The organism is Streptomyces pseudoechinosporeus (genome assembly GCF_054783935.1).
In genome coordinates this window covers 40,905-98,575 of sequence record NZ_BAAGPS010000024.1, presented here as the reverse complement: position 1 = coordinate 98,575, position 57,671 = coordinate 40,905, and the positions used below count along the sequence as shown (strand labels likewise).

At 70.3% G+C, this 57,671-nt stretch carries 45 protein-coding genes and 1 pseudogene (1 of these 46 only partly in view); 20 read left to right on the top strand and 26 right to left on the bottom strand.

Annotated elements, in window-relative coordinates; genetic code table 11:
• Positions 1–1,167 carry the 3' portion of an ABC transporter permease subunit gene (locus tag ACYVO6_RS25835; RefSeq protein WP_461065477.1) on the top strand. 666 nt of this gene lie to the left of the window's left edge, so 1,167 of the gene's 1,833 nt are visible here — the last part of the coding sequence; its start codon lies off the left edge, out of view; its stop codon occupies positions 1,165–1,167.
• Complete coding sequence (locus ACYVO6_RS25830; protein WP_461065046.1) at positions 1,164–2,453, top strand: MDR family MFS transporter; 1,290 nt, start codon at positions 1,164–1,166, stop codon at positions 2,451–2,453. Before ACYVO6_RS25835 ends, ACYVO6_RS25830 begins: the two co-directional genes overlap by 4 nt.
• Here ACYVO6_RS25830 and ACYVO6_RS25825 read toward each other — a convergent pair.
• Entirely contained in the window at positions 2,447–3,826 is a 1,380-nt protein-coding gene (locus ACYVO6_RS25825) for a glycoside hydrolase family 43 protein (protein WP_461065475.1), read from the bottom strand. The two genes, ACYVO6_RS25830 and ACYVO6_RS25825, sit on opposite strands and share 7 nt — an antisense overlap.
• A gap of 238 nt (positions 3,827–4,064) precedes the next feature.
• Here ACYVO6_RS25825 and ACYVO6_RS25820 point away from each other — a divergent pair, with 238 nt between their 5' ends.
• Both ACYVO6_RS25820 and ACYVO6_RS25815 read left to right on the top strand, forming a co-directional pair.
• Positions 4,065–4,433, top strand: coding sequence for an ArsR/SmtB family transcription factor (locus ACYVO6_RS25820; RefSeq protein WP_461065044.1), 369 nt, complete (start codon positions 4,065–4,067; stop codon positions 4,431–4,433).
• A 6-nt stretch (positions 4,434–4,439) separates the two neighbouring features.
• Positions 4,440–4,976: an SRPBCC family protein gene (locus ACYVO6_RS25815; RefSeq protein WP_461065042.1), complete on the top strand. Its 537-nt coding sequence runs from the start codon at positions 4,440–4,442 to the stop codon at positions 4,974–4,976.
• A 9-nt stretch (positions 4,977–4,985) separates the two neighbouring features.
• Here ACYVO6_RS25815 and ACYVO6_RS25810 read toward each other — a convergent pair whose 3' ends face one another.
• The 5 genes from ACYVO6_RS25810 to ACYVO6_RS25790 all read right to left on the bottom strand — a co-directional run bounded on the left by ACYVO6_RS25810 (position 4,986) and on the right by ACYVO6_RS25790 (position 12,105).
• Complete coding sequence (locus tag ACYVO6_RS25810) at positions 4,986–5,798, bottom strand: HAD-IIA family hydrolase (protein ID WP_461065040.1); 813 nt, start codon at positions 5,796–5,798, stop codon at positions 4,986–4,988.
• A 41-nt stretch (positions 5,799–5,839) separates the two neighbouring features.
• The gene (locus ACYVO6_RS25805; protein ID WP_461065038.1) at positions 5,840–8,680 is read right to left on the bottom strand and encodes an NHLP bacteriocin export ABC transporter permease/ATPase subunit; all 2,841 of its coding nucleotides are present in this window, start codon (positions 8,678–8,680) and stop codon (positions 5,840–5,842) included.
• Between the two features lies 1 nt (position 8,681).
• Positions 8,682–10,898 (bottom strand): NHLP family bacteriocin export ABC transporter peptidase/permease/ATPase subunit, encoded by a 2,217-nt coding sequence (locus tag ACYVO6_RS25800; protein WP_461065473.1) that lies wholly within the window; start codon positions 10,896–10,898, stop codon positions 8,682–8,684.
• A gap of 35 nt (positions 10,899–10,933) precedes the next feature.
• Complete coding sequence (locus tag ACYVO6_RS25795; RefSeq protein ID WP_461065036.1) at positions 10,934–11,740, bottom strand: HlyD family efflux transporter periplasmic adaptor subunit; 807 nt, start codon at positions 11,738–11,740, stop codon at positions 10,934–10,936.
• Positions 11,741–11,889: 149 nt separating this feature from the next.
• Positions 11,890–12,105: a type A2 lantipeptide gene (locus tag ACYVO6_RS25790; protein WP_461065034.1), complete on the bottom strand. Its 216-nt coding sequence runs from the start codon at positions 12,103–12,105 to the stop codon at positions 11,890–11,892.
• Positions 12,106–12,687: 582 nt separating this feature from the next.
• On the opposite strand from ACYVO6_RS25790, the gene ACYVO6_RS25785 reads away from it, so the two are divergent.
• On the top strand, positions 12,688–13,968 hold the full coding sequence (locus tag ACYVO6_RS25785) for a S1 family peptidase (protein ID WP_461065032.1): 1,281 nt from the start codon (positions 12,688–12,690) through the stop codon (positions 13,966–13,968).
• A gap of 199 nt (positions 13,969–14,167) precedes the next feature.
• Here ACYVO6_RS25785 and ACYVO6_RS25780 read toward each other — a convergent pair whose 3' ends face one another.
• On the bottom strand, positions 14,168–16,357 hold the full coding sequence (locus ACYVO6_RS25780; RefSeq protein ID WP_461065471.1) for a SpoIIE family protein phosphatase: 2,190 nt from the start codon (positions 16,355–16,357) through the stop codon (positions 14,168–14,170).
• Positions 16,358–16,547: 190 nt separating this feature from the next.
• On the opposite strand from ACYVO6_RS25780, the gene ACYVO6_RS25775 reads away from it, so the two are divergent.
• Both ACYVO6_RS25775 and ACYVO6_RS25770 read left to right on the top strand, forming a co-directional pair.
• Positions 16,548–18,998, top strand: coding sequence for a SpoIIE family protein phosphatase (locus ACYVO6_RS25775; RefSeq protein ID WP_461065030.1), 2,451 nt, complete (start codon positions 16,548–16,550; stop codon positions 18,996–18,998).
• A 35-nt stretch (positions 18,999–19,033) separates the two neighbouring features.
• The gene (locus tag ACYVO6_RS25770) at positions 19,034–19,582 is read left to right on the top strand and encodes a metallophosphoesterase family protein (RefSeq protein ID WP_461065028.1); all 549 of its coding nucleotides are present in this window, start codon (positions 19,034–19,036) and stop codon (positions 19,580–19,582) included.
• A gap of 10 nt (positions 19,583–19,592) precedes the next feature.
• Here ACYVO6_RS25770 and ACYVO6_RS25765 read toward each other — a convergent pair.
• Positions 19,593–19,928 (bottom strand): annotated as a pseudogene (locus tag ACYVO6_RS25765) (xanthine dehydrogenase family protein molybdopterin-binding subunit); the annotation flags it as partial.
• Between the two features lie 306 nt (positions 19,929–20,234).
• On the opposite strand from ACYVO6_RS25765, the gene ACYVO6_RS25760 reads away from it, so the two are divergent.
• Together ACYVO6_RS25760 and ACYVO6_RS25755 are read left to right on the top strand one after the other, a co-directional pair.
• Positions 20,235–22,217: a GTP-binding protein gene (locus ACYVO6_RS25760; protein ID WP_461065026.1), complete on the top strand. Its 1,983-nt coding sequence runs from the start codon at positions 20,235–20,237 to the stop codon at positions 22,215–22,217.
• 108 nt (positions 22,218–22,325) lie between these two features.
• Positions 22,326–24,203, top strand: a complete 1,878-nt coding sequence (locus ACYVO6_RS25755; protein ID WP_461065024.1) for an endoglycosylceramidase — start codon at positions 22,326–22,328, stop codon at positions 24,201–24,203.
• Positions 24,204–24,210: 7 nt separating this feature from the next.
• Here ACYVO6_RS25755 and ACYVO6_RS25750 read toward each other — a convergent pair whose 3' ends face one another.
• The gene (locus ACYVO6_RS25750; RefSeq protein WP_461065022.1) at positions 24,211–25,485 is read right to left on the bottom strand and encodes a YncE family protein; all 1,275 of its coding nucleotides are present in this window, start codon (positions 25,483–25,485) and stop codon (positions 24,211–24,213) included.
• Positions 25,486–25,655: 170 nt separating this feature from the next.
• On the opposite strand from ACYVO6_RS25750, the gene ACYVO6_RS25745 reads away from it, so the two are divergent.
• Complete coding sequence (locus ACYVO6_RS25745) at positions 25,656–26,318, top strand: TetR/AcrR family transcriptional regulator (RefSeq protein WP_461065020.1); 663 nt, start codon at positions 25,656–25,658, stop codon at positions 26,316–26,318.
• A 94-nt stretch (positions 26,319–26,412) separates the two neighbouring features.
• Here ACYVO6_RS25745 and ACYVO6_RS25740 read toward each other — a convergent pair whose 3' ends face one another.
• The gene (locus ACYVO6_RS25740; protein ID WP_461065018.1) at positions 26,413–26,784 is read right to left on the bottom strand and encodes a nuclear transport factor 2 family protein; all 372 of its coding nucleotides are present in this window, start codon (positions 26,782–26,784) and stop codon (positions 26,413–26,415) included.
• Between the two features lie 201 nt (positions 26,785–26,985).
• On the opposite strand from ACYVO6_RS25740, the gene ACYVO6_RS25735 reads away from it, so the two are divergent.
• From ACYVO6_RS25735 to ACYVO6_RS25725, 3 genes are all read left to right on the top strand, one after another.
• Positions 26,986–27,567, top strand: a complete 582-nt coding sequence (locus ACYVO6_RS25735; protein WP_461065016.1) for a DM13 domain-containing protein — start codon at positions 26,986–26,988, stop codon at positions 27,565–27,567.
• A 321-nt stretch (positions 27,568–27,888) separates the two neighbouring features.
• Positions 27,889–30,762, top strand: coding sequence for a SpoIIE family protein phosphatase (locus ACYVO6_RS25730; protein WP_461065014.1), 2,874 nt, complete (start codon positions 27,889–27,891; stop codon positions 30,760–30,762).
• A gap of 109 nt (positions 30,763–30,871) precedes the next feature.
• Positions 30,872–32,122 carry a serine hydrolase domain-containing protein gene (locus tag ACYVO6_RS25725; RefSeq protein WP_461065012.1) on the top strand — a complete coding sequence of 417 codons (1,251 nt, stop codon included), beginning with the start codon at positions 30,872–30,874 and terminating at the stop codon, positions 32,120–32,122.
• A gap of 6 nt (positions 32,123–32,128) precedes the next feature.
• On the opposite strand, the gene ACYVO6_RS25720 is transcribed toward ACYVO6_RS25725, so the two are convergent.
• The 5 genes from ACYVO6_RS25720 to ACYVO6_RS25700 form a co-directional block, all read right to left on the bottom strand.
• Positions 32,129–32,398, bottom strand: a complete 270-nt coding sequence (locus ACYVO6_RS25720; protein WP_461065469.1) for a DUF1876 domain-containing protein — start codon at positions 32,396–32,398, stop codon at positions 32,129–32,131.
• A gap of 77 nt (positions 32,399–32,475) precedes the next feature.
• Positions 32,476–33,012 carry an SLC13 family permease gene (locus ACYVO6_RS25715; RefSeq protein WP_461065010.1) on the bottom strand — a complete coding sequence of 179 codons (537 nt, stop codon included), beginning with the start codon at positions 33,010–33,012 and terminating at the stop codon, positions 32,476–32,478.
• Between the two features lie 36 nt (positions 33,013–33,048).
• A complete protein-coding gene (locus ACYVO6_RS25710) occupies positions 33,049–33,462 on the bottom strand; it encodes a hypothetical protein (protein ID WP_461065008.1) in 414 nt (137 codons plus the stop codon).
• 148 nt (positions 33,463–33,610) lie between these two features.
• Positions 33,611–34,333, bottom strand: coding sequence for a potassium channel family protein (locus ACYVO6_RS25705; RefSeq protein ID WP_461065006.1), 723 nt, complete (start codon positions 34,331–34,333; stop codon positions 33,611–33,613).
• Positions 34,326–35,705, bottom strand: coding sequence for a TrkH family potassium uptake protein (locus tag ACYVO6_RS25700; protein ID WP_461065004.1), 1,380 nt, complete (start codon positions 35,703–35,705; stop codon positions 34,326–34,328). Before ACYVO6_RS25700 ends, ACYVO6_RS25705 begins: the two co-directional genes overlap by 8 nt.
• A gap of 267 nt (positions 35,706–35,972) precedes the next feature.
• Here ACYVO6_RS25700 and ACYVO6_RS25695 point away from each other — a divergent pair, with 267 nt between their 5' ends.
• The 3 genes from ACYVO6_RS25695 (at position 35,973) to ACYVO6_RS25685 (ending at position 41,839) form a co-directional block, all read left to right on the top strand.
• A complete protein-coding gene (locus ACYVO6_RS25695) occupies positions 35,973–36,914 on the top strand; it encodes a pectate lyase family protein (protein ID WP_461065002.1) in 942 nt (313 codons plus the stop codon).
• A gap of 192 nt (positions 36,915–37,106) precedes the next feature.
• Complete coding sequence (locus ACYVO6_RS25690) at positions 37,107–40,754, top strand: substrate-binding domain-containing protein (RefSeq protein ID WP_461065000.1); 3,648 nt, start codon at positions 37,107–37,109, stop codon at positions 40,752–40,754.
• A 101-nt stretch (positions 40,755–40,855) separates the two neighbouring features.
• Positions 40,856–41,839, top strand: a complete 984-nt coding sequence (locus ACYVO6_RS25685) for an aldo/keto reductase (RefSeq protein ID WP_461064998.1) — start codon at positions 40,856–40,858, stop codon at positions 41,837–41,839.
• Positions 41,840–41,901: 62 nt separating this feature from the next.
• On the opposite strand, the gene ACYVO6_RS25680 is transcribed toward ACYVO6_RS25685, so the two are convergent.
• From ACYVO6_RS25680 to ACYVO6_RS25670, 3 genes are all read right to left on the bottom strand, one after another.
• Positions 41,902–42,711 carry an SAM-dependent methyltransferase gene (locus tag ACYVO6_RS25680; protein WP_461064996.1) on the bottom strand — a complete coding sequence of 270 codons (810 nt, stop codon included), beginning with the start codon at positions 42,709–42,711 and terminating at the stop codon, positions 41,902–41,904.
• A gap of 71 nt (positions 42,712–42,782) precedes the next feature.
• Positions 42,783–43,388 (bottom strand): response regulator transcription factor, encoded by a 606-nt coding sequence (locus ACYVO6_RS25675; protein WP_461064994.1) that lies wholly within the window; start codon positions 43,386–43,388, stop codon positions 42,783–42,785.
• Entirely contained in the window at positions 43,385–44,611 is a 1,227-nt protein-coding gene (locus ACYVO6_RS25670; RefSeq protein WP_461064992.1) for a sensor histidine kinase, read from the bottom strand. The genes ACYVO6_RS25675 and ACYVO6_RS25670 overlap by 4 nt, the downstream gene beginning before the upstream one ends.
• 192 nt (positions 44,612–44,803) lie before the next feature.
• Here ACYVO6_RS25670 and ACYVO6_RS25665 point away from each other — a divergent pair, with 192 nt between their 5' ends.
• Complete coding sequence (locus ACYVO6_RS25665; protein ID WP_461064990.1) at positions 44,804–45,394, top strand: hypothetical protein; 591 nt, start codon at positions 44,804–44,806, stop codon at positions 45,392–45,394.
• 13 nt (positions 45,395–45,407) lie between these two features.
• Here ACYVO6_RS25665 and ACYVO6_RS25660 read toward each other — a convergent pair whose 3' ends face one another.
• On the bottom strand, positions 45,408–46,325 hold the full coding sequence (locus ACYVO6_RS25660) for a cysteine peptidase family C39 domain-containing protein (protein WP_461064988.1): 918 nt from the start codon (positions 46,323–46,325) through the stop codon (positions 45,408–45,410).
• 256 nt (positions 46,326–46,581) lie between these two features.
• Positions 46,582–47,460 carry a helix-turn-helix domain-containing protein gene (locus ACYVO6_RS25655; RefSeq protein ID WP_461064986.1) on the bottom strand — a complete coding sequence of 293 codons (879 nt, stop codon included), beginning with the start codon at positions 47,458–47,460 and terminating at the stop codon, positions 46,582–46,584.
• Between the two features lie 179 nt (positions 47,461–47,639).
• Between ACYVO6_RS25655 and ACYVO6_RS25650 the strand changes: the two genes are divergently transcribed.
• Positions 47,640–49,571 (top strand): maleylacetate reductase and hydroxyquinol 1,2-dioxygenase domain-containing protein, encoded by a 1,932-nt coding sequence (locus ACYVO6_RS25650; protein WP_461064984.1) that lies wholly within the window; start codon positions 47,640–47,642, stop codon positions 49,569–49,571.
• Positions 49,572–49,607: 36 nt separating this feature from the next.
• On the top strand, positions 49,608–51,371 hold the full coding sequence (locus ACYVO6_RS25645; RefSeq protein ID WP_461064982.1) for an FAD-dependent oxidoreductase: 1,764 nt from the start codon (positions 49,608–49,610) through the stop codon (positions 51,369–51,371).
• A 232-nt stretch (positions 51,372–51,603) separates the two neighbouring features.
• Here ACYVO6_RS25645 and ACYVO6_RS25640 read toward each other — a convergent pair whose 3' ends face one another.
• From ACYVO6_RS25640 to ACYVO6_RS25615, 6 genes are all read right to left on the bottom strand, one after another.
• The gene (locus ACYVO6_RS25640) at positions 51,604–52,272 is read right to left on the bottom strand and encodes a response regulator (protein ID WP_461064980.1); all 669 of its coding nucleotides are present in this window, start codon (positions 52,270–52,272) and stop codon (positions 51,604–51,606) included.
• Positions 52,269–53,636, bottom strand: a complete 1,368-nt coding sequence (locus tag ACYVO6_RS25635) for a sensor histidine kinase (protein ID WP_461064978.1) — start codon at positions 53,634–53,636, stop codon at positions 52,269–52,271. Before ACYVO6_RS25635 ends, ACYVO6_RS25640 begins: the two co-directional genes overlap by 4 nt.
• A gap of 26 nt (positions 53,637–53,662) precedes the next feature.
• Complete coding sequence (locus ACYVO6_RS25630; protein WP_461064976.1) at positions 53,663–54,499, bottom strand: ABC transporter permease; 837 nt, start codon at positions 54,497–54,499, stop codon at positions 53,663–53,665.
• Complete coding sequence (locus tag ACYVO6_RS25625) at positions 54,499–55,428, bottom strand: ABC transporter ATP-binding protein (protein ID WP_461064974.1); 930 nt, start codon at positions 55,426–55,428, stop codon at positions 54,499–54,501. Before ACYVO6_RS25625 ends, ACYVO6_RS25630 begins: the two co-directional genes overlap by 1 nt.
• A gap of 259 nt (positions 55,429–55,687) precedes the next feature.
• A complete protein-coding gene (locus tag ACYVO6_RS25620; RefSeq protein WP_461064972.1) occupies positions 55,688–56,041 on the bottom strand; it encodes a VOC family protein in 354 nt (117 codons plus the stop codon).
• A gap of 126 nt (positions 56,042–56,167) precedes the next feature.
• Positions 56,168–56,704, bottom strand: a complete 537-nt coding sequence (locus tag ACYVO6_RS25615) for a DUF1062 domain-containing protein (protein WP_461065467.1) — start codon at positions 56,702–56,704, stop codon at positions 56,168–56,170.
• 148 nt (positions 56,705–56,852) lie between these two features.
• Between ACYVO6_RS25615 and ACYVO6_RS25610 the strand changes: the two genes are divergently transcribed.
• A complete protein-coding gene (locus ACYVO6_RS25610) occupies positions 56,853–57,230 on the top strand; it encodes an amidohydrolase family protein (protein WP_461064970.1) in 378 nt (125 codons plus the stop codon).
• The last annotated feature ends 441 nt before the right edge of the window (positions 57,231–57,671 follow it).

Here is a 57,671-nt window from a genome sequence, read left to right as displayed (position 1 = left end):
GTCGCCAGGCAGGCGCTGCGCCGCTGCGTGCCCGGACTGCTGCCGAACTTCGGGCTGTTCGTCGTCGGCCTGACCGGCGGCGCCGTCGCCGTGGAGCAGATCTTCGACATCCCCGGGCTCGGACGGCTGAGCCTGCAGGCCGCGGTGGCGCAGGACCTGCCCGTACTCCAGGCCGGAACGCTCGCCCTGGTCCTGCTCGCGGCGGCAGCCGGAGGCCTCGCCCGGATCGCGGCACGGCTGCTCGTCGGACCGGCCCTGCGCGACGGCGCGCTCTCCTCGCTGCACCGCCCTACGCCGTCCCGGCCCACGGCACTGCCCCTCCTCTACGGCGGGCTGCTGCTCGCCGTCATCGCGCTCGGACTGGCACGGGACCCGCTGGAGCTGGACACCACGGCACGGCTCCAATCGCCTTCCTGGACGCACCCGTTCGGCACGGACGCGCTCGGCCGCGATGTGCTGGCCCGAGTCGGGCACGGCGCGCTGGACACGCTGGCCCTGGCCGTCGCGGTGAGCGTGGCGGCGCTCGTGCTGGGTGTCGTACTGGGGCTGCTGCCGCGGCTGTCCGGACCGCTGCTCGACACGGTCAACGCCGTACCGCCGGTCCTCGCGGGCCTCCTGGTCGCCGGGGTCGCGGGGAGCGGTGCCTCGACCCCGGCCCTCGCCGTGGCCGCCGTCGCCTGGGCGCCGCTCGCGGCCCACACCTCGGCCCTGCTCCAACAGGAGCACGCCACCACCCACTTGACCGCAACTCGAGGCCTTGGGGCAGGACGGCTCTACCTCCTCCGCCACGAACTCCTCCCCGCCGTCCTGCCCCCGGTCACCCGCCACGCCCTCCTGCGCCTGCCGGGCGTGGCCCTCGCCCTCGCGGCCCTCGGCTTCCTCGGCCTGGGCGCCCAACCGCCGTCCCCCGAATGGGGATTGCTCCTCGCCGAGAACCAGCCGTACGCCGAACGCGCCCCGTGGGCCGTCCTGGCCCCGGCCGCCGTGCTTGCCCTGCTGGGGGCGGTGGCGGTGACGGCCGGGGGAGGGGTGCGGTGGCCCGGCCGGACGCGACGCCGACGCTCTGCGAAACCTGTCGTCGCGCAGCCGCCGACCAATCTCGCCGTTCCCCGATCCGTGCCCGCCGCACAACAGCCCGCCACGACCGCCTCGAAGGAGTCCACATGACCCGGCAGCCCACCGAGGAGACCAAGGCGGCGGATCGGCAGACCGGTGCCGCCGCCGGCACTTCGCGCCTGCGCGCCTGGAGCCGGCTGAACCCGTTGCTGCGCCTGCTGATCCTCACCCAACTCGCCTTCAACGTAGGCTTCTACGCGGTTCTGCCGTTCCTCGCCGAACACCTGGGCACCGCGATCGGCATGGCGGGCTGGATGGTCGGACTTGTCCTGGGCCTGAGAACCTTCAGCCAACAGGGCCTGTTCGTGGTGGGCGGCGCGCTGGCCGACCGCTACGGCGTACGGCCCGTGGTGCTCGCGGGCTGTGCCCTGCGCATCGCCGGGTTCGCCTGGCTCGGGTACGCGGACCAGACCTGGGCGGTCATCGGGGCCGTCCTGCTCATCGGTTTCGCCGCCGCGTTGTTCTCGCCGGCCGTCGAGTCGGAGGTCGCGCGTCAGGCCGTGGTGTGGGAGGAGGCCGGCGGTGGCCCCCGTACGGGCGTGCTCGCGCTGTTCACCGTGGCGGGGCAGGCCGGAGCGTTCGTCGGGCCGTTCCTCGGTGCGCTGCTGCTCGCGGTGGACTTCCGGGTGGTGTGCCTCGCGGGAGCGGGCGTCTTCGTCCTCGTCCTGGCCGGGCATCTCCGGCTGCTGCCACAGCACATCCCAGGGCGGCAGCGGGTCGCGGTCAAGGGCGGGGCCCGCGTGCTGGTGCGCAACCGCCGCTTCCTGGCGCTGTGTTGTGCGTACGGCGCCTACTTGCTGGCGTACAACCAGCTGTATCTGATCCTCCCCGACGAGGTGGAACGGGCGGCGGGCTCGCAGGCGCCGCTGGCATGGCTGTTCGCGCTGTCCTCGCTGCTCGTCGTGACCGCCCAACTGCCCCTCACACGATGGGCCGGGGACCGGCTCGACCTGCGCCGGTCCATGGCCGCGGGGCTGCTGCTGATCGCCGCCGGGTTCGCGGTGGTGGCCGCGGCACGGCCCGCCGGGTGGACGGGCAATGCCGGGCTGCTGCCCGCGGGGGGCTTCGTCGTGCTGCTCACGCTCGGCCAGATGCTCGTCGCGCCCGCCGCCCGCGCCTGGGTGCCGGATCTCGCCGAAGACGGCCGCCTCGGCCTCTACATGGGTGCCCTGTCCTCCGTCTCCGGCCTCATCGTCCTGATCGGCAGCGCGGGCACCGGCTCACTGCTCGATACGGGGCTGCCACCCGCCGTGCCCTGGCTGGTGCTCGCCGCGATCCCTGTCGCGTCCATCGCCCTGCTGCCTCGTCGCCCCAGGTCGGTGGGCAGGCGTCAGTAGCCGACCCGGAAGGTCGCGTCGGCCCGGTCGGTGGCGGTCGATATGGGATCGATGCGCAGGACGTAGCCGGAGTGCCTGATGTAGCGGGTGGGGTTGTTGTACGAGCGGAAGGACGCCCAGGAGGAGTCCGCGAGCCCGGCCGTCCGTACGAAGGTCGCGTCCGCGGCGAACGCCGACGTGCCGTCGTTCTCGTCCAGGCGCAGGTTGTAGCTGTAGTGGCGGAGGTAGCGGGCCGGGTAGTTGACCGACTGGAAGGAGACGGCGGAGGAGTCGGCCAGGCCCGGCACGAGCTTCCACTGGGAGTCGGGGTACGGGTCGAAGGGGTACTCGTCGATGCGGCCGGCGAAGCCGCTGTGCCTGACGTAACGGGCTGGGTAGTTGTAGGACTTGAGGCGGTTCCAGGTGGGAGCGCCCCACTTGGCGAGCAGGTTGTTGTACTCGGTCGAGGTGATCGGGTGAATGCCGCAGTGCTTGGAGTTGAGCGGCTGGGTGTAGAGCTTCTGGTCGAGTGCCGTCCAGGTGCCCGACGCGAGGTTGGTGGACTGCCAGACGTAGAAGACGCCGTTGGGTGTGTAGGTGTCACCCCACAGGTACCAGGTGTTGGACGTCAGGGACTTCACCACCGTCGGCGCCTCGGTGCCGCCGTGCGCGACCGCCGTGCTGAACGGGGTGAAGCTGCCCGGGTTCAGTGAGGTCGACCGCGCTCCGACGAGGGTCTGGTCCTTCTTGAAGTACAGGTAGTTGACGCCGTTCACACCGATGGTGAGGTTGCCGTCGATGACGTCGTAACCGGGGTCGAAGAAGACCTGGGGGTTGGTGGTTGTCCGGAAGTCTGTCGTGTAGCTGACCATGATCACGTTGTGGCCGCTGCTGTTCACAGACGAGTAGAGGATTCCGTACTGGCCGCGTCCGGCGTCCCAGTAGGCCTCCGGCGCCCAGCTGTGGGTGTTGGTCATGTCGTGCAGCTTCAGCAGCCGGTAGCCGGTGAAGGTCCGCAGGTCGGTCGAGTCCCAGACATGGATGTTGACGCTGTTGCGGGTCCAGTCGGTGCCCGACAGGTCCGTCGCCAGCACGACGAACGTGCCGTCCTGCTTGCGCATGACGAAGGGGTCGCGCAGACCGCCGGCGCCGGCGGTCGGGGTGACCACGGGGGCGTTCTGGTTCAGCGGCGTCCAGTTCAGACCGTCCTGGCTGACGGCCAGGTGGAGGCCGTAGTTGGCCTCCAGCATGGTGTTGGACTCGGTGAAGTAGACCATCGCGTACGCCGAGTCGGCGGCGTGGGCGGTTCCGGCGCCGAGGGTCAGCGCGCCGGTCGCGGCCAGGGGGACGGTCGCCGCCATGCCGAGGAACGTACGGCGGGAGGGTCCGCTCATACCCGAGGGTCTGTTCACGTCAAGCTCCATATCCAGAGAAGTGTGGTCGAAATATCGAACGGAGATCGGCAATCCGAACGTCGGGCGCGCTGAACGTAAAACCATGTGAAGGGGAAGTCAACGGATGTGACAGTGATGACTGTTGTGACCTCATGTGCTGCTTCGATCTGCCATGTCGATCTGCTTCGGGTCCGTGCATGCCTTGACCGGCATATAACCGTCGAGGCATATTGGATCCATGTCCGACGCCTCCCCGTGGACCGCACTCGCCGACCCGCACCGGCGGGTCATCGTCGGTCTGCTCCTGGAGCGTCCGCGGCCCGTCGGTGAGATCGCCGATGCCTGCGGTCTGAGTCAGCCCAGTACGTCGAAGCACCTGAAGGTGCTGCGCGAGGCGGGCCTGGTGCGCGTACGGCAGGACGCGCAGCGCCGGGTCTACGCCCTCGATCCGGCGCCGATCGCGGAACTGGACGCCTGGCTGGAGCCGTACCGCAAGCTGTGGAACAGCAGCCTCGACGCGCTCGGGCGCCGCCTGGACGAGACGGCGGCGACAGCGACGGGGGAGTCGTCGGACGAAGACAACCGAGCCCCCGACCCGAAGGACTGAGTCACCATGTCCGCCGAACCCACCGGCACCTACCTCGCCCTGGACGACGGCCGCCCGGCCGTCCGGTTCACCCGCACCTACGACCACCCCATCGACCGCGTCTGGCAGTTCGTGACCGACACGGACGAACTGGCCCACTGGTTCCCGGTCCACGCCGAGATCGAGCTGCACGTCGGCGGCACGATCAAGTTCAGTGACGCCCCGAACACGGTGGACTCGACGGGTCAGGTGCTCGCCGTCGACGCACCCCGGCACCTCTCCTTCAGCTGGGAGGGCGACGAACTCCACTTCGATCTCGAGGAGTTGGACGAGAAGCGCACCCGCTTCACGCTCACCAACGTGCTGGTGGAGGAGAACACGGCTGCCCGTAACGGCGCCGGCTGGGAGGTGTGCCTCATGGCCCTCGACGCATGGGCTCGCGGCGAGCGGTTCGAGGGCCCGCACGCTGGTGACACCCTGCCCTGGCACGAGTTCTACCGCGGCTACGTCGGGGCCGGAGTCCCCTCGGGCGCACCGGTCCCCGGCCTGGACGACGCGAGCTGAGCCTGTCGGTTACCGCATGGCGCCGGAGTCCAGCAGGGCGGGAAGGTCCGCGACCGAGTCGAGGACGTGATCGGGTTTGCCGCTCGCGGCCCGGTGGGTCTCGGGCAGGTACTTGCCGGTCTTGACGAGGACACCGGTGATCCCGACGCGCTGGGCGGCGAGTACGTCGGACTCGATGTCGTCGCCGATCATCAGTGCCTGGCCCGGCGCGGCCCCCACCCGTGCCAGCGCTGCCTCGAAGAACGCGGGCGTGGGCTTGCCGGTGATCTCGGCCTCCGTGCGGGCGGCTTGCTCCAGGCCGGTCAGGAAGGCGCCGGTGTCGAGTTGGAGCCCCTGGTCGGTACGCCAGTACAGGTTGCGGTGCATGGCGACCAGCCGGGCACCCCGCTGGAGATGGCCGAAGGCCCGGTTCAGCGAGGCGTAGTCGAACTCCGGGCCCGCGCCGCCCACGATGACGACATCCGGGACGGCGCCCGTGCCCGCGTCCATGTCGGCCTCGTCGAGGAGCGTCACGCCGGCGAGGTCCTCGCGGATGTCACCGCTGTTGAGCAGGGAGCACCGCGCGCCGGGATACCGGTCGGCGACGTACGCGGCGGTGGCGGCGGGCGCGGTCAGGATGTCCTGGGCGTCCACCGGGAAGCCCGCTCCCGCCAGGGTCTCGGCGATCGACGCGCGCGTACGGGACGTCGTGTTGGTGACCAGGGCGACGCCGAGGCCCGACTCCTGGATCCGCCGCAGCGCCTCGACCGCGCCGGGCAGCGGCTCCCACGAGACGGTGAGCACCCCGTCGATGTCGATCAGAATCGCGCGTACCGACTCCATGTCCCGAACATACCGACCGCCTACCGGTCCGGCAGATGCCGTCACTGCATCTGGCGCCGCACCAGCTCGTGCAGCCGCCCGCCGGTGTCGGCGAGCAGTTGCGCGGGCGGGCCCTGCTGCACCACGCGGCCTTCCGACATGACGATGACGCGGTCCGCGTCCATCACGGTCGACAGCCGGTGCGCGATCACGACGCGCGTGGCGTTGAGGGCGTGGGTGCTCTCGATGACGCGGCGCTGTGTCTCGTTGTCCAGGGCACTGGTCGCCTCGTCGAAGAAGAGGATGCGCGGCCGGCGGATCAGCGCCTGGGCGATCATCAGCCGCTGGCGCTGGCCGCCCGAGATCGCGCCGCTGCCGGAGACGATCGTGTGCAGACCCATCGGCATGCGCTTGATGTCCTCGGCGAGTCCCGCCATCTCGGCGGCGGCCAGGGCCTCCTCGGGCGTGTACGGCTCGGTGCCGCAGATGCAGTCCAGGATCGAGCCGGTGAACGGCTGCGCGTGCTGGAGCACCACACCGCACTGGCGGCGTACGGCCGACTGGTCGAGTGCCGCCAGGTCCTGACCGTCGTACAGGACGCTGCCCGAGACCGGTTTGTCGAAGCCGATGAGCAGCCGCAGCAGGGTGGACTTGCCGCAGCCGCTGGGGCCGACGATCGCCACGAACTCGCCCGGCCGGATCGCGAAGGACACGTCGTCGAGGACGAGCGGGCCGTCGTCGGTGTACCGGAAGGACAGCTTCTTCGCCTCGATGGCGCCGGACAGCGCGGCGGGGCGGGTGCTCGCCACACGGACCTCGGGCGTCGCGTCGAGGACCGGCTTGATCTCCTCGAACATCGGCAGCGCGGCGACCGCCGAGACGAACGCGCCGGTCAGCTGGGTCACCGAGGTCAGCAGCATGGTCATCGAGGTGGTGAAGGTCAGAAAGGCGCCGGCCGACATCGACCCGCGTGCCGGTCCGGCCAGCAGCATGAAGATGATCAGCGAGCTGAGCGGCAGATACACCGCGCCCAGCACCGTGTTGAGGTTCTTGATCCGCCCCACCCGCTGCTGCAGCTCACGGCTGCGGGCGAACTCGCTCGCCCAGGCCGCGTACGCGTAGTTCTCGGCCGCCGCGACCCGCAGCTTGGGCAGGCCCCGCAGCGTCTGGAACGCCTGGTTGTTGAGCTTGTTGCTCAGCACGACGAGGCGGCGCTGCCAGCGCACCTGCCACAGTCCGAGCCCGAGGAACACCGCGGCGATCACGACGAGCATGCCGATCGCGGCCAGCGCCATCGGGACGCTGTACACGAGCAGCAGGACGAGGTTCATGAGGCCGACCGTGCCCGCCTGGACGACGACCGGGCCGATGCCCGCCATCATGCGGCGCATCGAGCTGATGCCCATGGCGGCGCTGGCCAGTTCGCCGGTCGAGCGCGCGGTGAAGAACTTCGTGGGCAGCCGCAACAGCCGGTCCCACACGGCGGGTTGGAGCGTGGCCTCGATACGCCCCTCCATCCGCAGGATGGTGAGGTTCTGCATCAGCATGAAGGCTGCCGAGACGACACTGGCGATCATGATGGCCAGGCAGAACTGGACGATCAGGTTCTCCTGGGCCTTCGGTACGAACTCACCGAGCACCTTCCCCGTGGCGATCGGCACCAGCGCGCCCAGCGCCACCGTGACCAGCCCGCTGAGCGCGAGATTGCGCAGGTCGCCGCCGGTGCCCTGGAGGCTGAACCGCAGCAGCCGGAGCGGGCTCAGCCGGCGTTCGGGCAGCGGCCGGTAGAACATGACGGCGCGCGGCTCGAACTCCGCCGCGTTCGCCTTCTCGACCGGTGCCTCACGACCGCTCGGGTGCACGGCCACATAACCGCCGCGCCGCCACAGCATCGCGACCGGAGCGCCGGACGCGGCCCGGTGGCCGACGAGCGGACCGATGTTGTCGCGCCACCAGCGCCCGTCGAGGCGTACGGCCCGGGTGCGGACGCGGGAAGCGATCGCGATCCGCTCGACGGGGTCGAGGCGGTCGCTCTCCGTGCCGCTCTGCGCGGGGTCCGCGAGCGCGATCCCGGCCGCGCGGGCGACCAGCTTGCAGGCGGCGTAGGTGGCGTCGGCGTCCACCGCGGGCGAACCCGATGCCGAGCGCCTGGAGATGGAGGCGATCAGGGTGCGGTCGGCTTGCGCGCGGACCGCCTCACCGGCCTTGATGCCCTCGGCCGTACGGTTCTCGTGGCTGCGTTCCAGCTGCTCGATCCAGCGGTCGAGCGTGGCGAGCAGCCGGTACTGCTGATCGACCATGGCCTGCCACATCGCCGGGTCCACCAGCAGATCGGCGGCGGCTTCGGCGCCGTACACGGACCCGTACTGCACACTGCCCGGCGGCACCTGCATCCACAGGATGTCGTCGTCGGTCAGGGCCGCGCCCCGCTCGGTCGCGAGGGGCGCCTCGAAGAGGATGGCCAGGCCCCGGCCGACACCCAGGGAGAGGGCGTACTCCAGAGGGCTGGTGGCCGGGGGTACGAACACGGGGTTGCCGTACAGGTCGTACGTCCATGTCTCGGTCTGCGGCGGCTGGTACAGCTCGCGCATTTCGATACGGCGCAGTACGCACTCGCGCAGGGGCCTGCCCACCAGGGTGTGCTGCGGTCCCGCGACCGGGCCGAGCAGCAGTGTGCCCGCTTCGAGACGGCCGAGGTGGTGCCAGTGGCCCTGCTGGACCGCGTCGACCGCGAACAGGTCCATCGCGCCGGAGGCGACGAGCCACAGCACATGCGGGCCTTCGAGGTCCAGGCGGGTGAGGCCGGAGCCGTCGACCGGGGTGCCCATGCCGCCGAGCGCGGCGAGCACGTAGTCGCCCTCGGCGACCGGCTGTTGATGCTGCTGGTCGGGTACGGATGTCATCTCATCGCTCCCTGACCAGCTCGGCGTACGGGCCGCCGGCCGCCACCAGGGCGTCGTGACGCCCGCGTTCCACGATCGTGCCGTGCTGGAGGACCACGATCTCGTCGCTGTCGCGCACGGTGCTGAGCCGGTGCGCGATCACCACACAGGCGCAGCCACGCTTGCGCAGGTTGTCCATCACGATCTGCTCGGTCTCCGCGTCCAGGGCGCTGGTCACCTCGTCGAGGACGAGGATGCTGGGCCTGCGCACCAACGCCCGTGCGATCTCCAGGCGTTGGCGCTGACCGCCGGAGAAGTTACGGCCGTCCTGCTCGACTTTGCTGTGGATGCCACCGGGGCGGCGCATCACGACGTCGTACACCGCCGCGTCCTGGAGCGCCGCGACCACGGCGTCGTCGGGGACCGAGGGATCCCACAGCGCGATGTTGTCGCGGACCGTGCCCTCGAAGAGGAAGACGTCCTGGTCGACGAAGGACACGGAGGCCGCGAGCGCACCACGGGGGATGTCCTCCAGCCGCTGCCCGTCGATCCGGATCACGCCCTCCCAAGGAGCGTAGAGACCCGAAATCAGCCTGGACACGGTCGACTTGCCGCTGCCGGAACCGCCGACGAGCGCCACCTGCCGACCCGGACCGACCGTCAGCGAGAAGCCGGACAGCAGCGGCTTGTCGAGCGGGCTGTAGCCGAACGTGATGTTCTCCAGCTCCACATGGCCGTGCAGCCGGCGGGTGCTGTCGCCCGTGCCAGGCCGTGAGTAGAGGGGGTCCGTCGCGAAGTTCTCGACGTCCTTCAGGCGGGCCACGTCGGCGGCGAAGTCCTGGATACGGCCCGCGACGCCGTTGAGGCGGGTGATCGGCGCGGTGAAGCGGGTCACCAGCGCCTGGAACGCCACGAGCAGACCGACGGAGATGTGGCCCTCCACGGCCCGCATCCCGCCGATCCACAGGATCAGCGCGCTGTTGAGCGTCGCCAGCGTCGGCGCGACCACACCCAGCCAGGCACTCGGCACCCCGAGCCGCTGCTGCTCCTCCAGCGTGGTGGCGTGCTGCCCGGCCCATTTGCGGAAGTAGCCGTCCTCGCCGCCGGTCGCCTTCATCGTCTCGATCAACTGCAGCCCGGTGTACGCCGTGTTGGTGAGCCGTGCGCTGTCCGCGCGCAGCTTCGCGGTACGCGTCGCCCGCAGCCGGATCACCACACGCATCGCCACCAGGTTGAGCAGCGCGACTCCGATGCCCACGGCCGTGAGCTGCGGGTCGTATGTGTAGAGCAGGACCGCGTACAGCACCACCACGACCGCGTCCACGCCCGCCGCCGCGAGATCCCGGGCCAGCGTCTCGGCCACCGCGTCGTTCGACTGGAGCCGCTGCACCAGGTCGGCCGGACTGCGCTGGGCGAAGAACGTGACCGGCAGCCGCAGCAGATGCCGCAGGAACTTCGCGCTGCTGAGCGTCGAGGAGATGATGCGCCCGCGCAGCAGGTTCGCCTGCTGCAACCAGGTCAGCACCACCGTGAGCAGCACCGTCGCGCCCATCGAGGCGAACAGCACGGTGAGCAGCGAGGTCTGCCCGCCGATCAGGAACATGTCGATGTACGTGCGGCTGAGCGCGGGCACCGCCGCCCCCACCGCCACCAGCAGCAGACTCGCCAGCACGGCGGCCGGCATAGTGCCCGACGTCCCGCGCATGCGGGCCGGCATGGCACCCAGGACACCGGGTTTGCGGCCGCCCTTCTCGAAGTCAGGACCCGGCTCCATGACCAGGACGACACCGGTGAAGCTCGTGTCGAAGTCCTCCATGGGAATGAAACGGCGGCCCTTGCCGGGGTCGTTGATGTGCACCCCGCGCCGGCCGAAGCGGCGCCCCATGCCGTCGTAGACGACGTAGTGGTTGAACTCCCAGAAGAGGATCGCCGGGGCGCGCACCTCCGCGAGCGCCGCCGTGTCCATCTGCATGCCCTTGGCGGTGAGGCCGTAACTGCGCGCCGCCTTCAGCAGGTTGCTGGCCCGCGAGCCGTCCCGCGAGACACCGCAGGCGATACGCAGCTCTTCGAGCGGGATGTGCCGCCCGTAGTGGCCGAGCACCATGGCGAGGGAGGCGGCACCGCACTCCACGGCCTCCATCTGGAGGACGGTGGGCGTGCGGACGGTCTTGCGGCGGCCCTTGGGCACGGTGCGCTGCGGCGGCGCGGCGCGGCGTCGGCCCCGTACGGGCGGCGGCAGTTGGGACTCCGCGGTGCCGGTCTCCTGGGGGGCGGTCACGGCAGCAGCCAATCGATCGGACGCTCATCGGCCATCCGGATCGAGCCGGAGGCCATGGTCATGGAGTCGAGCCGGAACGGCGGGCCCTCCGCGGACGACCACTTGTAGCCGGACTTCGTGCCCGACGAACGGTCGAGCCGGACCAGCACGGCCACCGGCCTGCCGTCCTTGGTGAACTGCTCGCCCAGCTGGCCGTCGCCGAGGAAGGCGCTGATCTGCTGCGGCGTCTGGGCGTTCCGGTCGACCTTCTTCACCTGGCCGCGCAGTACTCCGTACTCCTGCGTGGGCACCGACTGGACGGTGAGGTCCACGGCCGCGTCGTCGGGAATCGTGGCGGCGTTCTCGGCGGGCACGTACACCGTCGCGAACAGCGGGTCTTTGGCGCCTGCGACCTTCTCGACGGAGGCGACGTTCGCGCCGGTCTGGATGATGGCGCCCATCGTGGCGGCGAGGGCGTTGACCCGGCCCGCGGCGACGGTGCGGACGACCGTCTCGCCCTTCGCCGTACGGACCTTCAGTACGGGGGCGTCGGCGGCGAGCCGCTGGCCCTGCTCGGCGAGGACCGCGGTGACCTGGCCGGAGACGGGGCTCTGCAGGACGTAACTGCCCTGCCCGTGCGTGAGGATGGCGGGCGCGGTCACCGTGGAGGCGACGGATCCCGTGACGGCCCAGACGGAGGCGGCGGCCATCACGACCACCGTCACGGACAGCACGAGCCAGCCCTGCGGTCGGGCGAAGCGCACCGGAAGGTCGAGCTCCTCCGGTGACTGGAGCTTGGCGAGGGCCTGTTGGCGGAACTGCACGGGGACTTTCCCTCACCTGCGGACGACAGGACGTACGGGATCGGTTCGTACGGGATCGGTGAACGGCTGCCGTACGACTGACTGGTTCACGGCATCCGGAAGCCCCGGAACCGGGATGCGGTTCCGGGACTCACGGCACGCTGATGCGATCAGAGACCGGCGACCAGGCCGGTGACCGGGGCGGTGTTCAGGCCGGTCGTGCCCTCGACGGTGCCGACGACGGTGTCCACGATGCCCGAGACCGGGGCAACGGAGTCCAGCGCGCCGGTGACGGTGCCCAGGGCGTTGACGGACAGACCGCCGGAGACGGTGTCGAGGTCGGCGTCAGAGATCTCGACGGTCTCGACCTGGGGGGTGGAGTTCATGATGGAACTTCCCTTCCTATTGGTATTCACAAGGGGGGAGCGGCCCCCTCTGGGGGACAGATGGTCGGCCGCGTCCGCAGGTATCAGGCACCCGTTGCCGGGAACCGTGGGGTGACCCTGCGGTGCGAAGGATCAAAGCACGCTGCCGCGCCGCGCTTCCAATCAACGGCCCATGTGATCAGGGCATTTGCGGCCCGAAGAAGCCCAAGCGTGCACGCCTGCGCACGGCTCGGTAGCGACTTCTTCACACGAACCCCGGTGTGATCGCTCCGATGCCCTTGCGGACGTACTGGCGAATCGGGCACTCCCGAACCAATGAGGCGGCGCGCGCCGGTCCGCTGTGCAGATTCGCCACCGGCCGTGACCCGGCTGCGTAATCGGTGTGCAGATTTCCTGAAGCCGGGATTCCGGTTGCTCGCAGGAACGCGCTGTCACTTCGCGGTAGCGGAGGGCGAGTGAACGAGGAAGTTCGGCAAGGGAGTTGAACACCCCACGCGCCGCATCCGTACCAGTCGGCATCCAGGCGCCGCCATCAGCTGCCGAGCGGCAGCGCGGACCCCGTCCCCACAGGAGGTCAAGAAGTTGAGTCACAAGCGAACACCAAAGCGCAAGGCCGTAATAGCTGCGGGCAGCGTGGCGGCGCTCGGAGCGGCGGCACTGATACTGCCCAACGCGATGGCGTCCCAGGATGAAGGAACCAGCTCCGCCGCCCCCAAGACGGTCAATGCCGCACAGGCTTCGGATCTGTCCTCGCAGCTGGAGGCGCTGCTCGGTGAGGCGTTCGCCGGCTCGTACTACGACGAGGACAAGCAGCAGCTCATCATTAACGTCGTGGGCGACAACAACAACGTCATCGTCGGGGCCGAGCAGGCGGGCGCGGTCGTACGCGAAGTCGACAACAGCATGTCCGAACTCAAGGCCGCCGAGCAGACCTTGAAGTCCGAGGCCACCATCCCCGGTACGGCCTGGTCCGTCGACCCGAGGACCAACAAGATCCAGGTCACCGCCGACAGCACGGTCACGGGCTCGAACTGGGACCAGCTGGAGTCGACGGTCGAGTCGCTCGGCGGGGACATGGCGTCCGTCAAGAGGTCCGCCGGTGAGTTCAAGACGTTCGCCGCGGGCGGCGACGCCATCTTCGGTGGCGGGGCGCGTTGCTCGCTCGGCTTCAACGTCACCAACTCCGAGGGCAACCCCGCGTTCCTGACCGCGGGTCACTGTGTTGTCGCGGCCGCCGAGTGGTCGGAGGAGGAGGGGGGCGCACCGATCGGCACGACGGACGCCGCCACCGCCACGTTCCCCGGTGAGGGCGACTTCGGGCTCGTCAACTACGACGACCCGGCCACCGAGGCGCCCAGCACGGTGAACCTCGGCGCCGAGCAGGTCGACATCGCGCAGGCCGCGGAGGCCGAGGTCGGTATGCCGGTCACCCGGATGGGCAGCACCACCGGCCAGGACTCCGGCACGGTCACCGCCCTCAACGCCACCGTGAACTACGCGGAGGGCACGGTCACCGGTCTGATCCAGACCGACGTCTGCGCCGAGCCGGGCGACAGCGGCGGCTCGCTGTTCAACGAGAACAGCGCGATCGGCCTGACCTCCGGCGGCAGCGGCGACTGCACCGTCGGCGGCGAGACCTTCTTCCAGCCGGTCACCACCGCCCTTGAAGCCGTCGGCGCGACGATCGGCGACGGCGGTGCCGGTGAGGAAGCCGGTGGCGATGGCGCGGGCGCCGGTGAAGAGGCCGGTGCCGGTGAGGAAGCGGGCGCTGGTGAAGAGGCTGGCGCTGGTGAAGAAACCGGTACCGGTGAAGAAGCGGATGCCGACGAAGAAGCCGGTCTGATCGCGGGCCTGACAGGCTGACGCGCCGCAGATTCCGGCCGTACGTTCACAGCGGCCGTGGTGGGGAGGTCCGGCTCTCCGGCGGGAGAGCCGGACCGCCCCGCGTTGCGTGTGCGGTACCGCGCCCCTCGGGAGGCCGCAGGCCTCTTTTAGGGGCGCGGGGCTGTATCAATGTGCGGCTCCGCCGCGTGGGCGCGACCAGCCCCCACCGTCCCGCAGGTTAATCACCGGTCTCCAGCGGAGCGCCGCCGCGGAACGCCGTCGCACGGAGCAGCAGCAGCGCCACGTCGTCAACCCGCTCCCGCTCCGTCCCGCTGTGCCGTACGAGCGCGTCGGCCAGCTCCTGAAGCGGCTGGTCGCCGATCTCGGTGAGCCGCCCCGCGAGCCCGGCCAGCGCGTCCTCGATGTCGACACCGGGGGACTCGATCAACCCGTCGGTGTAGAGGGCGAGTACGGACCCGGGGGCGAGCGACACCCGAGTCGTCGGATACGTGGCAGCCGCGTCGATCCCCAGCAGCGGCCCGCCGGCCAGATCGAGCACCCGAACCTGCCCGTCGGGCCTTCGCAGCAGGGGCGGCGGATGTCCGGCCCGGGCCATCACGGCCTCGCCGTGCGCGGGATCCAGACGCAGATAGACGCAGCTGACGAAGAGATCGCTGCCCAGGTCGATCAGCAGCCGGTTGGTGCTGCTCATGACCTCCTCGGGCGGCTGGCCGACGGTCGTGTACGCGCGTACGGCGGTACGGATCTGTCCCATCAGCCCGGCGGCGGTGACGTTGTGGCCCTGTACGTCCCCGATCACCGCGACGGCTCCGCCGGACGTCGGCACCAGATCATAGAAGTCGCCGCCGATCTCCATGTCCCGGGTGGCGGGCAGATAACGGGCGGCGGCCTCGACGCCGGGGAGCGAGGGCAGCGAGTGCGGCAGCAGAGCCGCCTGCAGGCCGTGCGCCAGCTGGTGCTTCACGTCGTACAGCCGCGCCCGCTCCAGTGCCTGCGCGATCAGTCCGCTGAGGCTGGTCAGCACGGCACGTTCGTCGGCGGGGAAGGGATGCGGTTCGGCGTACGCGAGGACACAGGTGCCCACCGGCCGGCCGGACGCGATCAGCGGCAGAAACGCCCAGGCCTTCATGTCGCCGGCCGCCGAAGGCAGCCCCGGATAGAGGCGGTCCAGCTGTCGGCGGGACTCGAAGAATGCGGGCACACCGCTGGTCAGCGTGTGGGTCCCGGGGGTCTGCGCGGTGAGCGGCATCCCGTCGAACCGCTCCACGGCATGCGGGTCCGGATAGCCGCGGTGCCCGAGCACATGCAGCCGGCCGCCCTGCGAGCCGAGCAGGACCAGTGCCTGGCTGCCGACGGCGGGCGCGATCTCGTCCGCCACCAGCTGCACCACATCCTGGACGCCGACCGCCTGGGTGAGCGCGCCGGTCAGGTTCAGGACGTGCGAGATGGTGACGAGCCGCGAGCCACCGCCCCCGGCACCGTCCTCGGGCCGCTGCTCGGTGCGGCCGGCCGCGTCCGCCGCCCGCGCCCGGGAGATCCGCAGACTCAGCCCGTTCGTACTGGGATACAGCCGGAACGACAGCCGGTCGGCCGGTGGGCGCAGCGCCACGAACGACGTCACCTGCTGGCCGAACAGCGCGGCACGGTAGCGGTCCTCGAAGACCGGGTCGTTCAGCCACGGCAAGCACGCCCACAGGTGCGAGCCCAGCAGAGCGCTGACCGGAAGGCCGAGCAACTCGCCCGCCGCCGCGTTGGCGAAGCTGATCCGGCCGTGCAGATCGAGCGCGCACAGCCCGTACGGCAGCCGCGCCACCATCCGTACGGCCTCCACGGCGCCGAGCGTCCCCGAGACGGTCGCCGCCGATGCCGGGGCGAGCAGATCCGGCTCGGGGCGCACCGGGTGGCCCTCCTCGGCGGCCCGCTCAAGGCGCAGCGCGAGCCGACCGCAGGCGGCGGTGAGATGGTCCCGCTCCCGGTCGGACAGCTCCGCCGGACGAGTGCCCGGCCAGGTCACGAAGATCGCCCCGTACACGGCACGCTCGGTCGCCACCGGCACCGAGGCCAGCGCGAAGGGATACGGCAGGACCACGGCGATCCGCGGATAGTCGCGGGCCATGTCCTCCTCGCCGCCGACCCAGACGAGCCGCCGGTCGCGCGCCGCCTTCGCCACCGGTACCGGCGCGCTCAGCCCCACCCGCTCCCAGGGCGCCGCGAAGGCCCGCGGCAGACCGGCCATCACGGCCATCTCGAGGACCTGCTCTCCCGGGGTCAGCAGATAGACGGCGCCGGAGTGGGCGCCGACGTCGTCCATGATCGCGGCCAGCGTCAGCGACAGCAGCGGCCGGCCGACCGGTGCCGCCGGGCGCTCCGACTGCCGTCCGGATGTCTGGTCGGACACGCCGACCACCTCCTCCCACGGCAGCTGTGAAGCAGCCCCAGGCGTCAAGGCTCCTCCTTGCGCGCGGTTCCCGCACAGGGAGTACCCAGGGTGACGACCGGTCCACATATCGCCGCATACCGCCGCCTGGTCCGGGCCCGGGATCCCCGGACGGTCGCAGGGGCTGCGCAAGCGTCCAGGACGCGCTGTAATTGCGGACGTGGTCAGTGAGGGCGGCGCCGGACGCAGAAGGAGAACGTTGCGTGCCGAACTTGCCCTCAAGACTCTCCAGGCGGAGCCCGGCTCCCGCGAGCGGCTACGCAGCGTCATCGAGCTGGCCCTCGTCTTCAGCGGCGCGGTCGTCGCCGCCGTGTACGCGCCGGAGGAGGACGACGGGCTGAGCCTGGTGGAGTCGGCGGGCGTACCGCGGACCCTGTACGGGCTGCGCGACAGCTATCCGCTCGCCGACGGCTCGCCCGCGGTGGACGCGTACCGCCTCGGACAGCCCCAGTGGCTCGGCCCCAAGGAACTCGCCGTGGGCCCCGACACCCGGCGGACGTCCATGGGGGACTTCTGGCTGGCCGCACTGCCGCTGCCCCGTGCTCCGCGTGACGGCGGCTGTCTGCTCGCCGTGAGCGACAGTCCCGGCGGCTTCGACACCGAGGACCGGCAGTGCCTCCGGCTGCTGACCGACGCCATGGTCTGCCCGGAGTCGGCCCGGCCCCCGCCGCAGGATGCCGAGGACGCCTTGCCCCGCAGCTCGTTCAGCCTGGCCATGGACACCGGGCGCGTCGAGGTCGACGACGAGACACTGGAGCTGTTCGGCATCGGCCGCGAGGACTTCGACGGCAAGGTCGAGACCCTGCTGGGCATGACCGTGCCGGAGGACCTGCCCTCGCTGATGTCCGTGGTGGAGGCGGACCACATGTCCATCGGCGACCGCGAGCTGGAGTTCCGTATCCGGCGGCCCTCCGGGGAGCAGAGGTGGCTCAGGCTGCGCGGACGGCTGCTGATCGCCGGTGACGGGGGCCCGGACCGGCTCGTGGGCACCGTCGCGGACGCCTCGAAACTGCGGTCCGGCGTCAACGAGGTGGCCCGCGTCCAGCGCCTCGCCGCCGCCCTCGCCAGCGCGGGCACCGTCCGCGACGTCAGCCAGGCCGTCGTCGCCGCCCTGCGCCAGCCGCTGCTGGCCGACCGGATCGCGCTGGCCGAACTGGAGGGCGACCGACTCGTCGTCACCGTCCTGGACCCGCCCGAGCCGGAGGCCTGGCCCGAGGTGTGGCGCACCGAATGGCGCTCGGAGTGGCCCGACGCGCCCGTACGCACCATGCCGACCCTGGCCGCCGCCCTGCGTGAGGGCCGCGCCGCGATCTGGCCCGCCGGGACACCGCTGGAACCCGCGCTCGCCGATGTCGGGCCCGGCGGCCTCGCCGTCCTGCCGCTGCCGGCCGGCGGACGCATGGCCGGTGCCTGTCTGATCGGCTGGGACGCCCCGCACGTCTTCGGCGCCGACGAGCGCGCCATGCTCACCGCCTCCGCCGGGCTCGCGGGCCAGGCCCTGATGCGCGCCCACGCCTTCGACGCCGAACACGAACTGGTCGGCACGCTCCAGCGCACCCTGCTCCCACGCCGGCTGCCCACCCTGCCCGGCGCGGTCGCCGTCGCCCGCTACCTGCCCACCACCGCGGGCCTGGAGGTCGGCGGCGACTGGTACGACGTGATCCCGCTGCCGAACAACCACGTCGCCCTCGTCATCGGCGACGTCCAGGGGCACAACGCCGGAGCCGCGACCCTCATGGGCCAGATGCGCACCGCCCTGCGCGCGTACGCCGTCGAAGGGCACCCCCCGGACGTGGTGGTCTCGCACGCCAACCGGCTGCTCATGGACATGGAGACCGACCTCTTCGCCACCTGCGCCTACGTCGACGTCGACATGGAGGAGGGCACGGCCTGGTGCGTACGGGCCGGACATCTGCCCCCGGTCCTGCGCCACCCCGACGGCAGCACCGAGATCGTGGTCACGGAGGGCGGACCCCCGCTCGGCGTCGTCACCCAGGCCGACTTCCCGATGACCGAGATACCGCTGCGCCCCGGTGCGCTGCTGGCACTGACCACGGACGGTCTCGTCGAGTCCGCCGAACTCGACCTAGAGGACGGCCTGCGCCGCATGGCCGACCAGATGGCGGCCTCCGACCCCACCCACCTCGGACTCGTGGCCGACACCCTGCTCACCTACGCCAACCGCAGCGACGACGTCGCCCTGCTGCTCATGCGCTACGACGGCATGGCGCTGCGGCCCGAACGCGACAGCTGGACGGTATGGCGCGTACCCCAGGCCGTCGGACACGCCCGCCGCTTCACCCGGCGCACCCTACGAGCCTGGGGCGTGACCCAGCAGACCGACGCCATCCTGCTGGTCGTCTCCGAACTGGTCACCAACGCGCTCGTGCACACCGACGGCCAGGTCCGCCTCGACCTCACCCTCATCAACAACCGTTTCCGCGTCGCGGTCGCCGACATCTCACCCCGTACACCCATCAAGCCCACCAGCATCGGCTGGGAGGCAACCGGCGGCCGGGGCATCCTCCTGGTCGAGGCCCTGTCGGCGGCCTGGGGAACGGTCCCGGTCAGCGGCGGCAAGCAGGTCTGGAGCGAGATCGCCCTGGACTGAGCCGTACGCCCCCTGACCGGCCTACGCTTTGAGGCGTGCTCCGCCTCCTGCTGATGTCCGACACCCACCTCCCCAAGCGCGCCAAGGAACTCCCGGCACCGCTCCTCGCCGAACTCCCGCGCGCCGACGTCGTGATCCACGCAGGCGACTGGGTGGACGCCGCCACCCTCGACCTCCTGGAAAGCCGGTCGCAGCGGCTGATCGGCGTGTACGGCAACAACGACGGCCCCGAACTCAGGGCCCGCCTGCCCGAAGTGGCCAGCGCCGAACTGGACGGCCTGCGCCTCGGCGTCGTCCACGAGACCGGCGCCGCCGCCGGCCGCGAACGCCGCTGCGCCGCCCGCTACCCCGACCTCGACGTCCTCGTCTTCGGGCACAGTCACATCCCCTGGGACACCACGGCACCGACCGGCCTGCGCCTGCTCAACCCCGGCTCACCCACCGACCGCCGACGCCAGCCGCACTGCACGTACATGACCGCGCTCGTGGACGGCGGCCGGCTGACGGACGTACGCCTGCACCGGCTGCCGCCCCGTAATTCGGCAGACGGCGCGCTTACCGCCGACTTCCGCGACGACGCCTGAGCCGCCTCAGGACGGCGAGGACCGCGGAGGCGGCCGCCGCGGCGTACCGGTCGCGGGCCACCACGACCGCCACCGGATCGCCCGCGTAGCGCACCTCGTCGACGGCGATCGGCGGGTGGTCGGGCAGCACGATGTCCTCGGTCACCGGCCACGCGCACGGCAGCGATCCCATCCCCTCCGCGAGATCACCGCCGCTGAACGCAGCGATCACACCCGGCCGCTCGAGCGCGGGCGAGACGTCGATTCGGTCGGTACGGGCGTGCGCCATGGGGCTGCGCAGAATCGCCAGGTGCAGCAGCCCGCTGACGTTGATGTTGTCCGTCCAGTTGGTCTGGCCGGTGATCAGCCGGGCGTCCTCCTTACGGGGCCGGGCGCGGCCGACCTCCCGTCACCGAGATTCGGGTCATGTGCCCTCCCAAGGAACGCGAGGGAAATCAGCCACCGGACGTGATGCACGTCACTCTATGACCGCGTCACGAGGGCGGCGAGTGCTGCGGCAGGTCTTGTTGAGCGTTAATCCGTTGCCGTTGCTTACGGGCGCCTGCTGCACTACGGGAGACGAGCCGTCCGGAAGATCAAGGAGCAGCGATGCGAGCAGCGTTCATGTCCCCCCAGGAAGGAATCCCCCTCACTTCAAAGGACATGACGCCAGGTGCACTCGCTGAACTTGGGAATTCTCGCGCACGTAGACGCCGGTAAGACGAGCCTCACCGAGCGGCTCCTGCACACCGTCGGGGTCATCGACGAGATCGGCAGCGTCGACGACGGCAGTACACAGACGGACACCCTCGCGCTGGAGCGGCAGCGCGGCATCACGATCAAGTCCGCCGTCGTCTCCTTCGCGATCGACGACGTGACGGTCAACCTGATCGACACCCCGGGCCACCCCGACTTCATCGCCGAGGTCGAACGGGTACTGAGCGTGCTCGACGGCGCGGTCCTGGTGATCTCGGCCGTGGAGGGCGTACAGGCGCAGACCCGCGTCCTCATGCGGACCCTGCAAAGGCTGCGCATTCCGACGCTGATCTTCGTGAACAAGATCGACCGCGCCGGAGCGCGCTATGCCGACCTGCTGGAGAGCATCTCCACGCGGCTCACCCCGGCCATCGTCCCGATGGGCCAGGTCCGCGAACTGAGCACCCGGGACGCCCACTTCACCCCGTACGCCCCTCTCCCGTCACGCCTGCTCGAACTGCTCGCCGAGCACGACGACGCACTGCTGGCCGCGTACGTCGACGACGAGACATCCGTCTCGCAGGACCGGCTGCGCACCGAACTCGCCGCGCAGACCGGGCAGTCACTGGTGTACCCGGTGTTCTTCGGCTCGGCCGTCACGGGCGCGGGGGTCGATGAACTCATCGGCGGGATCCGGGAGTTGCTGCCCTCGGCCGAGGGGGACGCGGACGGTCCGGTCTCGGGCACCGTCTTCAAGGTCGAGCGCGGACCGGCGGGGGAGAAGATCGCGTACGCGCGGATGTTCTCGGGCACGCTGCGCACGCGCGACCGCGTGGCCTTCGGCGACGGCGAGGACGGGAAGGTCACCGGCATCACCATCTTCGACCAGGGCTCTGACCTCCGGGACGGTGAGGTGCCCGCGGGCCGGATCGGCAAGCTGTGGGGGCTGACCGACATCCGTATCGGCGACACCCTCGGCGTACCGCGGAAGGGGTCGGCCGAGCACTACTTCTCGCCGCCGACCCTGGAAACCGTCGTCGTGCCCCGCGACCAGTCCGACAAGGGCGCCCTGCATCTCGCGCTCACCCAACTCGCCGAGCAGGACCCGCTGATCAACCTGCGGCAGGACGAGATCCGGCAGGAGATCTCGGTGTCCCTGTACGGGGAGGTGCAGAAGGAGGTCATCCAGGCCACGCTGGCCGACGAGTTCGGCCTCGACGTCGGCTTCCGCGAGACGACGCCACTCTGCATCGAGCGGCCGGTCGGCACCGGTGCGGCCGTCGAGTTCAACGGCAAGGACCCGAACCCGTTTCTCGCGACCGTCGGACTGCGTGTCGACCCGGCGCCGGTCGGTTCCGGCGTGGAGTTCCGGCTGGAGGTCGAGCTGGGGTCGATGCCGTACGCCTTCTTCAAGGCCGTCGAGGACACGGTGCGCGAGACGCTCGGCCAGGGGCTGCACGGCTGGCAGGTCACCGACTGCGTCCTCACCATGACGCACTCCGGCTACTCGCCGCGGCAGAGCCATGCGCACCAGGGCTTCGACAAGAGCATGTCGAGCACGGGCGCGGACTTCCGCGGACTGACGCCGCTGGTGCTGATGGACGCGCTGCGGCGGGCGGGCACTCTGGTGCACGAGCCGATGCACGCCTTCCGGCTTGAGGCCCCGGCGGACACGCTGGGCGCGGTGCTGCCCGTCCTGGCGAAGCTGCGCGCCGTACCGCAGACGACTCAGGCACGGGGAACGGCGTCCGTCCTTGAGGGCCGGATCCCGGCGGCCCGGGTACACCAACTGGAGCAGCAACTCCCGGCGTTGACCCGTGGCGAGGGCGAGTTGGAGACCGCCTTCGACCACTACGCACCGGTCGCCCGAGGCGCGCTCCCTGAGCGACCGCGGACCGATCACAACCCCCTGGACCGGAAGGAGTACCTACTCAACGTGACGCGACGTGTCGGGGGGTGAAGGCGAACTCCCCTTGAGAGAAAGGTCACTTACTCCCGAGTAAATTGGGTACTTACTCTGGAGTCAGAGGTGTTGACGGGCCGCTGAAGCGTTGCGAACGTACTGAACATGTCAAAGATGACGGACATGTTCCGATTGCGTATGCCTGTGCTCGGTGTGTTCCTGCTGCTCACCGGCCTGCTGACCACGGCGGGCGCCCAGCGCGCCACCGCTCTCCCCGACGACCTCTGGTTCGACGGACCCGCCGCGGCCACCCTCACGGTCAAGAACGGCCGCTTCACCGACGGCCTCGGCCGCGAGGTGGTGCTGCGCGGCTACAACGTCTCCGGCGAGACGAAACTGGCGGAGAACAACGGCCTGCCCTTCGCCTCGGTCGCCGACGCCAAGAAGTCCGCGACCGCGCTACGGGCGCTGGGCGGCGGCAACTCGGTCCGCTTCCTGCTCTCCTGGGCGTACGCCGAACCCGAACGCGGCAAGGTCAGCGCCGAGTATCTCGCCGCCGTCACCGGCCAGATGGGTGCCTTCCTCGACGCCGGGATCCGGGTGTACCCGGACTTCCACCAGGACCTCTACTCGCGCCACCTCTTCGACCCGGACAGCTGGTACACCGGCGACGGCGCCCCCAAGTGGGCCGTCGACGCCGGGAACTACCCGGACGAGTACTGCGGGATCTGTCCCTTCTGGGGCCAGAACATCACCCAGAACGAGGCCGTGAAGCAGGCGGGTTACGACTTCTGGCACAACGAGCACGGCCTCCAGGACGCCTTCCTCACCACCGCCCAGAAGACCATGGCGTACGTCGAACAGAACCTGACCGACGCCCAGTTCGCGGGCGTCATCGGCTTCGACCCGTACAACGAACCGCACCCGGGCACGCTGGACTCCGGGCAGAGCAGCCGCGCCTGGGAGAAGGACGTCCTGTGGCCGTTCTACGAGAAGTTCCGCGCCCGGATGGACGCGGCCGGCTGGCAGGACAAGCCCGCCTTCGTGGAACCGAACCTCTTCTGGAACGCCAACCTCGACTTCCAGAAGCAGGAGGGCGGCCTCCTCGACGCGGGCAAAATAGGCCCGGACTATGTCTTCAACACGCACTTCTACGACCAGAAGGCGATCTCGGGCATCTTCATGCCGGGCAAGGCGGGCGACGGTCAGTACAGCACCGACTTCGGGGTGGTGCGTGACCGTGCCGCCGCGGCCGGCACAGCGGGGATCATCAGCGAGTTCGGCCATCCGCTGGCGGGGGGCGTCTCCGACAAGGCCCCGACCGTCCTCAAGGGGATGTACCAGGCCCTCGACTCCCGTCTGCCGGGCGCCAGTTGGTGGTCCAAGCCCGCAGAGTCCGGGCCGGTGCTCTCCGGTTCGCAGTGGCAGTGGGACATCTACAACGGCCGCCACAAGGAGCTGATGAACGGCAACCCCGACAAGGTGCTCACCCACGGCGACGCCTGGAACGACGAGGACCTGTCCGCCGTACGCCTCGACGACTCCGGCAAGGCCGTGCTGCGCCAGGACGCACGGCTCCTGGACCGCGTCTACCCGAGCGCCACCGTGGGCAGCACTGTGGCCTTCACGTACGAGGACCGTTCGCGTGACGGCTCCACGACCCTGACGTGGAACCCGGTGCCGGACTCGCTCCCGCGGGTGAAGGAGCTCGTGGGCTCGGGCCAGTACGCCCTCCACATGTGGCGCTCCGACGGCAGCTCGGCCCCCACCGAACTGCACCTGCCCGCGTCCTTCCCGACCTCGTCCACCACGGTGGTCTCGGACCTCGGTACGACGGTGGCCCCGCCCTCGTACACGAAGACCACCCCGATCGCGGTCGCGAACGAGCCGGGCGGGACGGGCAGCCGTCGACTGCTCCTGACCGCACCCGACTCGGGCACGCACTACGCCCTGGTCACCAATGGCGCGACGGCTCCGTCCGCGGAGCTGCTGAGCGCCGCGCGGACGGAGCTGGCGAACTGGGCTGCATCAAAGGCCGGTTGAGCTGAGGTCAGCCGGCGGACGGGCCCGTCCAGTCCGCCGGGACCTTGGCCAGGCGTACGCGCTGAGGGTGGTCGCCGACCTCCACCGACGCCGTCTTCTGCCCCGTGGCGAAGTCGATGGAGGTGACCCGGTCGGAGCCGCTCTCGGAGATCACGCAGGACTTGCCGTCACCGCTGACGGTGGCCCAGTAGGGCTTCGAGGCGGTGACGAGCGGGCCCTCCTGGAGGGTGGAGCGGTCGACGACGGTCGCGTAGTCATCCATCGTCCCGGCGATGCACAGCTTGTCGCCCTTGGGGCTCATCGACATGCCGTGGTGGCGCGAGTCGTTGACCCAGGTCGTACGGTCCTCGCTGGTCGCCGGGTTCTTGGGCAGCGTCTTCACCCGGGTGATCTTGTCGGTGGCGACGTCGTACTCGACGAAGCCGTTGAAGAAGGAGACCTGGAAGTAGAGCTTCGACTCGTCCGGGGTGAAGGCGACGGGACGTACAGCGTCGGACAGGTCCGAGCGCCCGAAGGCGTCGAGCCGCTCGCGCATGTCGATGACCTTGACCTGCTCGTACGTGTTCGCGTCGACGACGGTGATCTTGCGGTCGCCCTTCGTCCAGTCCAGCCACGAGTCGTCGAGGCTGGTGTTCACGTCCCCGATCGACATGTTCCACAAGTACTTGCCGTCCGCGGAGAAGACGTTCTCATGCGGCTTGTCGCCGGTCTTGAACGAGCCGAGCTGCTTGCCGGTGGCGATGTCGAGGACGTGCACGGTGTTGGAGATCGAGGCCGACACGGCGACGCGCTTGCCGTCGGGGGAGACCGCCATGTGGTCGGAGCGGTAACCGGACACGGGGAAGCGCCAGTTGATCTTCCCGGTGGCGAGGTCGATCGAGACGACATCGGCGAAGCTGGGCCGCGAGACCACCATGGCCGAGCCGTCCGGCGTGGAGTACATGTCGTCGACGTACTGGTCGTGGCCCTCGCCGACGCCGTTGCGGATGGCGGTGAAGTAGATCCACTTGATCGGGTCGGCGTTGATCTCCGCGATCCGCTCCTCCTTGTCCGGGATGACATTGATCCGGCCGATCTTCGCGAGGTCGCCCCCGGACTTGATGACGTCGGCGGTGCCGTCCCAGTTGTTGCCGACGAACATCACCTCGCGCAGGTCAGCGGCGGCTTTCCTGGTGCTGCCGGAGGCGTCCTGAGTGTTGGCCGTGGCCGCCGCCGACCCGGCGACGGTCAGGGCGAGGGCGGCTGCGAGGGAGCCGACGTGCCGGGCTTTGAAGGCAGTCATGACTACTCCTGATTGTTTGGCGCATGACAAAGGGTGCGGGAGGAGGAATCTGAATACGCGGGCGTTCAGAGTTACTTACTGGAAAGTAAGGAGTCGAAGCCGCTCTCCACAAGACGTCGAAGGCGACAAACTTGGTCACCTGAGTGACATGTGAGACCTGGGAGGCCCAAGTGACGGGCAAGCTCAAAGCGCCGACCGGCCGCTACGGCGGCAAATCCGCTCAGGAGCGGCAAGCCGAGCGACGCCGACGGTTTCTGGACGCCGGGTTGCAGCTCTTCGGCGACAGCCCCGGCTACCGCGCCACGACCGTCGCCGCCCTGAGCGAGGCCGCCGGGCTGTCGACCCGTCAGTTCTACGAGGAATTCCGCAACTTGGAGGACGTACTGGCCGCCCTCCACCTCCAGGTCAACGACTGGGCCGAGGAAGCCGCCCTGTCCGGACTCGCCGAGGCGGACGGCCGGCCGGTCGATGAGCGCGCCACCGCGGCCTTCCGTGCCTACGCCGGCAATGTCACCGGCGATCCGCGACGCCTGCGCATCGCCTTCGTCGAGATCATCGGCGTCAGCCCTCGTCTCGAACGCCAGCGGCTGGCCCGCCGCTCCCGCTGGATCGACTTCATCTGCGGCGAGGCCGAGGCCGCCGCCGAACGCGGCGAGGCGGCACCCCGTGACTACCGCGTCGCCGCCGCGGCCTTCATCGGCAGCGTCAACGGCCTGCTGCACGACTGGAGTTCGGGCTGGGTCGACGCGACGCTCGACGAGGTCGTCGACGAACTCGTACAGCTGCTTCTGGGGGTCCTGCGGCCGGTGTGGTGGCGGGTAGGGGGAGCGTAAGTCCCGCTCCGTAGGCGGACATCGACCGACCCTGCCAGAGCCGAGAGGGCCCGGGTCGGACGAGAAGTGACCCGGGCCCTCGGTGCGTCGCTTCCTAACCCTCGTCGTCCCATTCCTGGAGCAGTGTCTGGTCGACGATCTTGCCGTTCCGCAGCTCCACCATCGAGCTGGCGAGGACCTTGACGCCGTCGGGGTACTGGCACGACTCCGTGTACGCGAGGTGGTCGCCCTGGACGACGCACTGTTCCACCTTGTGGGTCATGTCGCGGCTGTACACATCGTTGAGCATGTCGCTGATCTGGTCGCGACCGTGCATGACCTTCGGGTGGCTGGGCTGGGTGTTGCGGTCGACGACGCGGAGATCGGCGTTGTCGTCGTACAGCGCGAGGAGTGCCTCCGCGTTCTGGCCTTCGATGGCCCGGCGCAGAGTTTCGGTGTCGAAGCCGGGGGTTGCCGCTGTGCCCATGAGGAACCTCCTGGTGGACCGTCTTCGAAGGCCGGGGCCCGGCGGGGAGCGGGCCGCGAACGGCCTCTCTCTTCGAGCCTCCTCCCGCTTCCGGGCCTCAGCAAGCGCAGCCGTAAGCCTTCCGTCATCTCTTGATCGGTGTTGTGGGGGCGTCGGTTGGATTGAATGAGGGCGAGATGTTCTGAGCTTGTGGAAGGCAGGGTGAGGCGCGTGCGCAGGGTGTTGAGCAGGCCGGTGATCGCGGGTTTCGTGGTGATGGCCGTCGTGGCGGTCGGCGCGGGGCTGTACTGGTTCCAGCCGTGGAAGGTGTGGCAGGACGAGACCGTGCAGGAGTCCCTCCCCGCGGCTGCCGCCACACCGGACCCCGCGGCCGAACCCCCCGCTGCCGAACCCTCGAAGGCCGCCTCCACGCCACCGGAACCGGCCGGACCCCAGACGCTGGCGCGCGGCGACCTGATCAGTCACGAGCACACGACGTCCGGTACGGCTACGGTGCTGCGGCTGGCCGACGGCTCCCACGTACTGCGGCTGGAGAACCTCGACACCAGCAACGGCCCTGATCTGCGGGTGTGGTTGACCGACGCGCCGGTCAAGGAGGGCAAGGCCGGCTGGGGTGTCTTCGACGACGGGAAGTACGTGAGCCTCGGCAAGCTCAAGGGGAACAAGGGCGACCAGAACTACGTCCTGCCCGCCGACACCGACCCGGCCGCGTACACGAGCGTGAGCATCTGGTGCGACCGCTTCAACGTCTCGTTCGGCGCGGCGGAACTGGCGCGTGCGTAAGCGCTCCGCTGGAAGCACGGTGATGCCCTATCGATGTGCGGCTCCGCCGCGGGCGCGGGCCGATGGGGGCTGGTCGCTCCCCCACTCTCGGCTTCGCTCGAGCGGGGGGACCCCCATCGCGGCGGAGCCGCATAGTGTCACGCCCCGCGCCCCTTACGGGGCGCGTCATGCCGCACCGGACTTCACCAAGGCCGGACTGGATCCATAGGCGGACAAGCTTGTGACTTGTATCACAATAGGTCTAGGGTGAAACCACTTGGAGGCTCACCTCGGCGGCGAGCCGAGTAGCGGTGCGCTACGGGGCCGCCTCCAGGCGAGGAAGTGATCCCGTTGTCCGTCGCCTGGGACGACATCGGCGGACTTGTCGATGCCCACGAGCGCTTTATGGCCGGTGTACGGGTCGACTCGGACGTCCGGAGTCCGGTACTCGACTCCTGGAAGCGGAGCCGGTCCGCGGGAGTGGAGCCGCACCGCCTCGTGGTCCCGTACGCGCCGGGTCTGGCACTGGACGAACGCTTCCTGCGCGCGGCCGAACCGGTGCTGAAGGACCTGACCGTGGCGCTCACCCAGGTGGGCATGACGGTCGCCCTCTGTGACGCGCAGGCCCGTATGGTCCAGCGGCTCGACGGTGACCGGTACTTGCGCGAACGTCTCGACGCGGTGAGCTTCGCTCCTGGTTTCGACGCCTCCGAGCAGACCGCGGGCACCAACGGCGTCGGCACCGCGCTGGCGGAGCGGAGCCCCTGCTATGTGGTGGGCCGTGAGCACTTCGCCGACTGCCTCCAGCCGTTCGCCTGCGCGGGCGCGCCCGTCCGGGACCCGCTCAGCGGACGCATCGAGGCCGTCCTCGACATCACCTGCCTGCGCGACAACGGCGACCCCGCCATGGTGCGGCTGGTCCGGGAAGCCGCCCGCGACATAGAGACACGACTGCTGGAGCAGGCCACGGCACGGGAGCGGGCGCTGCTCGCCGCGTACCGGCGGGCCTCCCACGGCACGGGCGGCGCCGGCGGCTGGCTCGGGCGGCCCGGGCACGCGCCTTCGAGGCACGGGAGCGCGGACGACGGCGGTCACCTCCGCCCGACCGACCTGGCCGTGCTGCGGGAGAGGGCCGAGGAACTCATCGCCTCCCCGAACCGCACCCTCGACGAGGTGCCCCTGTCCGGCGGGCGGATCGCCACCCTGCTGCGTCGCCAGGTCAGGGGAGCGGCGGGGGAGACGGGCGTGGTTGTCGAGGCCCGGCTTCTCGGCGGCCCCCGGCTGCGTCATCCCGCACTCGACGCACAGGCCACGCCGGCCGGCTCGACGCCGGTGAACGCCCCGACCGTGCCCGTCGCCTCGGCTTCCCAGGTGTCGCGTCCTGCCGGAACGCCCCCGGTCGTCGTACGTACCGCCGTCCCGCAGACGCCTGTCACGGCCGGGCCGCCGCCCCGCGGCCGGGCCGGAACGGACGGCAACGGAGCCGGAGCCGACGGCTGGCCGCTGCTCGTCGGCGAGCCCGGCGTCGGCCGGCTGGCCGTACTCGCCCGCAGGCGGCTGGAGCTGCTGCACGACGCCGGCGTCCGGATCGGCACCACCCTGGACGTCACCCGCACCGCGGAGGAACTGGCGGAGGTGACCGTTCCCCGGTTCGCCGACGTCACCGCCGTAGACCTGCCGGAATGCGTACTGCGCGGCGAGGAGCCGGAACCGATCGGCGGAGACAGCGCGCTGCGCCGGATCGCGATGGGCGCCGTTCATGAGGAGTCCCATCTGTACGGCGTCGGCGATGCGGTCCGGTACGTCCCCTCCACGCCGCAGGCGCGCTGCCTGGAGAGCGGGCAGCCCGTACTCGAACCCGTACTGGCCGAGGCCGGCGGCTGGATCGCCCAGGACCCGCCACGGCTCGAACGGGTGCTGGAAGCCGGCATCCACTCCCTGATCACCATGCCGCTGCGGGCCCGCGGCACCACCCTCGGCGTGGTCAGCTTCTACCGCTCCGAGAAACCCAGCCCCTTCGAGGACGACGACCTCTACCTGGCGCAGGAGCTGGTCGGCCGGGCGGCGATCTGCATCGACAACGCCCGCCGCTACACCCGCGAGCACAACACCGCACTCGCCCTGCAGCGCAGCCTGCTGCCCCGGGGCCGCTCCGAGCAGAACGCCGTCGAGATCGCCTACCGCTATCTGCCCGCCCAGGCCGGGGTGGGCGGCGACTGGTTCGACGTCATCCCGCTGTCCGGCGCCCGGGTCGCACTGGTCGTCGGCGATGTCGTCGGCCACGGCCTGCACGCCGCCGCCACCATGGGCCGGCTGCGTACCGCCGTGCACAACTTCTGCGCCCTGGACCTGCCGCCCGACGAACTCCTCACCCATCTCGACGACCTGGTCGGCCGGCTCGACCGGGGCGAGGGCTGGGCCGTGGAGAACGCCCAGCCGGACGCCGGAATCGTCGGCGCCACCTGCCTGTACGCCGTCTACGATCCGGTGTCCCGGCGCTGCACCCTCACCCGCGCCGGGCACCCGGTCCCCGCGCTCGTCGGACCCGACGGAGCGGTGGACTTCGTCGATCTTCCCTCGGGGCCGCCGCTCGGTCTCGGTGGGCTGCCCTTCGAGACCGTCGAGCTGGAACTGGCCGAAGGCAGCCAACTGGTGCTGTACACCGACGGGTTGATCGAGGACCGGCACCGGGACATCGACGCCGGCCTTGACACGCTCCGCACCGTCCTGGCCCATGCCGACCGCGCCCCGGAGGACACCTGCGAGGCGGTCCTCGACGCCCTGCTCCCGAGCCGGTCGAGTGACGACGTGGCCCTGCTCGTCGCCCGTACGAAAGCGATGGGGCCCGAGCAGGTCGCCCAGTGGGAGCTGCCCAGCGACCCGGCGGTCGTCTCCCGCTGCCGCGCGGCGGTCACCGACCAGCTGACCGCCTGGGGCCTCGACGAACTGGCCTTCAGCACCGAACTCATCGCCAGCGAACTGGTCACCAACGCCATCCGGCACGCGACCGGCCCCGTCCAGCTGCGGCTGCTCCGCGACCGGGCGCTGATCTGCGAGATCTCCGACGGAAGCAGCACCTCGCCCCGGCTGCGCAGCGCCAGGAACGAGGACGAGGGCGGGCGCGGCCTCTTCCTCGTCGCCCAGCTCACCGAGCGATGGGGAACCCGCTACACCACCAACGGCAAGATCATCTGGACCGAACAGCCACTGCCGTGATCGCCCCGAGGGTCGGGACAACAGCCGCTGGGAACGGGGGATGGCCCCACTCCGAAGGCTCGGGTTGCCCGGATGGGCCGAGGAGTTGGCGCCCCGTAACGTCTGATGCATGGGAGCGAGGACACATGAGCGGTTGAGCCGGTCGGCATGGGTGAGGGTGACGCTGGCGGTGGCCGGTGTCGGCGCGATCGGGGCGACCACCCTGCTGGGCTCCGGCGCAGGTGCCCGGGACGCCGACGCCGAGCGGGCGGCAGGTGGCCAGTTCCAGCGGGACGCGGACGCGGTCCGGGACACCGGCGCCACCGGACTCGTGGCCAGGGCGCGGGACGCCGGAGGCCGGGACACGACGGTCAGGTCCGGCGTCGCCGATCTGAAGCGGGGCGGGTCCGTGCCGTACGACGCCTACTACCGGATCGGCAGCGACACCAAGACCTTCGTGGCCGTCGTCGCCCTCCAACTGGCCGCCGAGGGCACCCTGAGCCTGGACGACACCGTCGAACAGTGGCTGCCCGGAGTGGTGGCCGGCAACGGCAACGACGGCAGCCGCATCACGGTCCGCAATCTGCTTCAGCACACCAGCGGTCTTGTCGACTACACGGACATCCTCTTCGGCGATCCGGCCGAGTTGACGCCCGAGCGCTATCACGAGCAGCGCTTCACGGTAAGCACACCCGAAGAGCAGGTCGCGCTGGCCATGTCACGCGCCCCCGGCTGGCTGCCGGACGCCGAGGACCCGGGGTCGGAGACCCGCTGGGCGTACTCCAACACCAACTACGTACTGGCCGGGATGATCATCGAGAAGGCCACCGGTCACCGCTGGGAGCAGGAAGTCCACGACCGCGTCATCGAGCCGCTTGGCCTGCGCCACACCATGACCCTCGGCACCTCGTCCTACGTCCCCCGGCCCACCGCCACCGCCTACGTCCAGTTCCCCGGCCGCGACGACCTCACCGACACCACGCTCGCCGTGGCCAGCGGCGCGGACGGCGGCATCGTCAGCACCACCGACGACATGAACACCTTCCTACGCGCCCTGATGAGCGGCCGACTACTGCGCTCCGAGCAACTGGCGCAGATGCGCACCACCGTGCCGGCGCCCGACGAGGCTGGTAGCGACAAAGCCCGCTACGGGCTCGGCATCGCGTGGCGCCCGGTCGAGGGCTGCCCCAAGGGGGTCTGGCACCACGGCGGCACTTCCTTCGGCACCTTCTCCGAGGCCGCCGTCACCCCGGATGGCAAGGTCTCGGCCGCCTCGGCCGTCTTCACCACCCGCTTCAGCGACGAGAAACGCTTCATCCAGCAGGCCGAGGCCACCATCGACCTGATCGACCACGCGGTCTGCGGCCGGCACGGTCAGTAGTCCGCGTCATGGATGCGGGTGGGCCGGGGCGTGCGTGGCCTCCTCGATCTCGTGGGCGGCCTTGCGCAGCAGCCGTCGGGCCAGGTCGTTGAGCGCCCTGGCCGCGGCGAGCTCCTCACCGACCCGGTCCTGTTCCGGATCGCTGGGATTGCGCCGGGCATGACCGCGGGTCGTCAGCCGCGTGGCGTCGGGCAATCGCAGAGTGGCGGTCGCCTCGCTCTCGATGTCGGACCGCTCGATGTCCAGGTCGATATGCCAGTTGAGGTGTGCCTGCATGGTGCTCACCCACCCGCCGAAGTTCCGTGCAGTCGCGACGAGTGCCCGGATCCCGGGGCCGTATGCGTGGGGGCTTGTCACGCGAGGGCGAAGTACCGCAGCCACACATAGGCGAGGGCGAACGCCACGGTGACCGCGGTGACGATCAGGCCGTACTTGGTGAACTGCCAGAAGGAGATGGGCTGGCGGTTGCGTTCGGTGATGCCGAGGACGACGACGTTGGCGGAGGCGCCGATCGCGGTGGCGTTGCCGCCCAGGTCGGCGCCCAGGGCCAGCGACCACCACATGACGTGATCGCTGCCGCCGCCCATGTTCTCGACCAGGTCACTGGTGATGGGCGCCATCGTGGCGACGTACGGAATGTTGTCGACGATGCCCGACAGGACCGCGGAGGCACCCAGCATCGTCATGGAGCCGCCCAGTTCGTTGTCACCGATCGCGTCGGCCAGGGTCTTGATCATCTGGGAGGCCGGCAGGATCGCCTTCGGCGCGCCCGACTCGTCGACCACCAGGAGCGCGGGCAGCCGGTGCCGGGCCATCAGCCGAGCCGCCTCCAGGGCGTCGGTGTCGAGACCGACCGTCTCGTACTCCACTGCCAGATCACGTGCCCGCACGATCGACTCCTGTCTGGATATCGGTCGCCGTACTGCTCATTGTCCCTCCCGCCTCGGGGTGACGCGGTGGTGGGCGCCGCGGGCGTGCATGATCCGGGCGACGACCGTGCCGAGGAACGCGGCGGCCAGGAGCAGAACGAGCCGGGCGGCATCGAGGTGGCCATCCCAGGTGAGTTCACCGCGGGGCGCGATGGCGAAGTTGTTGAGGAACAGCCAACAGACGAGGGCGATACCGGGCGCCGCGCGGAAACGGGCGGGCAGCCCGAGCAACACCGCGAGCCCGCACAACGCCCCCAGCGCCAAGGACGGGCTGGACAGTCCGCCGACGGCACCGAGCACGGCCACCAGGAGGAAGGATCCCGCGAAGGCCGCCATCCAGACGAAGCCGGTCGCCACCGGCTCCGGCACGGGCCTGACGGTGGGAGTCCGCAGCGGGTGCCACTCCACCATGACCGCTCTCCTCACCCGTCGCTGTCCGCACGCGGTTGCCGCTCCCCCATAGAAACGCACGGCGAGTCGCGTTCGTCGACCGCCTCCGGCCGGCTTGATGGATCCTGTACGGCTCGTTGACGAAGTACGTACACCACGGAGCTGAGCCTCAACTCAACTCGGCGAAGGACTCCACCGCGTGGGTCTTGCCGGTGACGATGAGGACGTCGCCCTTCTGGACGACGGTGTCGGCGGTCGCGTACGTGAAACCCTCGCCGGGCCGCTTGATGCCGACGACCGTGACGCCGAACCTGGCGCGGACCCGGCTTTCGCCGAGCGGCACGTCGGTGACGACCTCGGGGGCGACGGTCTTCACCAGGGCGTAGTCGTCGTCGAACTCGATGAAGTCCAGCATCCGGCCGGTGACCAGGTGGGCGACGCGTTCGCCCATGTCGTGCTCGGGCAGCACGACATGGTGCACCCCGAGGCGTTCGAGGATCTGGCCGTGCTGGCGGCTGATGGCCTTGGCCCACAGGTTGGGCACCTCCGCCTCCAGCAGATTCGAGCTGACCAGGATGCTCGCCTCGATGTCCGTACCGATGGCGACGACGGCGCTGGTGAACTCGTGGACACCGAGCTGATGCAGCGCTTCGGCGTCGGTGCAGTCGGCGACGGCGGCGTGGGTGAGGCTGTCGCTGTACTTCTGCACCAGCCGGGCGTCGGTGTCGATCCCCAGGACGTCCCAGCCGCGCCGCATCAGCTCGCCGGCCAGTGAGGAGCCGAAGCGCCCCAGGCCGATGACGGCGACGCGCTGGTCGGCGCCGCCGCGGGCGTGGGTGTCGGCGCGGCGCTTGCGGCGCCGCTGACGCAGGGAGTGCAGGTAGTTAGCCAATGACGGGTCGCTCCTCGGGCAGTTCGTAGCGGCGGGTGCGCTCGCGCAGGGCGAGGGCCGAGACGAGCGTGATGGGGCCGAGGCGGCCGACGAACATCAGGGCGATCAGCAGCAGTTGACCGGTCGCCGGCAGGTCGGCGGTGATGCCGGTGGACAGGCCCACCGTGGCGAAGGCGGAGACCACTTCGAACAGCACCGCCTCCAGACGCTCCTCGGTCAGCGTGAGCAGGACGAGCGTGGAGGCGATGACCAGGCCGATGCCCAGCAGCGCCACGGTCAGCGCCTGGCGCAGCACCTGCGGGGCCAGGCGGCGGCCCAGCACCGCGGACGCGGTCTCGCCGCGCACCTCGGCGATGATCGCGGCGAGCAGGACGGCGAAGGTGGTGACCTTGATGCCGCCCGCGGTTCCGGCGCTGCCGCCGCCGATGAACATCAGTACGCAGGTCATCAGCAGCGTCGAGGCGTGCAGGGCGCCGATGTCCAGGGAGTTGAACCCGGCGGTGCGCGACATGGCCGAATGGAAGAAGCCACTGAGGATCTTGTGCGCCACACCCTGCGGGCCCAGCGTCGCCGCATTCGTCCACTCCAGCAGGCACGTCAGTACGGTCCCCGTGAGCAGCAGGACAGCCGTCATGATCAGCGTCAGCCTGGTGTGCAGCGTCCAGTTGCGGCGCCCGGTCGTCCGCCGCCGGTTGCGGTGGCGCAGCAGCTCCAGCATGACGGGGAAGCCGATGCCGCCCAGGATCACGGCGGCGGCGATCGGCAGCGTGACCCAGGCGTCCTGTGCATAGCGGGTGAGGCTGTCGGCGTGCAGCCCGAACCCGGCGTTGTTGAACGCCGACACGGCATGGAAGTAGCCCAGGTACGCCGCCTCGCCGAAGCCGTTGCCGTATCCGTAGCGGAAACGCAGCGCGAGGACGGCGCTCACCGCGAGCTCGACGATCAGTGTCGTACCGGCGACACCGAGCAGCACCCGGCGTACGTCCCCGATGCCGAGGCTCTTCGTCTCGGCCTGCGCGGTCAGCTGCAGCCGCAGGCGCAGCCGGCCCGCGACCAGCAGCGCCAGCAGCGAGGCCATCGTCATGATCCCGAAGCCGCCCACCTGGATCAGCGCGAGGATCACACCCTCACCGAAGCCGCTCCAGTACGTTCCCGTGTCGACCACCGCCAGACCGGTGACGCAGACCGCGGAGGTGGACGTGAACAACGCCGTCACAAAGCCCGTGGCGGAGCCGTCCTCGGCGGCGATCGGCAGCGTCAGCAGCACCGCACCGCCCAGCACCACGACGGCGAATGCCACCACCACCGCACGCGCGGGATGCGCCGCGAGCAGCGACGACCACGACCGCACCCGCGTCAGCAGTCCCGCCACCGCCCGTTCCTTCCCTGTATGACGAGAGCCGTCGCCGCGTATCGCCGGCGTCAAGCGCTCGTCAAAGGCTTGCCAAGATCCCGCCGCACACGTTACTTCGTCCGCTGCGCGCAATAGTCCACACAGCCGCCGTCATCGTCCACAACGGTCGCTCTAGCATCGTGCAAAGCCAGTCGCGCGGCTCAGTCAGACGTACGCGTACATCAGCTCTCCAAACCCCCACGGATGGAGAATCCCATGCGCAGGACGAGCGCAAGGATCACTTTGATGAGCGTCGCCGCCGGTACGGCCGTTGTGCTGGCCGTCACCGCGGCGACCACCGCGAACGGAGCCCCGACCGAGTCGGAAGGCGACAAAGCGGTAGCGGCGGCGGGCCCCATCGGTTTCGGCGCCGGTACGACGGGAGGTGCGGGCGGCAGCACAGTCACCGTGTCCAACGCCTCCGCCTTCACCGAGGCCGTTCAGAGCAGCAGCGCCACGATCGTGAAGGTCGACGGCACCATCTCGCTCAGCGGCATGACGAAGGTCGCCGGCAACAAGACCATCGTCGGCGTCGGCACCAACGGCAAGATCACCGGTGGCGGGCTGAACGTCAGCAAGGTCAACAACGTGATCATCCAGAACCTCGCCTTCTCGGGCTCCGGCGACGACGCGATCAACGTCGAGTACGCCGAGAAGGTCTGGATCGACCACAACGACATCTCCGGCGCCAGCGACGGCGGTGTCGACATCAAGCGGGCCTCGAACAACATCACCGTTTCGTGGAACCGCAGTCACGACCAGGACAAGAACATGCTGCTGGGCCACTCCGACGACAACGGCGGCGAGGACAGCGGCAAGCTGAAGGTGACGTACGACCACAACTGGTTCGACGGCACCGGCCAGCGCAACCCCCGGGTCCGCTTCGGCAACCCCGTGCACGTGCTGAACAACTACTTCAGCGACATCGGGTCCTACGGCGTGGCCTCCACCGAGGGCGCCGGCGTGCTCGTAGAGGGGAACTACTTCGAGAACACCGAGGACCCCTTCCACCTCGGCGAGGGCGACTCCGGACCGGGCACGCTCGTGGCCAAGGACAACCACTTCGTGGGCTCCGGCGAGGGCCAGGCCGGCGGCAGCGTGGCGGGCATCCCGTACGACTACACCGCCGACGCCGCCTCCGGCGTGAAGGCCGCGGTGATGGCGGGCGCCGGAGTGGGCAAGATCTGACGCACCATCTGATCCGGTATGCACCGGATTCCCACCGTGCGGCACCTGATGGCCGCACGGACACCGGGGCAGGACCTGCGGACGAGCCGTGCCGCAGGTCTTGCCCCGGTAAGCGCTTTCCCCTACGTTCCTCCACCCGATGGGACATCCCCGGGAAGCCACCCGGGAGCACCCCTGACGAGTGAGGAACACATGGCGGAACAGGGACCCGCCTCAGGCGCGGGGCTGCGGGAGGCAGCGGAACGGCTCACGATCGGGCTGGTCACGGCGAACATCCATCTCGGAGTCGGAGCCACGTTGTGGTCCGGGGCGCTGAGGGCCGCGGAGCGCGGCGACGTGAACCTCGTGTGCTTCCCGGGAGGACCACTGCGCCCGGGCGGCGAGGCGTCGCGGAGCGCACTGTACGAACTGGTCGACCGGGCACGGCTCGACGGCGTCGTCTGCTGGAGCTCCACCCTCGGCCTGCCGGCGTCCGGCGACCACGCCCAACGGCTGCTGCGCTCACTGAGACAGCTGCCGGTCGTCAGCCTCAACCACGCCCTGGAGGGCGTCGACGACCACGAGACCCTGACGCTCGACTCGTACGCGGGTATGCGGGAACTCGTCGGCCATCTGGTCGCACGGCACGGCGTACGGCGCCCCGCGTGCATCCGCGGGCCGCTCACCAACCCGGTCTCCTTCGGCCGGTACCGCGCCTACACCCAGGCACTGGCCCAGTACCGCCTGCCCGCGGAACGCCAACTCGTCTGCGCCGCAGGCGACTTCGCGGCAGGCGCCGGTGCCTCGGCGATGCGGGTGCTGCTGGACGCCCGCGGGCTGCGGCCAGGCATCGACTTCGACGCCGTGGTCGCCTGCAGCGACGTACTGGCGGCGGACGCGCTGCGGCTGCTCGCCGAGCGGGGCATCCGGGTACCCGAGGACGTCGCCGTGGTCGGCTTCAACGATTCCCCCGAAGCCCGGCTCTCCGAACCGCCGTTGACCTCGGTCTCGCTGCCCTTCGCGGAGCTGGGCGGGCTGGCCGTGGACACGTTGGTGGCCCGGCTGCGGGGCGCGCCTGCGCCGGACCGTACGGCGGTCGCGGGCGCCGTGGTCGTACGCCGCTCCTGCGGATGCCCTTCGCCGCTGGTGGCGCAGGCGTCGGTGGGCGGCGGGTCGTTCTCGGACGGGCCGCTCACCGACAGGCACCTCTCGTACGACGAGGCGTTCGCGGTACTTCCTTGCGCCGGGCGGGAGTTGGCGGCGGCGTTCCGGGCGGATGCCGATCCCACGCGGGCGGATGCCGATCCCGCGGCTGACGCCGATGGCTCCGGCGTCCATGGCTTTCTGCCCATGCTGGAGCGCCTGTTGGGCCAGCAGGTGCGCAGGCCGGACACGGTGGCGGCATGGGAGCGGGCGTTGCTGGAGATACAGGACGACGCGGTGAGGTGTCTGCCAAAGGCCGCGCGTGTCCGTGGGGAGCGGCTCCTCGCACAGGCGCGGCTGCTGGCGGCCGATGCTTCCCGGCGGCTGCTGGAGTACGAGCGGTGGCTTGATGCCCAGGAGGCGGGCCGGCTACGGGAGTTCGGCACTGCGCTGGCCACGGTGGTCGATCTCGACGGGCTCGGCGAGGTGCTGGAGCGGCACGCGGTGGCGGGCGGGCTGCCGGGGTGCCGGGTGGTGCTCTACGAGGGTGCGTGGGACCGGCTCTCCGGCCCCGGCCGCGGACTGGCGCGGGTCCTGCCGGTCCCGTCCGCATCGGGCGACCATGGCGGGGCGCGCCCCGAGCCGGATCCGTACCCCGCGCACCTGCTGCTTCCCGACGAACTGCTGCCCGAGGCCGACCGGTTCACCTTCGTACTCGAACCCCTCCACGTCGGTGACGAGCAACTGGGCTTCGCCGTCTTCGAATCCGGTACGGGGCACGAGGCGGACCGGCGAGGAAGTCTCTACCGGGCGCTGGGTGACCAGATCAGCGCGGCGCTGAAGGGGATCAGGCTGTTCGCGGAGGTGCGCCGGGCCCGTGACGCCGCGGAGCGGGCCAGCACGTTCAAGACACGGCTGCTGACCCAGGTCATCCAAGAGCTGCGCGGACCGCTGGAGGAGATCCGGCGGCATGCGGGCACCGAAGCGGGCGAGGGCGAAGCGAGCGGGGCCGAGGCGCTCCAGCTGGTGCATCGCGATGCCGACCGGCTGCTGCGACTCGTCGACGATCTGCTGGAGTGGTCCCGCACCGGGACGGACGAACTCGGCCTGTCCCCACGGCTGATCGACCCGCGTCCCGTACTGGTGAAGGCGTTCCGTGCCGTCGCCGCCACCGCACCGGGCGGGGCCGACTGGTCACTCGTACTGCCCCGTCGGCTGCCCGCCGTGCTCGCCGACCGGGAACAGCTGACCAAAGCTGTCTGTCATGTACTGGACGCCGCGGCACGAGCCGACACGCAGGGAGGCGTGGCGCTGACGGCGCGCACCGCGCCGACGTCCGTCAGGGTCACCGTCACGGCGGTGGCCGATCCGTCCGCGGACCCGCGGTCGGGCGAGGCCGAAGGGGCAGGCCTCGGTTCGGCCACGGCGCGTCGTCTGGTGATGCTGCACGGCGGTTCGTACGCGGTCGGCGACAGCCCGCCGCACATCCGGTTGACCGTGGATCTGCCGCTGCCCGCCGCGCCGGGGCCACGGGCACCCTCGGCCGGAGCCGGACGCACCCTGCTGGCCGTCGGTACGGGGCGGCCCGCCGGGGATGTCGCCGCCCTCGCCGGGCAGCACCGGCTCCGGCTCCGCCCGGTCGACCCCGACCCCGACGCGGACGCCGACCCGCCCACCGGCGAGCGCACGGTGGCCGCGGTGGTGTGGGACGCCGAGGCCGCCGGGCCAGAGGAATGGCGGGTGGCGCAGCGCCTGTACGACGAACCGGCGCTGAGCGGCACCCCGTTCGTGCTGTTCGGGGCGACGGGCGAGGACCTCGCGCAGGCACTACGGGGACAGCGGCCCAGCAAGAGCCCACGGCCGGTGATCGTGGTCGACGGGGCGACACCGTCGCGGGAACGTCTCAGACGCTCGGTGGCCACGGCGTTACGCGGTCACCCGGTCCGTACCGCGGCCGACGGCACTACGGCGCTCACCCTGATCGCCGAGGAGGAACCGCACCTGGTGATCGCGCAGCGGACGCTCGCGGACATGGACGGGTTCGACTTCGTCGACCGGATACGAGTGCTGGAAGGACGCCTCTGGGAAGGAGGGCCCGGCGAAGAGGGCCTGGCAGGAGGCGGGGTGGCCGGGGGAGTACTCGCCGGCGGACACCTGGTCGGAGGGCGTCCGCCGTGCCCCGTACTGCTGCTCAGCGCCGAAGGGTTCACCCACGCCGAAGCCCATCGTGCCAAGTCCCATCCCGGTCTCGTCCTTCTCGATCGCGACATCCTCACCCCGGACGAGACCGCCCGGCTGGTCGTCGCGATGACGGGCGACGGGACGCAGGCCGCCGGACGGAACCGGGCTCTCGTCCACCAGGCTCTGGTCTGCCTTCAGACGCACTACCGCCAGCGGATCTCGCGCTGGCAGATCGCCCAGGCCGTCGGCGTCAGTGCCGATCACCTGGGCCGGCTCTTCCACCAGCAGTACGGCCTCACGGTGTGGGAGTACCTGACGCGCCTTCGGATCCAGCGGGCCTGCGAGCAGTTGCGTGGCAGCGAGGACAGCATCCAGAGCGTGGCGCGGGCGGTGGGCTTCACCGACCGGGCGTACTTCAGCCGCGTGTTCCGCAGGGTGACCGGCGTCGCGCCGCACGCCTACCGCACGGCCGGCCCGGTGGTCGGCCCTCAGCCGCAGGATGCGGACACGGGGCTCATTGAGAAAGCCGGTTCATGAATGCGTGCGGGTTCTTCTGTTGGACGGGCGATCTTCCCAGGGCCGATGCTGGAGGCTCGGCACCGCACTGCGCCCACGGGCACCACTGAAAGAGATCACACATGGAACAGCGGGTAATCGGCAGGATCAACCAGCAGGTCTCCGTCGTCGGACTCGGCACCTGGCAGCTGGGCGCCGACTGGGGCGAGGTCAAGGAGGAGGACGCGCTGGCCGTGCTGGACGCCGCCGTCGACAGCGGCGTAACCTTCTTCGACACCGCCGATGTGTACGGCGACGGGCGCAGCGAACAGCTCATCGGCCGCTATCTGCACGAACGCCCGGACGCGGACCTCCTCGTCGCGACGAAGATGGGCCGCCGCGTGGCGCAGGAGCCGGCGCACTACACCCTGGACAACTTCCGTGCCTGGACCGACCGTTCGCGGACGAACCTGGGCGTGGACACCCTCGATCTCGTACAGCTGCACTGCCCGCCCACACCCGTGTACTCCTCGGACGCGGTCTTCGACGCCCTGGACACCCTCGTCGAGGAGCAGCGAATCGCCGCGTACGGCGTCAGCGTGGAGACCTGTGAGGAGGCGCTGACCGCGATCGCCAGGCCCGGCACGGCCAGCGTCCAGATCATCTTCAACGCCTTCCGGCTCAAGCCGCTGGAGGCGGTGCTCCCGGCCGCCGCCGAGGCGGGCGTGGGCATCATCGCGCGGGTGCCGCTGGCCTCCGGGCTGCTGTCCGGGAAGTACACCAAGGACACCGTCTTCCCGGCCGACGACCACCGCACGTTCAACCGGCACGGCGAGTCCTTCGACCAGGGTGAGACGTTCTCCGGCGTCGACTACGAGGCGGGGCTCGAAGCGGCGGCGGAGTTCTCGGCACTCGCGCCCGAGGGGGCGACGCCCGCGCAGACCGCGCTGCGCTGGATCATCCAGCAGCCCGGCGTGACCTCGGTCATCCCCGGCGCCCGCTCTCCCGAGCAGGCGCGGGCGAACGCGGAAGCCGCCGCGCTGGCGCCACTGCCGGAGGCGACGCTAGACGCCGTACGGGAGCTGTACGACCGCAGCATCCGGGCGCAGGTCCACCACCGCTGGTAGCAGGGGGGCGGTCAGCAGGCGGAGGTCCCTCCTCGCCACCTGACCGCCCCGCAGCCGTACCGCTACGGCTTGCGGCCCACCCCGCCGTAGGCGTCGACCACCGACACGCCGGACTCCGGGCGCCACTCGGTGACCTGGACGACGCCGGGCTCGGCCAGTTCCAGTCCGTCGAAGAAGCCGGCGATCTCCTCGACGCTGCGTACGTAGTACGGAACGGCTCCGCTCTCGTTGTACGCGTTCGACGCGGCGATCATGCCCTCGCTGGTGGCGGTGCTGTCGCTGATCACCAGGTAACTGCCGGACGGCAGACCGGCCATGAGACGCGCGACCAGCGCCCGGGCCTGGTCGTAATCGGCCACGTGGCCCAGGGTGTTGAGGATCATCAGGGCGACGGGCTTCGAGAGGTCCAGCGTGCTCGCCGCCGCCTTGAGGATGGCCTCGGGTTCGTAGAAGTCGGCGTCGATGTACGCCGTTTCGCCCTCGGGCGTGCTGGTGAGCAGCGCCCGGGCGTGGGCGAGCACCATGGGGTCGTTGTCGACGTACACGATCCGCGAGTTCGGCGCCACGCTCTGGGCCACCTCGTGGGTGTTGTCGGCGGTCGGCAGGCCGGTGCCGATGTCGAGGAACTGCCGGATGCCCTGTTCGCCGGCCAGGTGCCGGACGGCGCGCCCGAGGAACTGGCGGCTCGTGCGCGCCACGTCCACGAGGCCGGGGAAGATCTCCTTGATGTGGTCCCCGATCTCGCGGTCCACCTCGTAGTTGTCCTTGCCGCCCACGAAGTAGTTCCAGAAACGCGCGGAGTGCGGCTTGCTCGTGTCGATCCGGGAACGTATCTCGGCAGCGGCGGCGAGCTGGGGGTCTTGATCGGACACGAGAGTGCCTCCTGCGCATCGTTGTGCGGTCAACGAACACCAAACTTAGTCGAACGAGGGGGAGTTGCAGGTCAGATCCAGCCTTGCTGCCAGGCATGGTGGGCGGCGGCGTGGCGGGTGGGGGCGCCGAGCTTGGACATGGCGGCGGAGAGGTAGTTGCGGACCGTGCCCGGGGCCAGATGGACCTCGGCGGCGATCTCGACGACCGACGCGCCGGTACGGGCGGCGCGCAGGACTGTCAGTTCGCGGTCGGTGAGCGGGCAGTCGTCCTCGGTCAGCGCGGAGGCGGCGATGTCGGGGTCGACATAGCGACGGCCGGCGGCGATGTCGCGGATGATCTCCGCCAGCCTGGCCGCCGGAGTCGTCTTGGGGACGAAGCCGCGTACGCCCGCGGCCAGGGCCCGGCGCAGCACCGCGGGACGGGCGTGCCGGGTGACCAGGACGATCTGGGTGGGCAGTTCGGCGGCCCGGATCTCCTCGGCGGCGCGCAGCCCGTCGGTGGGCGGCATCTCCAGGTCGAGTACGGCGATGTCGGGGCGGTGTTCGTGGGCCAGCCGCACCGCGTCGGTGGACGTGGCCGCCTCGGCGACCACGGTGAGGTCGTTCTCCAGCGCGAGCAGGGCGGCCAGAGCGCTTCTGAGGAGGTCCTCGTCGTCGGCGAGCAGCAGCCGGATCATCGCGCCACCCCCTTCGCCGAGTCGGCCGGGTTCGCCTGGTCCGCCGGCAGGGTCGCCGCCACCACGAAGCGGTCGCCGTCGTGCGCCCAGGTCAACTCGCCGCCCGCGGCCCCGAGTCGCTCCGCAAGGGTGCGCAGCCCCGTGCCCTCCAGGGCGCCGGGATGTGCGTCGGCGCCGTCGTTGCTCACCCGCAGACGGGCGAAGCCGTCCGCGATCCGGTATTCGACCTCGGCGTGCCGTGCCCGGCTGTGCCGGAGGACGTTGGTGGTGGCCTCCCGCATCACCAGGCCCAGCAGGTGGCGGGTGGAGTTCTTGAGGCCGGTGGCGACGGCCGTGGGGTCGAGGGTCATCCTCGCGTCGATGTCGGCCGCGGCCAGCACCCGGGTCGCGTTGGCGATCTCGTCGTCCAGCGTCGTACGGCGATAGCCCTGCACCACGGCACGGGTGTCGCTGAGCGCGTCGGCCGCGAGCCGCCGCACCTCCTTCATCTCCGCGGCGGCGCGTGCCGGGTCCACCTCGACGAGCCGGGCCGCCAACTCGCCCTTCAGCGCGATCACTTGCAAATGGTGCCCCTGGATGTCGTGCAGATCGGCGGCGAACCTCAACCGCTCGTCCTTGACCGCCAGCTCCGCCTCAAGGCGCCGCGCCTTGTCCAGCCGCCGGGCGGTGTCCCAGGCCCACAGCGGACCGAGCGTCACCCAGGCGGTGAAGGCGACGAGCCCGGCCGGGAACAGCGCGGCGTACAGCAGCTCCCCGTCCCCCTCGACCAGGCTGACGACACCTCCGGGCAACAGCGCGAGGGCCATGGCGCCCGCGATCAGCAGCCGCCTGCGGCGCGGCGAGAGATACGTCGCGACGATCGCCGCCACCATGGCGGGAGCGATCGCCCACAACCCGTAATTGCGCAGGGCCAGCGGGAACACCGCGAGCACAACTCCGGCCGCCACCGCGGCAGTCAGCCAGCCAGTGGGCGGCCCACCCGGGCGCTCGTCGGTCACCGGCAGCAGCGCGAGCCGCCGGCTCAGCAGCACCACGCTCGCCACCACCTCGACCACCAGAGCGACGGCCGCCGGGCCCCGGGCCCAGAGCGCCACGTCGCCGTCCAGGACCCACTCGCCGACGAAGAGGATCAGCACACCGGCGGCCATGCCCGGCACAGTCCACCACGTGTACCGACGGAAGTTCGTCAGCCCCGTCCCGCGCTCGATCGCCCCGTCCCCCATCCGGCCATTGTGGCCCAAGTCCCATGACAAATGTCATGCGAGGACGTGACAACGCCACGCGCTCACATGCGGGTTCGGCACTACTGGCGGATTGCTACCCAGAGCAGCCTGGAGGCATCAACAGATACCCCACCCCCGTACCGGTTGATCCCGAACCCCTTCCCGTACGACCTCACGACCTGGAGGTTCCCCATGTCCGCCCCGACACCGCATGCGACGCCGGAAAGGCCGCACCCGGCCGAGCTGCTCAAGCGGCGCTGGCCGACGGCGCTGGCCGTGGCACTCTCGCTCCCCGGCCTGATCGGAGGCGGTTCGGCGGACGTGGCCGACACCGTCGGCGGATACGGGGACGCCCTGCCCTTGCTGCCGCTGCTGTATGTGATTCTCAATCAGATAGGGAAGCCCCGGTGGACCTGGCCCGTGCTCGGAGCGGGGCTGGCGACCATGGTCGCCCTCCGTGCGCTGGACGTGGTCGCCCCGTCCACCGTCTTCGTCGCGCTCGCACTGGTCCTCCTGGTCTGGGGCGCCGTCCGAGGGACTCCACACGGGCCGGCCATCTTCAGGGTCCAGGCCGCAGGCGCGCTCGTCTTCGGCGGGCTTGCACTGGCCGGGCTGGCGGTGGACCCGGACCTGGGCCGCTACCTGGTGGCGGCCGGCTGGTTCTTCCACGGCGTCTGGGACTTCGTGCACATGTGGCTCGACAAGGTCGTCGCCCGTACCTTCGCCGAGTGGTGCGGCGTCATAGACGTACTCGTCGCCGTCGAACTGCTCTTCCTGGTGTAGCCGCGCCAAGGGATCACATCAGCGCGGCGCCCAATTCGTCGTACCCGGCCGCCAGTTGCCGCAGCGCACTGGCGGCCGACCGCGTGTCACCCACGACGAGTCCGTACTGCACGCTGCCGAGCAACCGCGCTTGACGCTCTGCGACTTCGGAGGCGCGCATCTCGCCGATCTCGGCCAGCCAGAGCGAGGCGTCGGCGAGACGCCCGCCGCCGACCCGGATGGCGAACTCGGTGAGGTGGATGAGGGTACGGCCGTCCAACCCGGCTTGTACGTCGTCCGCGAGCCGTTCCACCGCGGCGGCACCGCCGTCCTTCAAAGGCCTGCCAGGACCGCTGTGTTGGCCCGTGAGCCATCCCAATGCGGCGGGCAGGGACCGACGCAGAACCGTCGATACGTCGACCTGTTCGGTACGCCGGAAGTCACTGCGCATGGTGAACGGGCCCGCGCAGTCCGGCAGTTGCTCCTGCCAGGCCGCGACGAAGGCATCGACGGGCAACGTGGCGAAGGGGAAGCCGGCGGGATCGTGGAAGAGGACCGTACGGTCGTCGACGCCGAGCACCGTCACCCAGTGGTCGCCGCCATTAGGCGTGCCGGTCGACCAGGGCTGGTGCAGGAGCAGCCCGACGTCCACGGGCCCGACCAGCACCGCCCCTCGCCCGGCGGCCTGCCGCAGCCGGCCGACGGCCTCGTCCGCTGAACCGCCCGTGGTCCGGCGACAGGTCCAGCCGAGCAGCCCGATGGCCTGGTCGAGGCCGAGATCGGGGTTCCAGCCAAGCGGATCGAAGTACGGCAGCCCGCCCTCGATCTGCGCGCCGAAGGGCGACCCGGTCAGAACCTCGATCGCCGAGGGCGGAGGGGTGCCCGGGTCCAGAACCATGGCGAGTGAGTTCACGTAGCAGTACGGGGTCGCACCCCTGAAGGCAGTTGGCATGCGCCAACCCTGACATTTTCAATTTTTCCCCACCAGCCCCGCGTCTCCGTCTGAACGGGGGGTTCCTTTCCGAAGCCCGCCCCTTCCCGAAACGGGGGCTGCGCCGCAGACCCCAGCAAGGGGGTAGGGGTGACATGTCGTGTAGCGGCTGCGGGCGCGACCAACCACAACGTACCCGCAGCACAAACCGCACCCAGCGCACGCGCCAGCTATGGGAGCGGGTTCGCAACAACCGCGGGTGACTCTGTGCGCCTCGTCAACCCTCGCGGCGCAGGGCCGCCGGTGTCGTACCGAGGTGGGAACGGATGACCCTGGTCAGGTGCTCCTGGTGGGAGAAGCCGCACATCGCCGCCACCTGCGCGATGGGCATGTCCCCCGCACGCAGCAAGCGGGCGGCCTGCTCTACGCGCAGGCCCGTGAGGTATCGATGGGGAGGGCACCCCGTGCGGGCTTTGAAACGCCGCGCGAACTGACTGACACTCAGCCCCGCCGCCGAGGCAAGGTCCGCCAACGACAAGGATTCGGCAAGCCGGGCGTCGAGGAGCTCCCGAACGGCCGTGAACTGGCGGTCGCTGAGCCCGGTCGGCCGTCCCGACGGCTCGGCGTCCTGCTGCCGTACGCTGTGCCGTCGGGCCAGGTGGGCGGCGGTCATGAGCGCGAGTTGATCCACATAGGTGCGCCCACTGGGCTCCCAGCGCCGCACGACACCGTCGAGCGTCAGGACGAGCTGCTCCAGCAGGGGGTCCGTGCCCCCGAACTCCTCCTTGAGCCGCACCGGCCGGCCGTCGTCCGCGGTGGCCTGGAGAGCCGCGTCCGACACATAGACGTGCACGGTGTTCAACAGCCCGCCGAGTTCCACGTCCAGCTCCGTGTCAGCAGGGTGCAGAAACAGGCCGCCGCGGGGCACATGCCGTGCGGCGGTCAGCCCTCGGCGTCCCCGCCTGACGGTGACCGGGCCGTCCAGATGCAGGATCACCAGGTGGCTGCGGGCTCCCGGGAAGGACTCGCGGTACGGCAACTCCCGCTGCGTGGACACGTACAGCCGATCCCAGCCGAGCCCCTCGCTGCTGCGGACCGGGCGCACCCCTGGCAGAGCCAAGATTCCATTGGTGTCTCCCAGCCCGAGCTCGCTCATGCCCCACAGTCTCTCCGTCCCCGGCGGAAGCAGGCAAGGACGGCCCCGCACAGCGAGCGCCGCTGCTTTTGTGCAAAGGGACGCCGCGAACGTGCAGGAAAGGCGGCCGCATGGGCCTGAATACTGCGGCACACGCCCCTGACGCCCGCAGTGTGGAGAGCAGCTTCATGAGGAGTTTTGTGCACACAGCCAGCCCGAGCCGCGTGCTGTTCGGGGCGGGCACGGTCCGGCGGGTCAGCGGGGAGGCGGAGCGGCTGGGTGCATCCCGGGTACTGCTGCTCTCCGACGGGTCACCGGCACTGCGGAAGGACACCGAACGCCTGCGTGAAGACCTGGGCGACCTCCTGGCGGCCGAGTTCGACGGTGCGGCCATGCACACCCCGGTCGAGGTGACGGAGCGGGCGCTGGAACTGGTGCGTGACCAGGGAGTTGACTGCCTGGTGGCGATCGGCGGCGGCTCGACGACGGGCCTGTCGAAGGCCTTGGCGGTGCGTACGGATCTGCCGCAGGTCATCGTGCCGACGACCTATGCCGGTTCCGAGGTCACACCCGTGCTCGGCGAGACGGTGGACGGCCGTAAGACCACCCGGTCCTCTCCCGCGATCCTGCCGGAAACGGTCGTGTACGACGTGGAGCTCACCCTCGGTCTCCCTGTCATGGTTTCCGTGACCAGCGGTGTCAACGCGCTGGCCCACGCCGTGGAAGCCCTCTACTCGCCGGACGCCGACCCGGTCACCGATGCCATGGCCCTGGAGGCGGTCGCCGCGATCGCCCGTGCCCTTCCCGCCGTCCACGCCGACCCGTCCGACGTCGAGGCACGGGCGGAGCTGCTGCAAGCGGCGTGGCTGGCGGGCGTCTGCCTCGGCACCGTTGGCATGGGACTGCACCACAAGCTCTGTCACACATTGGGCGGCACCTTCGGTCTGCCGCACGCCGAGACCCACACCGTGGTCCTGCCACATGCCATGGCGTACAACGCGCCCGCCGCTCCGGAGGCGATGGAACGCATCGCCCGCGCACTGGGCGTGGACGACGCGCCCACCGGCGTCTTCGACCTGATCCACCGGGTCGGCGGCCCGACGTCGCTGCGCGATCTCGGCATGGCCGAAGCCGACCTGGACCACGCGGCGGAACTGGCCACCTCACGGCCCTATCCGAACCCGCGCGAGCTGACTCGTGCCGGTATCGCGGACCTGTTGCGGGACGCCTGGCAAGGCAACCGCCCCGCCGTGTCCGCACCTGACAACCTGAGCTCACTGACCGACGAGGTCGTGGCGAGCTTCGACGGCTGCGCGGACTCGCGCCTCAGGCAGCTGCTGACCGATCTCGTCCGAACCCTGCACGGCTACACGGTCCGCAACGATCTGACCCCGCAGGAGTGGCAGCGGGCCATCGGCTTCCTCACCGAGGCCGGCCACATCACCACCGACACCCGGCAGGAGTTCATCCTCCTGTCCGACACCCTCGGTGTGTCCAGCGTGGTCGACGCCCTCGCCAACTCCCGTACGCCTGACACCACTTCCTCGGCGATCCTCGGACCCTTCTACGTGGCCGGGCCGCCTGCCGCGGAGCACGGCAGTGACATCGCGGGAGGGTTCACGGGTACGCCGCTGTGGTCGGACATCCGGGTGACCGACCCGGAGGGGAAACCGGTCGCCGGTGCCGTCGTGGACGTCTGGCAGTCCAACGAGGACGGCTTCTACGACGTCCAACTCCCCGATCTGGACGGGCCGGTGCTGCGCGCCCGGTTCACCACCGGCGCCGACGGCCGGTTCACGTTCTGGTCGATCCTCCCGTCGGAGTACCCGATCCCGAATGACGGTCCGGTCGGCAAGATGCTCTCCGCCGTGGGCCGTCACCCGTACCGCGCACCGCATGTGCACTTCCTGATCAACGCCCCCGGACACCAGCCGCTGATCACCCAGCTGTTCGTCCGGGGCGGGGCCTACCTCAACGGAGCCCCCGGGCAGCGCGACGCGGTCTTCGGCGTCAAGGACGACCTGATCACCGACTTCACCCCGCGCACCGGCCCGACACCCGACGGTCGGCCCGTGGACGGCGAGTGGCGCCTGCTCGAGTTCACCTTCCGCATCGCACGTCTCGGGCACTGACCCCGCGATTCCCTGATGAGTTCCGACGGAGACAGCATGAGCCTGCCTGAAAGCTACGACACCGACGTCCTGGTCGTCGGCAGCGGACCCGCCGGTGGTTCCGCGGCCCTGATGCTGGCCACCTACGGAGTGCGCACCCAACTGGTCACCAAGTACGGATGGCTCGCCGACACTCCACGCGCCCACATCACCAACCAGCGCGCCATGGAGGTCTTCCGCGACCTCGGCATCGAGCAGGAGGCGCTGGAGAAGGGCACACCGAGCTCCTTGATGGGCGACACGGTGTTCGCCACCTCGCTCCTGGGCGAGGAGATCGCCCGCCTCCGCACCTGGGGCACCGGCGACGAAAGCCTCACCGAGTACACGGCACAGAGCCCGTGCGGGATGATCGACCTCCCGCAGACGTACCTGGAGCCCATCCTCCTGGCCAACGCCGCCAAGCGGGGTGCTGTGGTCAGGCTGAACACCGAGCTCATCGACTTCGAGCAGGACGCGGACGGCGTGACCGCGCGCCTGCGCGACCGGCCCAGCGGAAACGAGCACACCGTGCGCGCCCGCTACATGATCGGTGCCGACGGCGGCCGCAGCATCGTCGCGGACAAGCTCGGACTGCCCATGGAGGGGCAGATGGGCAAGGCCGGCAGCATGAACATCGTCTTCAGGGCCGACCTCGCGCAGTACGTCGAGCACCGTCCCAGCGTTCTGTACTGGATCATGCGCCCGGGCGCCGACGTCGGCGGGATCGGCATGGGCCTGCTGCGTATGGTCCGGCCGTGGAACGAGTGGCTCATCGTCTGGGGTTACGACATCGACAACCCGCCGGCGCTCACCGACGAGGCGGCCAAGGCGATCGTCCGCGACCTCGTCGGCGACGACGATCTCGATGTCCAGATCGACAACGCCTCGCTCTGGATGGTCAACCACGCCTACGCGACCCGGTTGCACGCCGACCGCGTCTTCTGCGCGGGGGACGCCGTACACCGGCATCCCCCGTCCAACGGCCTCGGCTCCAACACCTCGGTCCAGGACTCCTACAACCTGGCCTGGAAACTGGCGGCCGTCATCAACGGACAAGCCGGGCCCGAACTGCTGGACACCTACACTGACGAACGGGCCCCCGTCGCCAAGCAGATCGTCGAACGCGCGAACCTCTCCCGGGACCAGTTCCTCCCGCTGTTCGAGGCCCTTGGCGTCGTCGTCGGCGGCGACGCGGAGGGCATCGCCAAGGCGCTGCACGCGGCCCGGCAGCCGGACGCCGAGGGGGCCAAGAAACGGCGGGCCATCCGCGAGGCAATCGAGCTGAAGCACTACGAGTTCAACGCCCACGGTGTCGAGCACAACCAGCGCTACGAGTCGGCCGCCGTCATCCCCGACGGCACCGTCGAGACGATCTCCCGCGATGACGAACTCTTCGGACGCCCGACCTCCCGCCCCGGCGCCAAGTTGCCGCACGCCTGGCTCGTCGACCCACACGGCAAGCGGATCTCGACACTCGACCTGGTCGGCGGCGGCAAGTTCTCCGTCCTGACCGGCCTGTCCGGAACCCAGTGGGCCGATGCCGCCCACACCCTGGCCCAGGAACTCGATCTCGACCTGCGCGGCGTCGTCATCGACCGCGACGCGCACGACGCCTACGGCGAGTGGGCCCGCCGCGCGGAGATCGACGAGGACGGCGCACTGCTGATCCGGCCCGACGGTTACGTGGCCTGGCGCAGGCCAAGCGGCGTCTCCGACACCGCCGAAGCAACCCGCCTGCTGCGAAAGGCGCTGGTCACGGCGCTCTGCCGGCCCGCGCTGTAACCCCACTGCCGGCCTCCGCGGCAAGCAGCCCGGGCGATCGGCGCCGGTGGCGACCCTGCGACAGAGCGGGCTGCCATCGGCGCCCCGGCTCTTGCCCGCGGCGGTCGCTGAGCGATCCGTACGGCTGCGGGATGTCGCCGGTCAAGGTCGGCTTGGTGGCGTCGGCCAAGGCGCGGCCGTCCAAGTGGTCTGGCTCAGGCCGTGCTTGAGCCGACGCGCCCACGCAGGCGGGCTACGGCTTCGCCCTGACCAAGCCGGCGTCGTACGCCATGATCACGGCCTGGATGCGGTCGCGCGCCCCGATCTTGGCGAGTACACGGCCGACGTGCTTCTTGACCGTGGACTCGGTGAGGACGAGCCGTTCGGCGATCTCCGTGTTCGTCCAGCCCTGGCCGATGGCGACCAGGACTTCTCGTTCACGGTCGCTGAGTGTCTGCAGCCGGGGATCCACCGGCGCCGCGACGCCCGCCGGTGCGAGGACCTGGTGGGCGTAGGCGTCCAGTAGACGCCGGGTCAGGCTCGGGGCCACGACGGCGTCGCCGGTCGCGACCGCGCGGATGCCCGCGACGAGTTCCTCGGGGCGGGCGTCCTTGAGCAGGAAGCCGCTGGCGCCGGCCCGCAGACCTTCGTACGCGTACTCGTCGAGATCGAAGGTGGTCACGATGAGCACGCGGGTGCGGCCGCCGGTGGCGGTGATCCGGCGGGTCGCCTCGAGACCGTCCATGCCGGGCATGCGGATGTCCATGAGGACGACGTCCGGGCGCAGTTGGGCGGCCAGGCGGACAGCCTCCGCCCCGTGCTCGGCCTCGCCGACCGGGCTCAGGCCGGGGGTGCCTTCCAGGAGCATGCGGAAGCCCATGCGCTGCAGGGGCTGGTCGTCGGCGATCAGCACGGTGGTCATGGCAGAGGTTCTCCCGAGACCGACAGGGCGGGGGCGGAGGGCACGTTGAGTACGACGTCCACGATCCAGCCGTGCCCCGTCTCGCGAGGGCCGATGGTGACGACACCGCCGTACATGGCGGCCCGCTGGTGGATGCCGATCATGCCGTGCCCGGCGTCGCCGGTCCGCGGCCCCGGCTCCGCCGGCCTGCGTGCGCCTTGCGGTACGCCGGTGTCGGCGATCCGTATCCGCACCTTGCCTGCGTCGGCGGTCACGGTGACCTCGGCGGCGGTGCCCGTACCCGCGTGCTTGAGGGTGTTGGTCAGGGCTTCCTGGACGATGCGGTACACGGTGAGCTGGACGCCGCTGCCCAGTGAGTCGAGCTCGCCCACGGACCGGTAGGTCACCGCGAGCCCCGCCGCGCGAACCCGCGCCAGCAAGGGGTCCAGCTCGCGGATTCCTGGCTGCGGACTGAGCGGCCGTACGTCATCCTGCTGCTCCCCGCGCAGCACGCCCAGAACGCGGCGCAGTTCGCCCATGGCCTGCCGGCCGGTGTCGCCCAGGATGCGCAGGGCCTCGGCGGACTGCTCGTTCCTGTTGGCGGCCAGAGTCGCGGCACCGTCCGCGAGACCGACCATGACCGAGAGATTGTGGCCGACGATGTCGTGCATCTCGCGCGCCACCCGGGAGCGTTCGGCCGCGGCCGTGAGCTGGACGCGTTGGCCGTGCTCGATCTCGAGGCGTCTGGCGCGGTCCTCCAGCGCCGCCAGATACATCCGGCGGATACGGAGCGTCAGGCCGATGGCGATGGCCGCGGTCGCCGTCCCCAGCAGGAAGAAGAGGCCGAGCAGCGGATGTTCGACAGGCACAATGACACAGACCGCCAGAGTCACTTCGACGACGGTCAGCCCCGCAGCCCAGCCCAGCACCCACAATGAACCGTGCAGAGCCAGGGCGTACAGGGCGACGAGCATGCTGATTCCGGCCTGCTGCCAGATGCCCAGCGACCACTGGACGAGGGACACCAGCGCGATCACGAAGAACGTGACGGCCGGGACCCTGCGTCGCCACCACAACGGCACGATGAGGGCGGCGGCGAAAACGAACGGAACGCCGGACGGCAGCTCGCCGCGGGAGTCCGTTTCCCCGAAGGGGCCGTTAGGGGCGCCGGAGATCAGGTCGGGCAGGCTGACGAGGGCGACGATCAGCACCACCGCGGTGTCGAGCAGCCATGGATGCCGTCGGTCCAACCGCTGCTGGTGACTCTGTCCGCGCAGCATTCGCCCCAGTAGGGGATGCCCCCAGGCGGCGTCGAGCCCAGGGGACGGCGGGACCGCCGTCCCCTGGGTGGTGTCCGCGGCGGCTGCCGCCCGTTTCGGACTCATGGCCCCCATTGTCGTCGGTGCGCTGGTCACGCGTCGGTTCGGGCCAGCCGGTATGCCGCCCCGGCGAGTGTCAGCGCTACCCAGCCGGCGAAGACCGCGAGCCCTGCCCCGGGCGAGAGGGCGTCCGAGGACTCTTGCAGGGCGTAGGCGGCCGCCCCCGCGTTGCTGGGGAAGTAGGGGTTCATCGTGTCGTACCACGAGTCGGGCAGCAGCGAGGCCAGCCCGGGCAGGATGAGCAGGATGCCGACCAGGGCCGCGATGGCACCGGAGGAGGAGCGGATCAGCACCCCCAGTGCCACGCCGAACACGGCCACCAGACCGAGATAGGCGCCGGCGCCGGCCAGGCTGCGCAGCACGCCGTCGTCGCCCAGGGAGAGTGCGATCTTCTCGCCGTCCAGGCCCAGAGCGCCCAGCTGGAACGCGGCCAGCGCGGCGATCGTGGTGAGGACCAGCGCGATGACCCCGATCACGGCACTCTTCGACCACAGGACCGGCAGCCGTCGCGGAACCGCGGCGAGCGTGGAGCGGATCATGCCGGTGCTGTACTCGCCGGCGGACAGCAGCACCCCGAGCACGCCGATGGCCAGAGACGCGAAGGTGACGCCGGTCAGCGCCAGGCTGACCGCGTCGCTGTCGCCTCCGGAACCCGGGCCGGGCGGCCCGTCAGCCGGGAGGGCGTCCGGACTGTAGGTGGCGGAGGCAATCGCACCGAAAAGCATCAGCAGGAACAGAGCGACGCCCAGGGTGATCCAACTGGAGCGCAGCGACCAGAACTTGGCCCACTCCGAACGCAGCACCCGGCGGCCGGTCACCTTCCGAACCGTCGTGTGAGCGGGCGCCGCGGAAAGGGTGTCGGCAGTCATCAAGCGGCCTTTCGTTCGGTGTCGGCGGGAGCGCTGTGGTATTCGACGGCGTCGTGGGTGAGTTCCATGAAGGCCTCCTCCAACGAGACCGACTGCGGGGTGAGTTCGTACAGCGCCACCCCGTGCTCAGCGGCGATCGCCCCGATCTCGTGGGCGTTTCGTCCGGAGACCAGCAGTTCCTCGGCGGAGGAGGAGCTGATCGTGACATCCGGGCCGGCCAGCAGCGAACGCAGCTTCCCGGCCTCGGTGGTGGAGACCTTGACACCGCCACCGCCGGCCTCCTGGACGAAGTCGTCCACCGTGGTGTCCGCGAGCAACCGACCGCGCCCGATGATCACCAGGTGGTCGGCGATCAACGCGGTCTCGCCCATCAGGTGCGAGGAGAGCATCACAGCCCGGCCCTCGGCGGCCAGCCCGGAGAGGAGATTGCGCACCCACAGCACGCCCTCGGGGTCGAGGCCGTTGACCGGTTCGTCGAGCATGACGATCGCCGGGTCGCCGAGGAGGGCCGCGGCGATGCCGAGCCGCTGGCCCATGCCGAGGGAGAAGGAGCCCACGCGCTTGCCGGCCACGCTGCCCAGCCCGGCCAGCTCGATGACCTCGTCCACTCGGCGGCGCGAAATGCCGTGGGTGTGCGCGAGCGCCATCAGGTGGTTGAACGCGGTACGCCCCGGGTGGACGGACCCGGCCTCCAGCAGCGTGCCGATCTCGTGCAGGGGTGCGCCGTGCTTGGAGTAGGACCGTCCGTTGACGGTGACCGAGCCCCCGGTGGGGAAGTCCAGGCCGATGATCATGCGCATCGTCGTCGACTTGCCCGCGCCATTGGGTCCAAGGAAGCCGGTCACCTCACCTGGCTTGACGGTGAAGGACAGGTGGTCGACCACCGTCTTGTCCCCGTACCGCTTCGTCAGCTCACGTGCTTCGATCATGTGCCTGGCCCTCGCCTCGAACTCGACCACGGACGTACCGTGGCATCTGCGTTCGAAGCTAGGGGAGTTGGCGGTCGCGGGCCTGGGACCACAGGGGACACTTCGGTGTCCGAGTGGTACCGCGGTACCACTCGAGATGTCTTCACACACAGCAAGGTCAAAACAGGCGATCTGCCCAGGAATGCCCTCGTTCGGTGAGATCGCCGCACGAGCCACCTGATCCCGGCTCCGCCAGCACCCTGACGGACGAAACGCTCAGTTACTGACGCCGCTGGCCAAGGACACAGAACTCGTTACCTTCAGGGTCTGCCAATACAACCCACGATTGATCACCCTGGCCAATATCAACACGCTGTGCGCTATGAGCCACCAGACGAGCCACCTCGGCGTCCTGGTCATCAGGCCTGAAGTCGAGATGCGGTCGGCTCTTGACCTTCTTGCTCTCATCAAGCCGGACGAAGTCCAACCCCGGCAGGCGATCCGGCTCCGGGCGGATCTCGAACTCCTCATCAGGGGAGTGGACCACAACCCAACCAAGAGCCGTAGCCCACCATTGCCCCAAGGCCACCGGATCTACCGAGTGAACAATTACCTGTTCCCATTCCAAGGTCATCCGCCGAGCTCAGGCCTGCCAGGGCTTCGAAAACAGACTCGTATGAAGAGGGCCAACTGGCCTGCAGTTTCGCTTAGGGCCTGCCCGGCGGATCTTGCCGGACAGGCCCCTGATCCCGAGGAGGGCTCAGCGCTTGAGCGTGAAGGTGAAGTCGCCGGAGAGCTTGCCGCTCAGCCGGACTGCCGAAACGAGCTTCCCCTCCGTGATCAGTCGCTCGACCTCGGCCCGCGAAAGACCGCAACCGTCAGCGATCAGTCGCACCGGTCGGACAGGGATCCGCGCCGCAAAGCGGACCGAGACGTCGAGCACATCGCTCACCTCGCGGTCCAGGTGATCCGATCCGCCGATGTCGAGGCGCCAGGTGTTGTCCCAGTCGAGGGCGATGCGATTACGGCGCTGCACGACCGGATCCTGGAGCAGCTCAGCTGCCAGGCCAGGGTCATTGTCATGCATCCGGTCCAGCAGCTCCGGTCGTACGGAGCGCACGTTCATCCGCTCCAGGACCGTGAGCTTTGCCGTGTCCCCGCAAGCGGTGCAGAGCACGAGGAGCCAGGCGTCGAGGAGCTTGTGGTTTGCGTTGACGCGAAATTTACCGTTTGCCCGGAAGCGCACGGACGCGCACGCGTGGCAACGGCGGAGAACGGTCGGCAGGCAGGTGGGCATGACCACCCAGCTATTGAGCACAGAAGTACACCGGTTTCAGTGAGAAGTCCGCAGCAAAAAGGAGCGCGGCGCACATGCGCGACGCGCGACACATCAGCTCTCGGGAGGTCTCACAGGGTGTACAACGGCACGTCCTTGCCTAGACGACTTGGCTTGGCAGCACGGTAGTGGCGCACAGTGGCGCTGCTCCACGCGCTTCGCCGCCCTGGCGGACGTCGTGGCCAAGGTCATCGACTCGGGCGCCCGGATCGTTCCCGGCACCGACGCAGGCATAGCCCCCGACAAACCGCACGGCGTCTACCCCCACGCGCTGACCCAGCTCGCCGAGCTGGGCATGCCGAACCGTGACGTACTGCGCGGCGCGACCACCGAGGCCGCCGAAGCGGTGGGCCGGGCCGGACGCAAGGGCGTGCTGCGCCCCGGAGCGGACGCCGACGTCCTCGCGCTCGGCAGCTCGCCGGTCGACGACATCTCGGCGGTCACCGACATCCGCGCGGTGTACCGGGCGGGCCACCGGGTGCGTTGAGCCTCAGAAAGGCACCCCCATCAAAGAATGAAGAGAGCACACGTAACCGATCGGCAAGGACACCAAGCCGAGTTGGCCGACCACCATCACCCCGGCCGAGCGGCGGGGGAGCGCGGGTGACCCCGTCGAGGCCTCCGTCTTCTGGCGCAACCTCGCGGCCGGTCAGGCCTACCTCGGTCTGGTCGAGCACGGCGACGGCACCAGGACCGTGGGCGCACGCCACTGGTCGTCACCTCGTAGACCCCGCGTACGCGCGATCAGACACGGCCGACAGTAACGGTTCCGGTCCCGTCGGCCACCTGGGTGGGACGGAACCGTCTGGCGACCGCAAGGGCTTCCGACGGTGACCGCTCCGGCCCCGGGGACGCGCGGCGAGCGGCGTGCGTCCCCGGCCCGCACCGGCCGCGTGGGGACGGGGCCGGTGCGGTGAACAACCCGGCC

What these genes read in the sequence shown, in the direction of transcription:
- ACYVO6_RS25830 (WP_461065046.1), top strand. Translation starts at nt 1,164, where the DNA reads ATGACCCGGCAGCCCACCGAGGAGACCAAGGCGGCGGATCGGCAGACC.
- ACYVO6_RS25825 (WP_461065475.1), bottom strand. Translation starts at nt 3,826, where the DNA reads ATGAGCGGACCCTCCCGCCGTACGTTCCTCGGCATGGCGGCGACCGTC.
- ACYVO6_RS25820 (WP_461065044.1), top strand. Translation starts at nt 4,065, where the DNA reads ATGTCCGACGCCTCCCCGTGGACCGCACTCGCCGACCCGCACCGGCGG.
- ACYVO6_RS25815 (WP_461065042.1), top strand. Translation starts at nt 4,440, where the DNA reads ATGTCCGCCGAACCCACCGGCACCTACCTCGCCCTGGACGACGGCCGC.
- ACYVO6_RS25810 (WP_461065040.1), bottom strand. Translation starts at nt 5,798, where the DNA reads ATGGAGTCGGTACGCGCGATTCTGATCGACATCGACGGGGTGCTCACC.
- ACYVO6_RS25805 (WP_461065038.1), bottom strand. Translation starts at nt 8,680, where the DNA reads ATGACATCCGTACCCGACCAGCAGCATCAACAGCCGGTCGCCGAGGGC.
- ACYVO6_RS25790 (WP_461065034.1), bottom strand. Translation starts at nt 12,105, where the DNA reads ATGAACTCCACCCCCCAGGTCGAGACCGTCGAGATCTCTGACGCCGAC.
- ACYVO6_RS25755 (WP_461065024.1), top strand. Translation starts at nt 22,326, where the DNA reads ATGTCAAAGATGACGGACATGTTCCGATTGCGTATGCCTGTGCTCGGT.
- ACYVO6_RS25750 (WP_461065022.1), bottom strand. Translation starts at nt 25,485, where the DNA reads ATGACTGCCTTCAAAGCCCGGCACGTCGGCTCCCTCGCAGCCGCCCTC.
- ACYVO6_RS25740 (WP_461065018.1), bottom strand. Translation starts at nt 26,784, where the DNA reads ATGGGCACAGCGGCAACCCCCGGCTTCGACACCGAAACTCTGCGCCGG.
- ACYVO6_RS25725 (WP_461065012.1), top strand. Translation starts at nt 30,872, where the DNA reads ATGGGAGCGAGGACACATGAGCGGTTGAGCCGGTCGGCATGGGTGAGG.
- ACYVO6_RS25720 (WP_461065469.1), bottom strand. Translation starts at nt 32,398, where the DNA reads ATGCAGGCACACCTCAACTGGCATATCGACCTGGACATCGAGCGGTCC.
- ACYVO6_RS25710 (WP_461065008.1), bottom strand. Translation starts at nt 33,462, where the DNA reads ATGGTGGAGTGGCACCCGCTGCGGACTCCCACCGTCAGGCCCGTGCCG.
- ACYVO6_RS25695 (WP_461065002.1), top strand. Translation starts at nt 35,973, where the DNA reads ATGAGCGTCGCCGCCGGTACGGCCGTTGTGCTGGCCGTCACCGCGGCG.
- ACYVO6_RS25690 (WP_461065000.1), top strand. Translation starts at nt 37,107, where the DNA reads ATGGCGGAACAGGGACCCGCCTCAGGCGCGGGGCTGCGGGAGGCAGCG.
- ACYVO6_RS25685 (WP_461064998.1), top strand. Translation starts at nt 40,856, where the DNA reads ATGGAACAGCGGGTAATCGGCAGGATCAACCAGCAGGTCTCCGTCGTC.
- ACYVO6_RS25675 (WP_461064994.1), bottom strand. Translation starts at nt 43,388, where the DNA reads ATGATCCGGCTGCTGCTCGCCGACGACGAGGACCTCCTCAGAAGCGCT.
- ACYVO6_RS25670 (WP_461064992.1), bottom strand. Translation starts at nt 44,611, where the DNA reads ATGGGGGACGGGGCGATCGAGCGCGGGACGGGGCTGACGAACTTCCGT.
- ACYVO6_RS25665 (WP_461064990.1), top strand. Translation starts at nt 44,804, where the DNA reads ATGTCCGCCCCGACACCGCATGCGACGCCGGAAAGGCCGCACCCGGCC.
- ACYVO6_RS25660 (WP_461064988.1), bottom strand. Translation starts at nt 46,325, where the DNA reads ATGCCAACTGCCTTCAGGGGTGCGACCCCGTACTGCTACGTGAACTCA.
- ACYVO6_RS25655 (WP_461064986.1), bottom strand. Translation starts at nt 47,460, where the DNA reads ATGAGCGAGCTCGGGCTGGGAGACACCAATGGAATCTTGGCTCTGCCA.
- ACYVO6_RS25645 (WP_461064982.1), top strand. Translation starts at nt 49,608, where the DNA reads ATGAGCCTGCCTGAAAGCTACGACACCGACGTCCTGGTCGTCGGCAGC.
- ACYVO6_RS25640 (WP_461064980.1), bottom strand. Translation starts at nt 52,272, where the DNA reads ATGACCACCGTGCTGATCGCCGACGACCAGCCCCTGCAGCGCATGGGC.
- ACYVO6_RS25635 (WP_461064978.1), bottom strand. Translation starts at nt 53,636, where the DNA reads ATGAGTCCGAAACGGGCGGCAGCCGCCGCGGACACCACCCAGGGGACG.
- ACYVO6_RS25630 (WP_461064976.1), bottom strand. Translation starts at nt 54,499, where the DNA reads ATGACTGCCGACACCCTTTCCGCGGCGCCCGCTCACACGACGGTTCGG.
- ACYVO6_RS25625 (WP_461064974.1), bottom strand. Translation starts at nt 55,428, where the DNA reads ATGATCGAAGCACGTGAGCTGACGAAGCGGTACGGGGACAAGACGGTG.
- ACYVO6_RS25620 (WP_461064972.1), bottom strand. Translation starts at nt 56,041, where the DNA reads ATGACCTTGGAATGGGAACAGGTAATTGTTCACTCGGTAGATCCGGTG.
- ACYVO6_RS25615 (WP_461065467.1), bottom strand. Translation starts at nt 56,704, where the DNA reads ATGCCCACCTGCCTGCCGACCGTTCTCCGCCGTTGCCACGCGTGCGCG.